Source organism: Pelagihabitans pacificus, assembly GCF_009371985.2.
Lineage (GTDB): Bacteria > Bacteroidota > Bacteroidia > Flavobacteriales > Flavobacteriaceae > Pelagihabitans > Pelagihabitans pacificus.
Genome location: NZ_VIKU02000004.1, coordinates 1 through 57,671, shown reverse-complemented (window position 1 = coordinate 57,671; position 57,671 = coordinate 1). Strand labels below are relative to the sequence as shown.

The window sequence follows — 57,671 nt, the reverse complement described above, 5'->3', positions numbered from 1 at the left end:
ATCATGATCTTTAATAAAATTGACCAATACAAGCACGATACCATCGAAGACGATGACCTAACGACCGAAAGGACCCAAAAACACTTCACCATCGAAGACTGGAAAAAAACGTGGATGCGGCGACTCGGTAACAATGCCCTATTCATCTCAGCCCTCAACAAAGAAAATCTAGATGAGTTTCGCAAGCGGGTCTACGACGAGGTGCGTGCCATTCACGTGACCCGTTTCCCTTACAACAACTTCCTGTACCCCGAACATTTGGACGAGTACTAAAAAGAAATTAGTGGCCCATCTTCATTGACTCATGAAGACCAGGCTTTCCGCTGTATTTTTTATGCTCCTTCGTGGGCATAAAAAGATGTCGCTACAATCCTTTGTGCAAAAAAGATTTTAAGAAACTGCCTCCATGTGGCTACCCTTTGTCGAACAAATTGAACCGTTTGTATTTTTCACAACAGATTGTGATAGGTTCACAACAATAATTTAGTCCCCTTCCCATTCCGTTCTATATTTACAGTGTAATTAAGTAACCAAGCTGACCCCAAATCACCTTGAGCTTAACCGAAAACGCTGAATAAAAAGACACACCAACTAACCTACTTGCTTATAACCATTTAACAGTACAACATGTAACAAACCTACTTTAAAAAACCCCGGCTCCCCGTCGGGGTTTTTTTATGCATCCAAACTTGATTCACCTGTATCGAAGTTAAGTACAAAAACAGTAGATCATTCAACTATTTAAAAAGCCCTCCGTTTTGAGGGGTCGTTTTTAACTATCCTTTTTCTTCTGGGCTTCACGTTTCAAACGTTCGGCCTCTCGCTGTAAGTGCTCGGCCTCCCGGATTTTCTGCTCCGCTTTGCGCTGGAGTCTTTCGGCTTCCCGTTGTGCTTGTTGTGCCTCTCTTTGTACTTGCTCGGCCTCTCTTTTTTGCTGTTCTTCCAAACGTTTTTCCTCCGATTTTCCCGAGGCATAGTTTTTAATATTCCGGGTTATGGTCTTGAATTTATTGACCATGCCACTCGAGAGTAATTCCTTATCGAGATAGATTTTCAGCGTACCCTCGTCCAATCTTACCTCATAGCCGGTGTCTCCTCCGTACTCGCGCTTCCATTTTTGTCTGCTTCCCGAAGCGGTCATATATTCAGTGCCCAATTCTTCGGCCAAATACGAACGTATCTTGGTTGTTTTTGATTTATGGAAATCGGAACGTACCCGATACGTATCATCGGAATCGCTTATCGAAAAATAGGTGCGGCTTTTTTCGACAAAGCCAGTGTCGTCGTCCACTGAAATCGATATGCTCGATGTGGTAGTCTGTTTGGTTTTGGTTTCTGTTTCCTGCGTATAGGCATCTATGATCCCTATCAACATGCTCAATAAAAAATAGACAATGATTCTCATGATTTTCGTTTTTTAACTGTTAATCTCCTTTAAAAATTCGGTTCCTAAGCGATTAATTACACTAAAGCCATCCGAATCGATATGCTTGCGGTATATCCGCATCTTTAGGTTGTTTCCTTCCAGTTTAATTTCATACATGGGGGCTCCGTTTTGGGTCGTTCCCTTCCAGATCATCGGGTCGTAGCCAACAACGGGCTTTTCCCCATCCAAAACCTTTGAGACCATTCTTTGTATTGCTTCTTTTCTGGCTTCGTCAAATACAAGATTTACCTTGTAAGTCTTTCTCGTTAGCTTCAAACGATAATCGTCCTCGAACACATCGACCAGAAAAAATCCTTTGCTCTTAGGCGATGATTCAAAATCGTAGACTTTCACGATATTAAACCCTAATAGAAAGGTGTTTTCCTTTTCCTTGGTTTGTGCAAAGAGTCCGGAAACGGATAAAAACACGAGACAGCTGATACTCAATACATTTTTCATTTTTTCGTTTTTTTTGATGAATAAACTCTATTTATTGATTTACTTTAAACGTGAGTCCGACTCCTCGAACACTTTCTATAGCAATTGATGAGTCTTGCTTAAAGTATTTTCGGAGGCGGCTTATAAATACGTCCATACTTCTTCCGGAGAAAAAGTCGTCGTTGCCCCAAACGTCTTTGAGGAGGTCTTCGCGCTTGATCATGGTATTTTTATGTTGGTAGAGATACTGTATGAGTACCGTCTCTTTTTCTGTAAGGCGTTGTTCACTTCCTTGAAATAGAAGCTTGTGGTTGACCGTGTCAAAATCATAGGCCCCGATACTGTGCAGTTTTTCTTTTTTGGGTTGAATGCGTTGCGTACGCTTCAGAATATTTCGTAATCGAAGCACTAAAATATCCGCTTCGAAGGGTTTTACGATATAGTCGTCTGCGCCAAGCTTCAAGCCTCTGATACGGTCTTCCTTCAATTTTTTGGCCTTGAGAAATACAAAGGGAACTTCGGGGTTGATTTCAATTACTTTTTCGGCCAAGCTAAAGCCATCCATCTTGGGCATCATCACATCGAATACACAGATATCGAAATAATGTCGGGGGAACAGTGTCAGCGCCTCTTTACCATCTTTGGCCCAAGTGACCTCGTACTCATGAATTTCGAGGTACTGTTTTAAGATACTGCCAAAATCAAAATCATCTTCTGCCAATAATATGTGTGCCATGATATCCTAATTAACCGGTATAGTGATACTGAATTTGCTTCCTTTGCCAAGTTCACTTTCGAGTTCGATACTCCCTTTATGCGCATCTACTACCTGTTTGGTGTAGTACAACCCAAGTCCTAACCCTTTCACATTATGAACGTCACCCGATTCGACCCTAAAAAATTTATCGAAAACATACTTCAGGTGTTTTTCGTTGATTCCAATGCCGTTATCGGCAATTACAATTTCGTAGTGATTGTTCCTCAATCGCGTAGTAAAGGTCAGTACCAAAGACTCTTTCCCGTATTTGACCGCATTCTCCAAAATGTTGAAAAGGGCCGTGGTGAATAGAAAAGTATCGAGCCTCAAGACCACTTCCTCACTTTCAATATGCCGGTCGATTGTCAGGTTTTTGCTTTGAACCGAAAGGGAGAAATCGTCGAGCAAATTGTTAAAATAGGCATCATCTATCACCTGCTCTTTGTGCAGCACCAAATCTTCGGAGCCCAAACTATTGGTCATCACCTGATCGATCAACTTTTGAAGTCGGGTGTTTTGCCGATCCAAGATGCCAAGGGTATTCTTGAAAGCTTCGGGGGATTCTTGGATTTCCCTTTTATGAAGGCTTTTTGATGCAATGCCCAAAGTAGCCAAAGGCGTTTTTAGCTCGTGGGTGATATTGTTGATAAAATCGGTCTTTATATCGGCGACTTTCTTTTGCTTGATCAGATTTTTAATCGAATAATAGAACAGTCCGACCACAAAGAGCAATAGCAGCACAGAACCTGTCAGGAGAATAGCCATTCTGCTTAATACGATTCGTTTCCAATCGGAAATATTCATCCGATCTCTAGTTACTACACGGAATTCTACCGTCTTTTCCTCACCATCCACTACCTTGGTATAGTCTGTTTGCCAACGAGCCTGACTCACGTCGTACCCTTGGTCTTCATCAAAATCTTCCCCTAGCATAAACAATCGCTTTCTATCCCCGAAAGGAAACATGGTATCGTTGGCTACAGAATCGAGGATGATAATGGAGTAAATATTCTTTTTAAATTTGATATCATACCCCAAATCGGTTTTTTTCAATTCTTCTTTATACAGTCTATTATAGCTTCCTGTCAGGGAATCGGTGTTTTTGGTAAGCCCTTCAACGAATCTTTCCTTGCTCAAGTTTTCAAATCGGTATTGCCAAAGCAACTCCATAAATTCCTGGGCCCATATTTCATTGGTGGTCACGACCCTTTCCGACTCATCGTCGATTCGCCCGATCGATTTTTTGGTCTCCTTAAGAAAAGCATCCTTTTTAAGCTCATAGGTATTGTAAACAAGGTAGGCCTGTATGCCGATCAGTGCGAGCAAGGTTGCTATGGCGGTGGCTATCAATATGTTTATTTTTTTCTGCATAACGGTCTGGTGTTTTACACCCAACACTCCAAAAGTAGTACATAGGCAAAGTCTTGCCCAACAATTGAATACCGTTAACCCACCGTTAACGTTAATTGATCGCCCAACCCCAACCCCTATTACATTTTCTTCTTTGTGTTAATAAGGTATGACACTTTCCAAAATGGGATTATCCGGTTCTTAACCCTTGTTTAACCGGCCATTTTGTAATTATGGGTGATACACGGCTCTTCGATTGAGTGGTATTACAAAATGAAAACACCATCGATATAAGATCAAATTATCCAGCCGAGTTAGGTTCGTCATGGCCGATTGCAAAGAACGGTTCGTTGGGAAAAATCGTATTTCATACTGGTGTACTAAGGGGCGGAAGGAGTTTTTTTGGAAGTACGGGCAGGAATCAAGGTGTTATTTATGTTAACCAACAATGAGGAAAACCGCAGGTTCAAAAAGTCCGTTATTCCTTTGAAAAGGCACTCGAGATTAAGCCGTGGTATCCATCTGCCAAGAACGGAATCCGGTGATTGGCTCAAAAAATTAGAAACTAGACCTGCAGTTCAACGAGGATTCCGACCAGTGGTATTTTTCACAACATTCTTGGCGTATGTCACAACAATAATTTAGAAAACAGTGAAATCGGCAGTAAGTTTACATCGTCATTAAATGATGGCACGAAACCCGATCAATACTTTACCTGGAAGAAATACCAAACCAAATTAGACCAAACCTACTTTAATGAAAGCCTCGACCCACGTCGGGGCTTTTGATTTTAAAGGGGTTTCTAATCGGATAATACCCCTTATTTTAGTGTATTTCATCGATGAAACCACGTATTTTAACGTACTTCACAACATCTTTCGTAGCGTTCACAACAAAAATTTAGCCTTGCGTTCATTTGCCTATACCTTCGTTTTGTATTTAAGATTTAGTGTTTATAGTGTTTGGATTTGCCCAAATCTGCATATGACCTTACAAGTTCGATTTTATTGACTGTGCAACCAAATGTAACGAATCCTACTTAACAAAAAACGCCCCGAGACTGTCGGGGCGTTTTACTTTTAGCTGGTTTGGACAACTCTTTCAGAAAGAACTTTTAGAAAGCATAGTTTAGACCAAGCAACCAATAGCTCTGGGTCTCGTTGTCTATATTATCAAAGGTAGGGGTCGGAGTCAATGCTGGCTCCTGGGCCAAGGCATTGGCCAATGTCTCTTGCTTATTGCCTCTTAATCCAAATTCAAAACCAAGGCCTATTCCCTTCCAAAGAGTATACCCAAAAGAGTTGATCCATGTCCAGTTGCTCAAATCACCACTCTTATAACTCTGAAAGGTAGAGAAGTTGGTCTTAAAGTTCACTTTACCAATTTGTCTGGTATAATCTACCACAATTTTGGCACCAGCGGAAGATTCGTATACCGCATCATTTTCAGCGAACACAAAGTTATAGTTCAAGGGGTGGATAACGACCACCATATCGGTAATGGGGGTCCAAGTGGCACCAATACCAAAATCGAGATATCCTGGATTGTTAAAGTTGTTTATGATAGAGGTACGATATTCGCCAAGGGCCGAGATGGCAAACTTTTCACTTAGCTTGTAGCCGTATAAAGAAGTGATGTTAAAGACATCGGTCGTACCGTCAAAGCTATCGCTATCGTTTGGATCATCCTTATCATCCAATTTCACCCATTGCAAGTTAACGTTCGCCGAGTTTCTCCAAAAAAACTTCTCCTTGTTAAGATTGGCGATGGCATTTACCGTTACCCCGATGTTACCGGAATTATTATTGGGTGTTCCTTGCAAATACCAGTTGTTAAAACTCGAAATATTCGCCCCAATGGTTCCAAAAGCCCTTATTTTCCATCCGGGGAACGCGTCAATCTGTCCTTGAAGCGCATCTACCCTTCCCTGAATGGCGTTGATAGAATCCTTTTTTGCGGCTTTCGCAGCTTTCAGTTCCTCCAGTGTCTGTGCAAACGTGGTCGATATGACAAAAAAGGACAGCAGAGTAAAGACAATTTTTTTCATGGTACTATAGTGTTTAGAAGTTGTTAATAGCAACAAATGTAAGAATTGCTAACAAATAATAAACAGGGTTATTAACAATTATTTGTTTTTGAACAAAGGCACAGAAGAGCACGCCTCGCCGTACATTAGGGATTTTACAATTGGCTGCAGTTTGGCGGTTATCCACAGATATGCATTGGGAGGTACCGGCTTTTTACTACATCCTTTTATGATCACGGGTTTTCCCTCAAATTCAGAAACCTCTAGTGAATCTATTACCTCTTGGTACAGAACGGTCTCTAACTGCTCCAGGGTACCCTGTACGATTTTCTTGGCAAAGGGCTGCAATTTTGTAGTCACCAACATGTAGGCCCATCCCGGAACGATGGCATCCGAGGAACAACTGATGGCTACATAGGTATTTTGATAGTTTTCCCAGGAATGGCCGTTCACAGCGGCCCTGAATTCTTTTTCCCTCAGTATAAGCCCCTCATACAACCAGTCTTTGATATCTAGCTGTACCCTTTTTCCCTCCGGATAATACGTTTCCAGGTCAAATGTGACCAATTTACTTTGGGCAACACGGTTAATGATTTCATCGGCCATTTGCTGAAATTTAGAATAATTTCCGTCTTCGCGGTTAAAGATTCACACTCAAACACACATCCAATTAGAGCAATCCTAGTTCCAATTTGGCTTCCTCGCTCATTAAATCTTGGGTCCATGGCGGGTCAAAAGTAATTTCTACCTCCGCATCCTTGACCATATCCAACGACTTTACCTTTTCCTCCACCTCGACCGGCAGGGTTTCCGCCACTGGGCAATTCGGGGAGGTAAGCGTCATCAGGATCTTAACGTCGTTATCCTCGTTCACGAATACGTCGTAAATAAGGCCCAGTTCATATATATCGACCGGAATCTCAGGATCGTAGATGGTCTTGAGTACCTTTACTATTTTTTCACCCAGCTCCTGGGTATCGATGGTGGTGGTTTCCTCACTCATTTTTTGCTTATTTGGGGTTCGGATATTTCCCCTTTTGGGCAAGTCCCGAACCTATTGACTCAGTTGCGTCTGATACGCAACTGCATATAGTTTTAGTTGTTTGATCATGCTCACCAAGCCATTCGCCCGAGTCGGGCTTAAATGTTCCTTCAGCCCTATTTCGTCAATAAACTGGGTGTCGGCATCAATGATGTCCTGTGGTTTTTGATTGCTAAAGGCCCTGATCAAAATAGCGATGATTCCCTTGGTGATAATCGCATCGCTATCGGCCGTGAATACTAGTTTATCGTCTTTCAATTCGGCATGCACCCAAACTTTGCTCTGACAACCTTTAATGATATTGTCATCCGTCTTGTACCGTTCGTCGATCAGAGGCAGTGACTTCCCCAATTCAATCATATATTCATAGCGTTGCATCCAATCATCGAACATCGAAAATTCATCCACGATCCCTTCCTGTATTTCTTGTATACCCATTCGCTAGTTTTATGCAAAAATACGACAAGCAACCCAGCTATTCAACAGTTTCTGCCAATGCCAATATTTTGTCTATCAATGGTTTTAGTTCTTTTGGGGGATTTCCTTCATCGAACGGGGCCGATTCAAAAATCTTATCTCCCCTCTTAACTTTTAGGGTCGCGATTCTTGCGCGATCCGTTTGACTTTCCGCACTAGGTGCCTCAAGATTACCTATATGCTCTAAAAGCACCGTTTTTAGCTGTTGTTCAACTTCTTGCCAATCCTTTTTTGCGATCGCCCTGGTTTCCATCGTAATAGTCTTTCCAGAGGATTTGACAGAGATGCGGCCTTTAGTAACGGCACAATGAAAGCTGGAGCCCCGGGTCATCGCCTCATATATAATTGAAAGCGACTCTTCTTCTTCCGTAGTTTGCTGGGCCGAACCCAACAAACTACTAAAGCTCAGAATATATAACAACACGTACTTCATTTGATAGGGAATAGTAAGGTTTAAGTATACAAAAAAGGCATCCTTTCGGACACCTTTTTAAGTTAATCTTATGAAAACGGACTAGTTGACAAAACCCTCCCTAGGCCCTCCTGCAACAAAAAGGGCACGCATTCTTTCATTTTGTCCGAGCGTAAACATGTACATACAATCATCCTGTACATAATCCATATAGTTCATGGTCATGTCGGCACTCCTGCAATGGGTAGTTGGATAGGTCGGACAGTTGTAATTGGCCCGATCCGATTTCGGGGTGTCGGCTACAAAATCGTCTCGATTACACCTTCCATCGCCCCATATATGACGCAGGTTCAACCAGTGCCCCACCTCGTGGGTTCCGGTTCTTCCTTTTCCGTAGATACCTCCGGCACTATTTTCCCCGAAGAAATCGGTTCCTATCACCACCCCGTCGGTAGCCGCGGCACCGCCTGGAAACTGGGCATAGCCCAAGATACCGCCTCCTATCTCACAGACCCATATATTCAGGTTGTTGGCCGGGTCGGTAGGGGCAATCCCTCCTTGGGAAGGATCTTTCATCGCATCGTTGGTGCCCCAAGAGTTCCTGGTATTAACGACTCTATTGATGGTTCCGGCCACAAAGGTGATATCTACATCGGCAACCAATCCTGCAAAAGCGGAAGGAACGCCGCTGGTGTTGGAATTATTGTTGTTGAAATCCTCGTTCAGAATACGGATTTGCGAGGTAATTTGTGACTGTGTGACCTCGCCTGGGAACTTTTCAATGATGTTGATCACCACAGGAATGGTTATGGCACCCTCATAAATGGGGGGAGGGGTTCCACCACCCCCGCCGCCGCCGCCGGGTTTTCCTTTTCCATTCGCTTTTAAGGCAATCGCCTTCCGGGTAGTGTACTCGATGTCGTACATCTTCTTGGCAAGGCCCTTGTTTTTGCCTAAACGGTATTCCAAGTTTTTCATAGATACGCATTTTTCCACGGCACCGGATGATTTTCCTGTAAGGTCATCGCTTTCGACATACAGACTAAAATCGCTCATGTCGACTACCACCTCTTGCTCTTGGGCGTCAGTTGCATTGTTTTGTGATTCTGATGAATCTTTCTCGCAGGAGACCAGCAGTACCGCCAGCACCCCTGCAGTTAAAATTACTTTTCTCATAAAAAGGGGAATTTGTTTAAATTAATCGACGGCGAAGATATTATTTCTTAACAACTATTCAACTTATTGTTAAATATTTTGTCCTTTCCGAAATGAATACTATGATGTTGTTCGTCGATGCTGACCGATATAGCGTAGGATGTAGACTACAAAAAAGTTGTTAACAATTTTGAGGTTCGCTCAAAATTTGCCGGGAAAAATCGCTACTATTTTAGGAAAGCATGGCTTTGGCTCTTCGGATAGCTTCTACTAAGGTGTCTACCTCTTCCTTCGTATTGTAAAAACTAAAACTGGCCCGTACCGTACCTGGAATTTTATAGAAGTCCATAATAGGCTGGGCACAATGGTGCCCGGTTCGTACCGCGATGCCCAATTTATCGAGTATGGTTCCGATATCGTATGGGTGGATGCCTTCGATATTAAAAGATATCACCGAAGTTTTCCTGGCCGCCGTACCATAAATTTTAAGTCCATCTATTTGCAACAGCTGCTCGGTGGCATACTTTAGCAGCTCCGATTCGTAAGCTGCGATCTCCTCCAATCCAATGGCGTTCAAATAATCCAAAGCGGCACCAAAGGCGATTCCACCACAGATGTTCGGGGTACCGGCCTCGAACTTATGGGGCAGATCGGCATAGGTAGTCTTTTCAAAGGTAACTTCAGCAATCATTTCACCTCCCCCTTGGTACGGGGGTAGTTTTGTCAGCCAGTCAGACTTCCCATACAGTATCCCCACTCCGGTCGGACCGCATAGCTTATGCGCGGAAACGGTATAAAAATCGACATCCAAAGCTTGCATATCGGCCTTAATGTGGGGAGCCGCCTGTGCGCCATCGACCAGTACCACGGCACCAAATTGATGCGCTGCGTCAATGATTTCCTCAATGGGATTGATGGTGCCCAGGGCATTGGAAATATGGTTACAGAAAACGAGTTTTGTTTTATCAGAAAGCAGTTCATGGTACGCATCCATCAATAACTCTCCCTCCCGGCTCATGGGAATCACCCTCAAAATAGCACCGGTTCGCTCGCAGAGCATCTGCCAGGGCACGATGTTCGAGTGGTGTTCCATGGCTGAAACCAGTAATTCGTCTCCCTTTTTGAGAAGCGAGGTGAATCCGTTCGCAACCAAATTAATACCATGGGTGGTACCGGAAGTAAAAATGACCTCATGGGCTTGGGCAATATTAAAGTGTTTCTGGATTTTCTGTCGAGCCTGTTCGTATTTATCAGTGGCTTCCTGTGACAACGCATGCACTCCTCTATGGATATTGGCGTTATAATTGGAGTAGTAATCGACGATTACATCGATGACCTGTTGGGGGGTCTGCGAGGTCGCCGCATTATCCAGATACACCAAGGGCTTTCCGTTTACTTCTCGGGAAAGGATGGGGAAATCGGCACGGATTTTAGTCACATCTAACATAGCGGTTCTTATGAGCTGCAAAGATACCCACTAAGTGCTAATTTAATGCGGCTATCGCCGTGAAATCGACATTGAAAATACTTATAGGAAAAGATAGTTCAGGGAAAGCTGAAACACTGTATTGAAGTTTTGCACATCCCCACCACCATTGTTCAGGCGATTTCGAATTCCCTGGTATACCCGACCTGTCAGCGCCCAGTGGTAGTTCAAGCTATACCGGACCCCGGCTGCAACACCATAATCTAGCTGAAAACGACCGTCGACCGTTTGCTTCCCATCGATTGCGGCTTCATCGATTCCCTCAAAGTTCTTTAACTTGGTGACCTCATTGAGCAGAAAGCCAACCTGCGGCCCAAACTGAATGGCAAAACGATTATTGAGGGTGAAATCGGCCAGTAAGGGAATCGTAAGGTAGTTCAATTGCACGGCCGTTTTAAAATCGTTCCCATCTCCCGGAGAATTTCCTTCAATAAACGCCAAATCGGTATTGAATTGAAACCCTTGGGAGGAGTACACCAATTCGGGCTGTAGGGCGAATCGATCGGAATACCGTATCTCGGCAAACCCCCCAAAGTGCCCGGATAATCTGGGGTTGATACCTTGGGTCAAATCCCCCACAATGGTGCTATAATTGAGTCCGGCTTTGAGGCCGAACCGGATTTGTTGGGAGGATGCGGTCAACGGCACGAACATCGATAACACCAGAAAAACAAAAAAGAACCTCACTTGCATCCCTTGTATGGCAATCGTTTCTAGAACAGTACGTATCCGGCGGCTAGTTGAAAAACGGAATCAAATCTATCATCATTAAGGGTCGTGCCACCAAGTTCGGTAGAACGAACTATGTCCGAAATCCCTAAAAAGTAGCGTATCTGAAATTTAAACTTATCCCCTAGATCGAATCCCAAACCAGTTACCGGGGCAAAATCAAAACGTGAATCATTGGTTAAGGAAATACCTATTTGTGGTCCGAGTTCAAATGAGAACACTTCTCCTAGGTTTATTCTAAACAATAAAGGAAACTGCAGGTAGTTGTCGTAGAACTCTGCATATTCCGGCAATTCGTTAATAACAGGGTCGCCCGGATCAGCAACAATAAACGGACTCAGCGCCAAACGACCTCCTTGCCGGGAATACAACAGTTCTGGATGAAAAGAGAAAATACCCCCTATCGGCGTTTCGGCAAAAACTCCCACATGAAAGGAAGTGCGCGCCTTGAAATCCCCATATTGGTCGCCAACATAGTTGCTACGATTCAATCCTGCCTTTATCCCAAAGTGTAAGTCCTGAGAATATGAGGAAGAAGAAAAAACAAAAAGTAACATACCCGTTAGGAACAAACGTATCATACGAATTTGGCTTCGATTTTTCCTAAGAACGGTCTTTTGCGTCTTTTATTACAAATCAAATCCCAATCGAACACCCAGCTTATTGGCTATCAACTTATTGATCCGTGTTTTTAATTCCGGAATGCGCACGCTTTCCAGCACGTTATTGGCAAAGGCGTACATTAAAAGTGCCCTGGCCTCTTTTTTGGGTATTCCGCGTGTCTGCAGGTAAAAAAGTGCGTCCTCATCCAATTGCCCGATGGTACAGCCATGGGAACATTTGACATCGTCGGCGAAAATTTCCAATTGTGGCTTTGTATTAATAGTGGCCTTGTCGCTGATCAAAATGTTGTTATTCTGTTGAAAGGCATCGGTTTTTTGGGCAATCTTATCCACATAAATCTTACCGTTGAACACTCCTGTAGAACTGTCGCCGTAGATTCCTTTGTAATCCTGATGGCTTTCGCAGTTGGGCTGTTGATGATGCACCAAGGTGTAATGGTCTACATGTTGTTTTTCGCCCAAAATGGTGACGCCCTTCATGGTAGAATCAATATGTTCCCCGTTCTGATAAAAATTGAGATTGTTTCTCGTAAGCTTACCCCCGAAAGAGAACGTATGTACCTTCACGACGCTGGTGTCCTTTTGACTGATATAGGTATTATCGATCAAAGAAGCGGTCGATGCATCGTTTTGCACTTTGTAATAATCGACGATAGCGTTTTTACCGGCAAAGATTTCGGTCACCGAGTTGGTCAACACCTCATTGGAAGTAAGGCTTTGGTGGCGTTCGATTATCTGCAATTCGGCATTTTCCTCGGCGATGATCAAGTTTCGCGGTTGTAACAATAACGACGCCTCGTTGCCCGTCGCGAAATGCAATATTTCTACAGGTTTCTTGGGCATCTTACTTTTGGGAATATAAATGTAGGCCCCCTCTCGACTAAAAGCCGTATTCAATGTGGTCAATGACTCATCCTTGGACGCTACCTTATTGAAATAAACATCGATAACCTGCTTGTACATGGGTTTGGTCAAGGCCGAACTCATCAAACAAATGTCAACACCGTCATGGGTAGTCTCCGAGAGATACGAACTATAAATACCATCGATGAAGACGATTTTGTAGGTATCTATCTCATGAAGGAAGTACTTTTTTACATCCCGATACTCCAGCGCATTGACCTCTTTGGGAAAGATGCTGAAATCAATTTTTTGCAAACTGTTGAGCGAAGTGTATTTCCAAGCCTCCTCTTTTTTGGAAGGAAAACCCTTTGTTTCAAAATTCTTGATGGCCTCTGTACGCACATCATGCACAGGATGGTCGATATCGACATTGTTTTCGAATGCCATGAACGATGCTATCAATTTGTCTTTTAAATCCATTTGCAATTCTTGTCTTTCATTAAATTTTTAAGATACCTCAACTGCTTCCAACGATGGTGGGAACAATGTCGAAAACAACCTAAACAACCGCTTCATTCTTGATCCAGTCGTATCCTTTTTCTTCCAACTGGAAGGCCAATTCCTTGCCGCCCGATTTTACGATTTTACCATCGTGTAATACGTGAACAAAATCGGGAACTATGTACTCCAACAAGCGCTGATAGTGCGTAATCACGATTACAGCGTTGTCCTTGCTCTTTAATTTGTTCACTCCGTTCGCGACTATTCTCAGTGCATCGATATCCAGACCGGAATCGGTTTCGTCCAAAATCGCCAATTTCGGTTCCAACATGGCCATTTGAAATATCTCGTTTCGCTTCTTTTCGCCCCCGGAAAAACCTTCGTTCAAGGAACGGGACAAAAATTTACGGTCGATCTCCAACATTTCCGATTTCTCCCGAATGAGCTTGAGCATTTCATTGGCAGGCATGTCCTCCAAGCCCCTAGCCTTCCTGGACTCGTTGATGGCGGTTTTCATGAAGTTGGTCACGGACACCCCTGGGATTTCCACGGGATACTGAAACGACATGAAAATGCCTTTATGAGCCCTTTCCTCGGGCGCACTATCTTCCAAGTCCTCACCATCCAGTTCCACGGAACCCTGGGTAACTTCAAATTCTTCCTTCCCCGCAATAACGGATGCCAAGGTGCTTTTACCCGAACCATTGGGGCCCATAATGGCATGCACCTCTCCGGCGTTAACCTGAAGGTTGATTCCTTTTAAAATATCCTTATCCTCAACGCTAGCGTGCAGATTGTTGATTTTTAACATCGTTCTTGTATTTAATTTAAATAGTTGGGTGCCTTTGGCATTTTTTCAAAATCTTCGATGGAATGTTGTAGGTATACTTTCGCCCTTTTTTCTTCGGCAAAGGCCTCAAACGCATCCATACTGGCCCTTGTTTGCTTTACATCATAATTGAAGATGGGGATTCTTCTGAACTCCCTATTCTCCGAAAAATGATAGAGATCCCCGGCGAGCAGCATGGGACCGTGATCGGCCAAATTCAAATATAGCACTTGATGACCCGGGGTGTGGCCCGGTGCATATTTAAGCACCACCGTGCCATCGCCGAACACATCATGGTCACCTTTGATTTTCTTTATCTTTTTTAAATCCTTAATGGCATTGTACAAATCAGCGTTACTTTCACGTGTTTCCTTGCTGGTGATAAAATCGTACTCTGCTTCCTGTACCAACCAGGTCGCATTCTTAAAAACATTGGCATGTCCGCTGTGATCAAAATGGGTATGGGAGAGGGAGATGTACTTAAAATCATCCGGGGTCATCCCTATTTGTTTGAGTTGGTTGATGACCGAATCTTTTCTGGAAACCGTAAAGGCACCACTTTCATCGGTGTAGGGTTCCTGCATTCCTACCAAACTTTCCGGAAGACCGGCATCCCACATCAAAATACCTTGGGGATGTTCAATTACGTAGAAAGCATCTGCAAATTCCTTGCTTTGTCCCTTATAGGTCGTGTCTTGGGAAAAAAGCTGCAATTGATTCACGACAACCGTACCTCCATCGAAGGTATACAACTTCACCTCAGGCTGTGAGGTATCCAAGATTACTTCAGCCGTTTCGGTGTTTTCTTTCTTGGTTTGCTTACAGGCCGTGAGCCCCAATAAGACTCCAACTAAAAAAATGTATTTTTTCATTATTCCATATTTAATCTCTCAAGAAGGCCCTTTCCATGCCCTTCAAAAGAACGTCCGAGGGTTACCCGACAGAACCTTCGAGACTAATTTCCAATAGCTTTTGGGCTTCAACGGCAAACTCCATAGGCAACTTGTTCAATACTTCCTTACTAAAACCGTTTACGATCAGGGCGATCGCTTTCTCCGTATCAATCCCTCTTTGGTTGCAATAGAAAATCTGATCTTCCCCGATTTTACTGGTAGTAGCCTCGTGCTCTATCTGCGCGGACCTGTTCTTGGCTTCGATATAAGGAAACGTATGTGCCCCACATTCGTTACCCATCAAGAGCGAATCGCACTGTGAAAAGTTACGGGCGTTCTCGGCACGACTATTTACGTGCACCAGGCCGCGATAACTGTTCTGTGATTTTCCGGCGGAGATTCCTTTTGAGATGATAGTGCTTTTGGTGTTCTTTCCCAAATGGACCATTTTCGTTCCGGTATCGGCTTGCTGATAATTGTTGGTCACGGCAATGGAATAAAACTCCCCGATCGAATTATCCCCCTTCAGAATACAGGAAGGATATTTCCAGGTAACCGCGGAACCGGTCTCTACCTGGGTCCACGAAATTTTCGCATTCTTCTCGCATAATCCCCTTTTGGTCACAAAATTGAAAACCCCGCCAACACCGTCCTTACCTCCAGGAAACCAGTTTTGTACCGTTGAGTATTTTATTTCCGCATCATCGAGGGCTATGAGCTCTACCACGGCCGCATGCAGTTGGTTTTCGTCCCGTGACGGAGCGGTACATCCTTCCAAATAGCTCACGTAACTACCTTCGTCGGCAATGACCAACGTTCTTTCGAATTGACCCGTACCAGCTTGATTGATACGAAAGTAGGTAGATAGTTCCATCGGACACCGAACACCTTTCGGAATGTAGCAGAAACTACCATCGGAGAAAACCGCGGAATTCAGGGCCGCATAGAAATTGTCTTTTTGGGGCACTACCGTCCCAATATATTTTTTTACCAATTCGGGATGCTCTTGGATGGCTTCGGAAATGGAACAGAAAATGATTCCCTTTTCAGCCAACGTCTTTTTGAAAGTGGTGGCCACTGAAACGGAATCCATAACGATGTCAACCGCTACCCCGGCCAATTTCTTTTGCTCGTCAAGCGATATGCCAAGTTTTTTGAAGGTTTCCAACAATTCGGGATCAACCTCATCCAAACTGTCGTACTTGGGTTTGCTATTAGGTGCTGAATAATAAGAAATGGCCTGGAAGTCCGGTTTTTTATAGGTTACGTTGGCCCACTCGGGCTCTTCCATTTCCTTCCAATATCGAAACGATTCCAATCGCCATTCGGTCATCCATTCCGGTTCGTTCTTCTTCTTCGAGATGGCGATAACAATATCCTCGTTCAAACCAACCGGCAAGGTATCCGATTCGATATCGGTGTAGAAACCGTATTCGTATTCCTTGGTCTCCAGTTCTTTTTTTAATTCTTCTTCGGTATATGCCATACTTGTTCAGTTTATCAACTGTTACTGCAACAATCGATTCATTAGTTCATAATCAAATTGTCATATTTAGAGCGAAAAACTCTCCCCGCACCCGCAAGTGCGCTGTGCATTGGGATTGTTAAATACAAACCCTTTGCCATTAAGCCCTCCTGAATACTCCAAGACAGTGCCTACGAGGTATAAAAAACTTTTTTTGTCCACGATGATGCGAACGTTGTTGTCTTCAAAGACCTTGTCGGATTCCTGTACTTGGTTGTCGAATTTCAATTCATAGGACAAGCCGCTACAGCCGCCGCTTTTTACACCGACCCGTACATAGTCCTGACTGGCGTTATAGCCTTCCTCGGTCATCAAATCGATTACTTTTCTTTTGGCCGTTTCAGAAACTTGAATCATGGGTATTTGGATTTATTCTAAATAGGTGACAAATATACGCTATAAGTAGGATTTGCACCTAATTCCTAACATTATTATAACGTATCGGTAAATAGGGGTTTTCTATGTGGAAGAAGATGGGCCGGGAAAACGGCTACTTAACTTTAATCACGATCACATCGGTCATTCCCTTCTGGGTGACTCCTGGCATATCACTACTAGCGATTTCCCCTACCAGGAGGATGCTTTCATCCTCATTTTCAATAGCATCGAACCCGAAATCGAGACCAGAACCCCCAAAAGATGTTTGCCATTCCAATAGACCGTTTGCATCGGTCTTTAATACCCAAATGTCATTTTCACCGGTATTGGAAGTAAGGTCGATATCGGCACTTTTCGAATTCCCGGATATGATAAATCCGCCATCCCTGCTCAACCGGATGCCTCGGGCAGCATCAAATTCACTGCCTCCGAAAGAACGTTCCCAAAGCAGGTCGCCGCCATCATCAATCTTGACCAGCCAAATATCGGACTCCCCGTAGTTTTTTGAAATATCCAAGTCGGTACTAAAGGTATTGCCGACAATGGCATAGCCGTTATCCAATGTTCTCGTAATGTCGTAGGAAACTTCGATGCCGGATCCCCCAAAAGAGCGTTCCCAGAGCAAATCGCCGTTTTTGTCGATTTTCAAGACCCAAAAATCATAACTGCCGCGGCTATTGCTAATATCAAAATCAGCGCTCTCACTAAAGCCGATCATCACGAAACCTCCATCTTCCGCCTGTACCACCGCGTGGGCCCTATCGTTATTAGAACCTCCGAAATACCTTCTCCATTCGATATTTCCCCGGGCGTCCAATTTGGTACCCCAAAATTCCCCAACCCCGTGTCGCGTCAAAGAATTTCCCTTTTCGGTAAAACCATCGGCCCGAGCTGCGGTCACATCCAAAAAACCCACGAAAAAGAACCCTCCATCGGCGGTCTGTAGAATATCGTAGGAATGGTCGTGACCAGAGAAACCAAAACTTTTTTCCCATTGCAAATTTCCCGAACCATCTACCTTAATAATCCAGTTATCGTGAAACCCTTGGTTATTGCTCCCATCGCCGTCATCGCTCATAGCATAGCCCGTTAGGGCATAGCCACCATCGTTGGTCTGCACCAAAGCTTGTCCACGGTCGTCTTTACTACCACCATACGTCTTTGACCATTGCAGTTTGCCTTCCGCATCCAATTTTAACAGCCAGTAATCGTTTACAGGTAGCTCCTTACCGGCCAAATCGCCATCGGTACTGTTTGAAAAGCCTACTATGGCGTAGCCACCATCAGAAGTTTTAATGATAGACCGTGCGGTCTCTTCCCCTGAACCCCCAAAGTTTCTAATCCAATCGACCTCTCCCAGGAACCGGGTTTCCGGTTCCGGTATCTCGGCAAGCTCTTCGATATTATTGGTACAGCAAATGACCATTCCCATCGAAACCATATAAACCAAGTTTCTTATCAGTACACCTTTCATTTCTAATTCGATTTTCTGACAACAAAGAGTCCCCGGTCGGTGTCGCTCATCACAATTTTTCCACTTTCGAAATAGGGGTATACACTCCACACCCCGCTAAAATCGGTTACGCTTGAACTGGGAAACGTATCGAAAAAACCTATTTCGGAAATCGATTTTCCCTCGATACCCGAAATATCCAAAACGCGCATGCCTGCCGTATAATTGGCAAGAAAGAACTCGTTCCCTTTTACATAGCCATTATGGTCGATGGCGCTAGTGGGGCCGATATAGGTATGGTGCAATACGGGAGCATCCAAATCTGTAAAGTCGAAGATAAGGGTACGTGAATTAAGTCCGAAATTCAATTCATCGAGCTCATCGCCCAAAATGAAATAGCGTTGGTCCTCGGTAAACCACCCCTGATGGGTATAACCCCTGTTACCATATTGAAGCGATGCTATTTGGCTGGCATTTTCCTTATCGGTAACGTCCACAAGGACCACGTTATTTTCGTTGGCTCCAATAAAAATTTCAGATCCGGCATAATCAGCATCGGGACCGTTGTAGGTGACCACTTGGGCATCATGGGTATAGCCACTGGCACTATAACCATCGGCCGAAACAGGATTATCAGGGTCTTGTAGGTCGACGAAATGCCCACCACCATCAAAAGTATCCGTACCCACGGCATAGGCGAAGCCCGTTTCCTCATTAATGACGATATTATGTGCATTGCCGAATTCGTCATAACGAAAATCGGCGGTAAACGTTTCTGGCGGGTTGCTTACGTCGCGAAGACGCGTAAGGTCAAAAACTTGCATCCCATGGCCGGGGGCTTCCGATACGATGAAAGCGTGATCGTTATAAACCTTGATATCCCGCCAAGTACTGGATTGTGTAGCTGTAGGAAGTTTTCCCAAATAGACCAAATTACCTTCATCGGAAATATCCACGAAAGCAGTACCATTATCCAAACCCATTAGGGCATATTCCCTACCCGTGGTGGAATCGGTCCATCCCCAGCAATCGTTCCCTGATGTCGCATTAAAACTCGATAGCGATATCTGACCCAATAAGTCATACCCATCGCATGGGTAATCGCCCGCCATGCCGTTCTCACATGGTTCAAAGGAAGTGGTCGGGGTACCTCCACTATCAGGGGTATTCGGCACCATCTCGGGTACCGGACCGTCGTCATTGTTGGAACAAGAGAAGATAAGCAGTACAAAGAGAACCGCGGAAGGCAACTTTTTCATCAAAGGCAATTTTAGTTTTTTATACGGGTAAAGATAGGATTTCTTGGATATATGCAGGTGGTTCCAATCTTCTAAGCTTTCAAACAATACCCCAATAACCCTGCCAAGACTCTATCTGAACAGCTAAAAAATTACCCCTATTTTTGCACCATGTTAGAAGACAAAAATCAGGAGCGTACCTCTTTGGAACAATTGGGAGAATTTGGATTGATCGACCATCTGACCCGTCACTTTACCCTAAAACAGCAATCGACCGTGAAAGGAATCGGTGATGACGCCGCTGTTTTGGATTTTAAAGGCAAAAAAACCGTGTTGACCACCGACTTATTGATCGAAGGCGTGCATTTTGACCTCAGCTATATGCCACTAAAGCATCTGGGCTACAAGGCCGTTATGGTGAACCTGTCGGATGTGTATGCGATGAACGCCACGCCCACCCAACTAACGGTTTCCATTGCGGTTTCGAATCGTTTTCCTTTAGAGGCGCTAGAGGAATTATACGCAGGTATTCAACTTGCGTGCACCACCTATGGGGTAGACTTGGTCGGTGGGGATACCACCTCATCACAAACGGGAATGTTGATTAGTGTCACAGCACTTGGGGTTGCGCTGAAAGAGAATATTGTTTATAGAAGTGCCGCCAAACCTAACGACCTTCTAGTGGTATCCGGGGATCTCGGTGGCGCCTATATGGGATTACAGGTGTTGGAACGGGAAAAAGAGGTTTTTAAGGTGAATCCCGGCAACCAACCAGACTTGGAACCTTACTCGTATATCGTTGAACGCCAATTGAAGCCGGAGGCCAGAAAAGATGTTATCGAATTATTGAAGCAACTGGAAGTACGACCCACCTCGATGATCGATATCAGTGACGGACTTTCCTCCGAAATTCTACACCTATGCAAACACAGTGAGGTGGGTTGTAATTTGTTCGAGGATAAGATTCCGTTAGACCCCACAGTTATTTCGGCTTGTGAAGAATTCAAAATCGATAGTACATTGGTGGCCCTTAGCGGCGGGGAAGACTACGAACTGTTGTTCACCATTGACCAAGGTGATTTCCCAAAAATTAAGGGCAATCCCAATTTAACGGTCATCGGCCATATGACCGAAGCAAACGAAAGCGCCCATCTGGTGACCCGAGACGGCAGTAAAATTCCATTAACCGCACAGGGATGGAATTCTTTCCAAACCAAATAAATGTCATATTCCATGGCGGGAAACAGTTTTAACCGGTAACAATGCCAAAGTAAATGAAAATCCCTCGGAGCAGCTCGTATTTTCGAAAGGCAATAATGTACACATTTCTGGCAGGGTTGATTGGGTGCGCCTCCGTTCCAAAACTATCCAAAGAAAACAAACGGACAATCAATGAAGTTCTTAAAGCTCCACTTCCTAAAATAATACAGGGTGAAACAGGCTTTGCCCAATCGACCGGTCATCAAATCTGGTTCGAACGTCAAAAACCGAAGGACTCTATCAAAGGTTCTGTACTGCTGATCATGGGAAATGGGAATGATGCGCTTACCTGGCCGCAAAGCTTTATTTACCCTTTAGTGCAGCAAGGATACGAAGTTATTCGCTTTGATCACCGGGGCACGGGATTATCTACTTCCGAGAAGAAGTGGAACCGGAAAAATCACTATACGCTCAACGACATGGCCGATGACGCTGTGGCGATACTGGATACCTTAGGCCTCGAGAAAGTACATATAGTAGGGGTCTCCATGGGCGGAATGATCGCCCAAATTATCGCAATCGACCATCCGGAAAGAACCGTGAGCCTCACTTCCATTATGTCCTCTGGCGATGTCATGGACCCAAACCTGCCTCCTATGTCCCAAGAAATTTTCCCTAAAATGGTGAGTACGGTGTTGAAGCATGGCCTTTTCGGAAATAAAAAGGGACAAATAAAAAGACAGATCGTTCATAGACGAATACTAATGGGTGCCGCTACGGGAGACATCGATGTGAAAACCATGGCGGAAACAGCACTATACAACCTCAAAGAACGGAACGGATATCGTATTATAGCTGCCCGGCATCACTATAAGGCCATTCAACTGGCAGGACCCCGTTATGAGGCGCTCTCAAAACTGACTATTCCCGCGTTGGTCATCCATGGTGTACAAGACCCCGTAATGCCTATTTCACACAGTAAAAAACTTGTGTGCCTTCTTCCGGATGCGGATAGTTTATGGGTTAAAAACATGGGGCACGATATACCGGAGGCGGCCATCGGTGAAATTACCGATGCGATGGTTCTCCATTTTGGGAAAATCCCAAATTGAAGTCGTTTGACAAGAGAGAGCGCGGTGCTATTTTTTGGTTAAGCCTACCCAGACGCTGCGGTCGGGGTTAGCCCACCCGACCATTTTTTATGCGCACGAAATGCTTTAAGAAATAGGGTCTCACTAAAAAGAAAATTCCCGAAAGTCAAGGGCGTTCCGGCTTAACTGTTGTGGGGCATACGACAGTGAAGAATGCGGGCGCTTACTTGATTTCCAGGAAGTTTTCTTAAACCCCGTTCCCAGGAGGAACGGAATTCGGTTGCCAAAGCATAATTAAGCTACTTGCTGTGCAGCTCTATGTCTTTTCTTATAAATAACTTCTAGCGTGTTGTTGATATCCTGAAGCTCAGGGGTCAGTGTAGAAAGGTTTCCACTCACATCTGTAGTGACCTCTTTGCCACAATGGATACATTTGTATTCCTTAATGTGTAAGGTCACTTTCTTGGACACCGAGTAATGGTGCCCGAACAGGTTACAAAATAGTTTTTTCATGCCAGTAGGTTTTTAGGTACGCTTTCATAGATTCTTTGGGAAAATCATGAATGCCGAATAAAATTTGGGTCAATCTCAAAACCTCTAATAGAGGCTTTTTTCTTCAACGCCTTTCCTTAACTTTTTATTGGAGCCCTTCTAGGTTTTTCGTAATATTTTCGATGAACGGTTACTTTTTCGGTAAAAAAAATCAAAATTTCGATGAACTACCAACACCTATCCTGAGGTATACTTCCATTATTACCAACGATAGTTGTCCAAATTTCGCAATGCCCATTTTCTTTGAAATACCTATCTTCCCCAACCGAAGAATGTTCCATTGTCGAATCCAGACCAAACCGAACTATGAGTAATACCAAGGAGACGTTGGTTACTGCCTTTGCTCTCTTCTCGCTCTTCTTTGGGGCGGGCAACCTAATTCTTCCTCCCTTGCTTGGTTTTCAATCGGGCTCCCTATGGTGGTTGGTAGCCCTCGGTTTCTGTATTTCGGCCGTGCTTATTCCCCTATTCGGCATCTTGGCCCATGCAAGGTTGCAAGGCACAATCTATGACTTCGGGAAAAAGGTATCTCCCTTCTTTAGCCTGGTCTATTCCTTTTTAATCTATGCCATTTCCATCAGTTTGCCTTCTCCCCGGACGGCGGCCGTTACCCATGAAATGGCGATTGCCCCACTTTTCGGTAGCTCATCCTTGTTGACGAGCATCATGTACTTTGTTTTGGTATTCGTGTTTGTGATGAACCGTTCCAAAATCTTAAACATTATCGGAAAGTTATTGACCCCGGCAATTATCCTTATTCTTATACTTATCATCGGAATCACTCTATTTTCATTCGATTTTACGTTTGGGGAAACTGTTTTTGAGCGTCCGTTTTCAGATGGCATTCTGGAGGGCTATCAAACGTTCGATGCCATTGGCGCGGTAGTAGTGGGGGGCGTAATCATTATTTCCATCAATTTAAAGAACGATATAGCATCCTATGAGGAAAAGAAAGGATTGATCCGCCGTGCGGGATGGTTGGCCGGACTCGGATTGTTTCTAATCTATGCCGGACTCATCATTACGGGTGCTTTGATGCATGGAGCATTCGAAGTAGGTATTACGCGTACCGCACTATTGAGTGGGATCAGTCTTAAAACCCTAGGTGGTACGGCAAACCTTTTCCTGAGTATCTTGGTGGGCCTGGCCTGCTTCACCACGGCGGTCGGTATCGTAACCGGAACGGCAGACTTTGTCAAATACCGTTTTGAGGAATCGCGACAGGCGTATTTGATAACGGCCATCATCAGTTGTGTACTCGGAGTAGTGATGGGGCAGTTCAATGTGGGATATATCATTGCGGTCGCGCTACCTGCCTTGATGTTTATCTACCCAATTACCATTGTGTTGATTTTGTTGAATGTCGTTCCTGAAAAATATGCATCTCCCAAAGTTTTTAGGGCAGTAGTCATTACCACCATGCTATTTAGTGTTCCGGATTTCATGGGCAGTATTGGCTTGGGAGACACGATCGTGGGACTACAGTCCTATATCCCCCTAAGTGAATTTAGTATTGGGTGGGTGTTGCCAGGGTTGGTAGTTTTTGTTTTGGTGAACCTCATTGAAGTAACGCTATTTAGCTCTCAAAAGAATCAGTAAAGCATACTCAGACGACTTTCCGCATCTTTCCATTCAATTGGAAGGTATACCCAAATGGTCTTTCTTCTTCCAACGCTATTTTACAAATAGCGTCCCAATTTTTTGAAAGAGCTTGGACCATCTCCCAAATGCTAAGCCCCTGCTTTTTTGACCTCCCACGAAGAAAGAACATGCCAACACCATTTTTTTGATAAAGTTCTAATTCATCTTTCCTCTTGGAAATATTCAAATCTTGTGTTATTACACAACTTCTTTCTTTTCCTACCTTAGGAATCCATTCTGCATCATCGGCTCCATAATTAAAAACTTCTGGAAGAAATTTAACCGTAACCTCATGACCAGTTTTTAATCCCTCGGCAATCTGAATAGTATTAAAACCATGTGCAAGATGTTTGGGCATGTTTTCATCGAAATAAATTATCATGCCGCTTCACAATATTCAATTGCATGATTGACTTGTTTCTCGGAAATTTGATATACATGGGCAATGTAAGGAATTGGATCACCCGCTTTGTGATGATTAAAAATGATTTCCGGGTTTATATTCTTCCCTTCGATTACAGGTCGACCAAATCTTCTTTTGGGGTCTACCAAAATTGATTTTTCTTTCCCAATGGGCCAAAATCTCGAAGCCAAATTGTCCTTATCAAACTCAAGATTCACAAAGAAAATCTCGATTAAATCAAGGTTGAACTGTTTGGTGCCATTAAGCTCAATAATTCCGTGCTTATTTTTTAAAAAAATATGCTTCCCATCGGACTTTATTCCTTTAAGGACCTCTCTTCTAGCGAAGGGAAAAGCAGTTGTATACATTTTAGCCAATTCTGAATGGGCCTCAAGTACTTGTTTCGGCTTCACTCCAGCCTCTGAGAACCTCATCATGACATAAAATTCAATAAATGTGTGAAAGCTGACCGCTCTTTTCCCATTTATATCCCAAGAATATTTTGAACCAAATTCCTTACCAATTTTACCATCCCAATACCTATTCATCCAAATATATACACTTCGATAGGGGATACGCAGGATTCTTGCTATTTCACTAGCAGTATAGATACCATTACCTATTTTCGGGCGATTCTCGAAATTCATCACTATCTATTACATATCAAAATTACGAATAATTGAAATGCAACTCTCCTCATTTAGCTAAACCACATCCTTATTATCTCAGAGAGCGGAAAATTTAAAATTCGGTAATAAATGTAATTCAAAAGAGCTGCCCGCAGACACTAAAACAGTTAACTACCTGTTCATCAACCCCTCGATCTCATCTACCTCTATGGGAATATTTCCCATCAAATTAAAAGGTTCCCCTTTTTCCTGGATGACCACGTCGTCCTCGATACGGATACCCATTTTTTCCTGGGGAATATATATCCCGGGCTCCACGGTAAACACCATATTGGCTTTCATCGGTGTTTTGAGTTCGCCATAATCGTGGGTATCGAGCCCAATATGATGACTGGTACCATGCATGAAATACTTCTTATAGGCGGGCCAATCTGGATTTTCGTTCTGCACGTCGGCCTTGTCCAACAATCCCAACCCCAATAATTCAGACGTCATTATTTTGCCCACTTCCTTATGGTATTCGGCCCAAATCGTCCCTGGAACCAACATTTTGGTGGCTTCCTTCTTTACGCGAAGCACTGCCTCGTATACTTCTTTCTGCCGTTTGGTGAATTTTCCGTTTACTGGAATGGTCCGGGTAAGATCGCTCGAATAGTTCGCGTATTCCGCGGCGACATCCATTAGTACCATATCCCCATCCTGACATTGCTGGTTGTTTTCGACATAGTGGAGCACGTTCGCATTGTTCCCCGAAGCGATGATCGGGGTATAAGCAAACCCCTTGGAACGATTGCGTACAAACTCGTGTAGCAGTTCTGCCTCAATTTCATATTCCCAAACCCCGGGCTTTACGAAATTCAGCAATCTCCGAAAACCCTTTTCGGTGATGTCGCACGCCTTTTGCATCAGCTTGATTTCCTCAGGCTCTTTGACTCCTCTAATCTCTTGAAGAATTGGATTGCTCTTGGCCACCTGATGGGCAGGAAATTTGCGTTTGCACTCCAGGATAAACCGTTCTTCCCGTGTCTGTGTCTCCACCGCCTGCCGATAGTGTTCGTTGGTATTCAGGTAGATCGTTTCCGCCTCGGTCATCAAATCAAAGAATACTTTGTCGAATTCCGAGAGCCAATAAATGGTTTCGATACCGGAAACCTGTGTCGCTTTCTCCTTGGTCAATTTCGCCCCCTCCCAGACAGCGATGTGTTCATTTGTTTCCCTTACGAACAATACCTCCCGGTGTTTTCGGTCGACCGCATCGGGAAATAGCAGTAGAATAGTCTCTTCCTGATCGGCACCGCTCAGGTAAAAAATATCGCGGTGCTGTTCAAAGGGCATGGTACTGTCGGCACTTATGGGATAAATATCGTTTGAATTAAAGACGGCAAGGCTATGCGGCTTCATCCGGGCCATGAACTTTTTTCGATTCTTTTTGAATAGGCTGTTTGGAATTAGGTCGTACTTCATCGGAATGCATTTGTTCAAAAATAGACAATGAACTCGTTTTGGGGCGCTTATTTATCTACGAATTTCACATTTTGCTCCCCAACTTTCCTATCCTTAGCTTCCGAAGCTCTGGTGATCTAACCATAAAATCGCTTCATTACGGTATGACAAACTTCATTTTCGCCTTAAAACAATATCCAGTACGGGTACCATTGTAATGTAGAAATCTCACTATCGGCAAACGGCATAGTCTGCTCGTAGAAGGTTGTTATTATTCGGGAATCAAAACCCGTCGTACAGTTTTCTTAGCTCCTTTTCTTCCATAGAAATGATATTCACGTCCAAAGAAATAGGAACCAATGGTTGGTCCAAGGAATCACGTTGTACATTGACAATGGCATCAACAACGTCCATTCCTTTGATGACCTTTCCGAATACGGTATAGTCACCATCCAATCGGTGCTCCCCCTCCGCGTTTTGAACAATGTAAAACTGACATCGTGCCGATAGCTTTCCCGGGTTGTTATCACGACCGGCGCCAAGGGCACCGTACTCATGCAACAATTGGTCGTTAAACTCGGGCTCCAATAAATAGTTTGGGTCGTTAAAACCTTCCGGTGTATCCGGGCACCCACCTTGCGCCACAAAATCGGGGATTACCCTATTAAAGGTCAATGAATCCCAATACCCGTCCTTAGCCAGCTGCATGAAACTCTTCTTATGGTTGGGTGTTTCGTCGTAAAGCCAAAGCAAGATTTCACCCTTCGGGGTTTTTATTTGACCGATCTCATAGGATTTCTGAGCTTGGCACGCTAGTAAAAAGATGAACGGTAGTAGATAAAAGAGTACTTTCATAGTATGTAAATCTCAATGATGATCAAATTATGTAAATCTCAATGATGATCAAATATAGACGTTTTATAGACCGCACTAAAAAACCCACCCGTTTTTGAAACCGGGCGGGTTGATTAAATTCGATATTCGGCGTATTGCCAGATTATTTGGACATAGCGTTTTTAATGGCACCAATAATGGCCATGATGACGCCACCGCCAACACCACCGCCGGCCACGCTTCCCAAAATGCTTGAAAGATCCATTCCCCCGGCTACGGCATCCGTAGCTGCCGAGCTATCCACTCCGGAGGCGGCTCCTGCACCAAGGCCAAGCATTCCCAGAAGTTGACCACCGATACCACCACCGACAATACCGGCCAGGGTATTTCCAACAGTGCCCAAAGACAAATTCTTTAATAGTTTTCCTGCTACGTTACCCCCAAGGGCGCCCGTAACCAATTGAATGATCAACGGTAAGTACTCTTCCATAATTATTGGTTTTAGTTGATTGTATGTCATAAAATTAACAAAATAACTGACATATTAATTTTTATTAAGCCCAATTTTGAGGATTCGTCATTTTATGTCTTTAAATGCCTTTATACGCAAAAGTTTTGCCATCACTACTAGGTTTTCTTACCTTCCCCCTGCCAATCTAAAATGACGCTTTATGAAGAAATTGTTATTGCTTTTCCCCCTGTTGCTGTCCATTCCCTTATTTTCACAAATCGCACCTACGACTGCGTTGAAGGTTCAACAAGCACTCGAACAAAAAAGGCAACTGGAGGCCAATTCGCTGGTCAAAAATATACCCTTGAAAAATATTGGTCCTACGGTCATGAGCGGAAGGGTTGTCGATGTGGACGTTAACCCAGAGGACCCCACTGAGTTCTATGTAGGTTATGCCTCCGGAGGACTTTGGCACACCAATAACAACGGCATCAGTTTTACCCCGGTACTCGATACCTCGGAAACCCAAAATGTGGGGGATGTCGCCGTGCATTGGCCGACAGGTACCATCTGGGTGGGAACTGGGGAAAATAATGCCTCACGCTCATCCTATGCCGGTATCGGAATCTTAAAATCCAACGATAAGGGCACCACTTGGCAAAACATGGGGCTAACCGATTCCCATCATATTGGTCGTATTATCATCAACCCGAACAATCCGGACGAGGTGGTGGTGGGCGCTGCCGGACACCTCTATTCTCCCAATGAAGAACGAGGGGTCTACAAAACGATCGACGGCGGTACCACATGGCAGAAAACGCTTTTTGTCGCATCGGATACCGGAATTATTGATGTGGCCTTTTCTCCGAATAATTTCAGTGTACAATACGCCGCAGCATGGCAAAAAGACCGTAAGGCCTGGAATTTTCTCGGCAATGGAAATGCTTCGGGCATCTACAAAAGTACTGATGGCGGTACCACATGGAGCAGGGTTTCCACTCCTGAAAGTGGCTTTCCGACCGGAGAAGGGGTTGGGCGTATCGGTTTAGCGGTTTTTGATGAGAATATCGTCTATGCCGTGCACGACAATCAATTCCGAAGGGAAAAATCACAAGAGGCCAAAAAAAAGTCAGATGTCCTCACCAAAGAGGATTTCAAAACGATGTCTACGGATGATTTCCTTAAACTCGATGACAAAGAACTAAACGACTTCTTAAAAACCAACGGCTTCCAAGAAAAATACAGGGCCGAAAACATAAAGCAGCTGGTACGGTCGGGTACGGCAAAACCAGCTGATATTTCAAAATATTTAGAAGATGCAAACTCCATGTTATTCGATACCCCGGTCATTGGTGCCGAGGTGTACCGCAGCAATGATGGGGGCAAAACATGGGACAAACAGAACGAAAAATACATCGATGACCTCTTTTATAGTTACGGCTACTATTTTGCGCAAATCGGTGTAGACCCGAACGATGAAAACAAAATTTATCTATCGGGCGTTCCCATCATTAAATCCGACGACGGTGGAAAAACCTTTACGTCGATCAATGGCGACAACGTACACTCCGATCATCATGCGCTATGGATCAACCCCAATAAGCCCGGGCACCTCATCAACGGAAACGATGGAGGTGTCAACATCACCTATGACGATGGAAAAAACTGGATAAAGAACAACTCGCCGGAAGTGGGGCAGTTCTATGCCATCAATGTCGACAACCAAGAACCCTACCACGTTTATGGTGGTCTCCAGGATAATGGTGTTTGGGAAGGACCGCATAATGCTCAAAAGAATAGTCGGTGGCATCAGACGGGGCAATATCCGTGGAAATCAATAATGGGCGGTGATGGAATGCAGGTACAAATCGATAGCCGCAACCACAATGTGGTCTATACGGGCTTTCAATTCGGCAATTATTTTAGGCTCAATAAGGAAAGTAAGGAGCGAAAATACATTCAGCCCAAACACGAACTGGGCGAAACCCCTTATCGATTCAATTGGCAGACCCCCATCTTGCTTTCCCCCCACAATCAGGATATACTCTATTTGGGCAGCAACAAACTGCACCGATCGCTCAATCAGGGCGATGATTGGGAAACAATTTCACCCGACCTTACCCAAGGGGGTAAAAAGGGGAACGTGGCCTATGGAACACTGACCACCGTTTCGGAATCGCCCTTTAAATTCGGATTGATATATGTGGGAAGTGATGACGGAATTGTTCAAATTACCCAAAATGCAGGAGGGAGTTGGAAAAACATTTCCACCTCCTTTCCAAAAGATCTCTGGGTGAGTAGGGTAGCGGCCTCCCAACATAAAAAGGAACGGGTGTATGCCACCTTGAACGGGTACCGGTGGGACGATTTTGCGCCATACGTTTATGTCAGTGAAGACTACGGTACTACCTGGAAAAGTATTGCCGGTACTATTCCGGCTTCCCCGGTGAATGTTATTCTTGAAGATCCCGAAAATGAAAACCTTTTGTTTGTAGGTACCGATAACGGACTCTATGTAACCTTCAACCGTGGGGAATCCTGGGAAGCCTTCCAAAATGGCCTGCCCAACGTGGCCGTGCACGATTTAGTGATCCAGCCTGAAGCCAAGCATTTATTGGTCGGTACTCATGGGCGAAGTATTTATAGAGCCGATATTTCCAACTTGCAAAAAATGACGCCCGAAATTATGGGTCAGGCACTCCACGCCTTTAAACTGCAAAATATCAAACATTCCCCTCGTTGGGGCAACCCCTGGAGTTCGTGGTCAAAACCCCAGACCCCTGGTTTGGATATTACTTTTTACAGCTCAAACCCGAGTAGTTACACGGCCAAAATCAAAACGGTTGACGGAATCGAGGTCAGCACTACCGAAATCGAAGCCGATAAAGGTTTGAACATCCTGTCGTATGATCTGGCCTTTTCCAAATCGGGAAAATCGGCCTATTTAAAAAAGAACAAAAAGGAACTTAAGGAGGCGAAGAACGGAAAGACCTATTTGCCAAAAGGGAAGTACCTGGTTGCGCTCAACGGAAACGGATCGAGCCAGCAAGTCGAATTTGAAATAGAGTAGTATGCCATCGGAACCACGTTTAGAACTACTGTCGTCAAAGAAACTGGTTGGCAAATCGGTGAGGATGTCATTGATCGAGAACAGAACCCGGGAATTGTGGAACGGTTTTATGAAAGATGTGGTTGGGGAAAATTCGATCACAACTACTACACGGTATTCCGTACAGCTGTACGACCTAGGATACTTCAAGAATTTCGATCCTCACAATACCTTTACGAAATGGGCGTGCATGGAAGCCGACAAGCTACAAAATATACCGAATGGTTTTGAAATATTCGACCTTCCCGCGGGACTATACGCTGTTTTCGATTTTAAAGGACTTTCTTCGGATTTTCCGAAAATGGCCCAGTTCATTTATAACCATTGGTTGCCCAATTCAGATTACGAACCGGATCATCGACCCCACTTTGAGCTATTAGGCGAAAAATATCGAAACAACCATCCCGATTCCGAGGAAGAGGTTTGGGTTCCAATAAAAAGAAAAGAAGTTTCCAAAAACCATTGATAAACCTAAAAATATCTAGATAATGAAGAAAAGCGTTTGTCTAATACTTATCATTTTCAATTCTACATTAGGTGGCTTACTTGCCCAAGGAGCGCAGCCTAAAATCAGGACCCTTATCCTCGACGGTCAAAACAACCACGAACAATGGCCTAAAATTAGCTACATGCTAAAAGCCGAAATGGAAGCAAGCGGGCTGTTTACGGTAGATGTAGCACGCGCTGCCTATACGTGGGAAGGGGAAGAGTACCTGGCCGATTATGCCATCGATGGAGTCCCAAAAACCCAAGCCTTGGACAAACCCCAGACCGATCCCGACTACAGCCCGGATTTCTCAAAATATGATTTGGTCATCTCCAATTTTGGATGGAATGCGGCCCCTTGGCCAGAGACGACGCAAAAAGCCTTTGAAACTTTCATGCTGAACGGGGGCGGACTGGTCGTGTTCCACGCAGCCGACAACTCTTTTCCCCAGTGGGAGGCCTATAACAAAATGATTGGGCTTGGGGGTTGGGGCGACCGTACCGAAAAAGACGGACCGTATGTTTATTACAATGATGAAGGTGAGGAAATCAGGGATACTACGCCTGGGCCAGCCGGTGCCCATGGCCCTCAGAGCGAATACCAAATTCAGCTCAGAAATACCGAACATCCCATCACCAAAGGCATGCCGCAGCTTTGGATGCACACCAAAGACGAGCTTTACAACAGCCTTCGAGGCCCAGCGGAAAATATGACGATATTGGCCACCGCCTATGCCGACCCCGACAATAAGGGCACGGGAAGACATGAACCGGCTTTAATGGTCTTGAACTACGGAAAAGGCCGCATTTTTCATAACATCATGGGGCATGCCGATTATTCCGTGGAATGCATCGGTTTTATGACCACCATGCTTAGAGGTTCCGAATGGGCGGCAACAGGAAAAGTGACCCAAGAGATCCCTGAAGGCTTTCCAACTGCGGAAAAGTCAAGTTCCAGGAAATTCGAAAAGAAGTAATGGAACTGACCCTAAGTATTCCCGCCCTACTATTTCCGGCCATTTCGCTCACGATGTTGGCGTACAACGCCCGATATTTGGCTATTGCCGCCCTCATACGTCAATTGCATCAAAAATATCGGGAAACAGAATCCACGTCCGTTGGCCGACAAGTTAAACAATTGCGCAAACGGCTGACCATCATCAAAAACATGCAGGCAACTGCCATTATCAGCTTTCTACTTTCTGCCATTACTATGTTTTTAATCTATGTGGAAATGACTGTCATGGCAAATATTGTTTTCGGAATCAGCCTTGTTTTCCTGATGATTTCGTTGCTACTATCCCTCATCGAAGTACAATTGTCGACCAAGGCCCTTTCCATTCAGCTAGGTGATATGGAGGGGTAGTACGCGATTTTGAAACATTGGCAAACCTCCAAAGGCCATCAAAAACTATCAGAAACCATGGTGGCTTCGGTATCTATTTACTTACAGCGGAAATCAATAATTGTTGGTATATTTAATCCTCCAAAACTTGATATTCTTTTGGCCATGAAATGCGTAAAGAATCTTGATTTCTTTAAGAACATAAAGGAAGTCTGGGAATTTGAATTCGGTGTTTTCTATTATTTCGATGGTTTGGTTATCTCCGAAATAAAAGAAGGGGTGGTCTTTGATTGGGAAATGGCGGAAAAAGCTGTTAAGGTTGCCCACCAAGTCTTTGGTGAGGACCAACCGATTGCATACATCTCCAACCGAATCAACAAATACTACGTGGTGCCCACCGATTGGATCAAGTTTTACAAAAACAGGCACCAACTCAGTTTCTACTCCGTTGTGGGAAGTACCCAAGGTAGTTTTGCGAGTCTGGTCCTGGAACGTATGTTCTTTAAAAACTCCATTCGGCAATTCAACGACTTGGAAGAAGCCATCGCGTGGAGTATGGAAAAAATCAAAAAAAGAAAACAACTTGCGTAGAGGTCGCCGAGTCATTTTGACGTCTTTTTGTTCCGAATAAATCATGGAAAAGTACTTGTTGACCTCCCATGCAGAGGTAAATTGAGCAAATCGCATCTACTTTTACCAGATAACTATCGTAACAACAAACCGACCAATGGGTCGGTTTTGATGATTTGGGTTTGTTCCGCTCTTATGGCAGAGGCCGATTATTTCCTTAAAACAACGATGAAGGGGCAGATCTGCTTTTAAAAATAGTATACCGACAAGAAGAACAGACCGATTGGTCGGCCAAACCATTATTCAGAAGTACCTTATTCTAGATGATGTAGGTTTATTTGAATGGTTACATACCATAAAAATACGGCCCAAAGCCATAAAATTGAAACATACATGATACGAAGAATCCACTTCGAGTCGATCTGCTTCTTTAAATAATGCCAAGCGAGTCCGCCAAAGATAAATCCTAAGGGATAAACCATGCTTACGAGCAACATGGCGGGCCAGACCCAATCGCCATGCCAAGTATCAAAATGGGGATGTTTTCCCAGAGCGAAAAAAACCATGTAGTAAAGCATCGCACCGGTAATACCCATGCCTAGAAACCCCAAAACGAACATAATGATACTGGCCACGATGGAGAATCTGGTGGTATAGCTAAGCGATTTCCAGCGTTGTAGCATCCAAAGAGAGGTTTAAGATAGAACGAAAAGCATTGTTTTAAAGTATAGGCGTTTGAACTATTCCTTTTAGGCTTTACCCACATGAAATAAGGCATCCCCCTGGTTAACCACTGCTTGGTGGTTGATACAAAGCACATGACCTCCGAACGGAGCCTTGATTGTTTTGCTATGTTTCGCGTAGGTATCCGTAATGACCCCGATCGCCTGCCCTTTCTTGAGTTCGCTTCCATTGGTAATTTTTGGAATGAACATTCCGGCGGTCGGAGCCCGTAACCATTTTCGCTCCAAGAGGCGTATACTTTGGAATCGCTCCGAATAGGTAGGTTCTATGCTTGTTATCATCCCCAGATGCCTCATCACATTAAGAATCCCTTGCATCCCTTCCAAAATAGCGTAATCATCGAATCGCATACTCTCACCGGCTTCATAGACGACCGTAGGCTTTTTCATCTTGAAGGCAGTATTTCGAAATGAACCCTTTATCAATCTGGATGAAAAGGAAAATGGTGCATTAAAGATTTCGGCCAGTCGCGCACTTTCCAGGTCTTCATGGGTATACCTCACTTGTGGAAAATTGTGCCGTTGACCTCCTCCCGTATGCAAATCAACCCCATAATCGATTTGATGCATGATCTCAGAAACGTAGTGATAGGCAATTCTACTGGCCATCGAGCCCGACTTGGTACCGGGAAAACTTCGGTTTACGTCTTTTCCGTCGGGTACGTCCCTCGAAAAATGGATAAATCCAAAAATATTGAGAATGGGTACGGCGATAACTGCTCCCGATTCGATATGAAATCGTTTCTCGTGCAACATGCGCCTAACGATTTCGATCCCGTTGATCTCGTCTCCATGGAGTCCTGCCTGAACCAATAGTGTTGGCCCAGGATTTTTTGCATTAAAGACATAAACGGGTATGTCGATCAAGGTTCCCGTTGGTAAACGGTCGATACTTATTTTAAGCAGCTTGTTCTCCCCCGGTTGTACCGCTTCACCACCAATAATGATATTTCCATGTTGGTCCATCTAAACAAAAAATAGTATTGTATAATCACATAACTTGAAACTCGGTCTCGAAACTTATCGCCTTCTTCGCTTTTTCCTATTTCGCTCGACATACAGAATGATTTCCTTTGCTACATTGGTACCTGTTGCCGCCTCAATTCCCTGAAGGCCCGGCGAGGCGTTCACTTCTATTAACAACGGCCCTCGGTTGGAACGTATTAAATCGACCCCTGCTACCCCCAAACCTAAATGTTTTGCGGCACTGATAGCAATGAATTGTTCTTTGGTCGAAGGTTTGATAGCCTCCGTAGTGCCTCCCCGATGTATGTTGGATCTGAATTCTTCTACATCGCTTGTGCGTTTCATACTGGCCACAATCTTATTACCAACGACGATAATCCGGATATCTTCGCCATTGCTCTCTTCGATATACTCCTGCATAAGAATACTGGTATCCATTTTATAAAAAGTATCGATAATCGACTTGGCCGATTTCTTGGTCTCCGCCAAAATGACCCCGAGCCCCTGCGTGCCTTCCTGAATTTTAATAATCACCGGGGCACCGCCCAAAATTTCTATCTGTTGTCCGATGTTATCGGGATTAATAGAAAACAGGGTTTCAGGAATCGGGATGCCCTTGCGGGCCATAATCTGAAGGGTTCGCACCTTGTTCCTCGCCCTCGCGATACTCAAAGAACGCGCCGTACTGAACACTCCGTTCATTTCGAATTGCTTGACGATCGCGACCCCGTGGCGTGTGACCTTGGCTCCAATTCTTGGAATGACCGCATCGAACCCGTCGGTGATATCTTCCTCCCCCAGAAAAATGCGAGGTTTATCTCCCCCAAGTTTCACCGAACATCTGGTGTGATCGATCAGTTCGATATAATGACCCATTTTAACGGCTTCTTCAGCGATTCGTTTGGTAGAATACACATTCATGCTTACGGAAAGAAGGCCGATATCCATTGCAAAGATTGGTTAGCTTTTAATTGACACCATGAATATCGGGCAAAAAATGGAATTTGTGTTCTGCCATCCCTGTTTTTGCCTTTAAAAACCTTGTGGAAGTCTTAAAAAGGGCATTCTATACACTATTTGGACCCATTTATAAAAAAAAGATTCACTTGAAAGGGATGATCAGTATCTTTTCTATTTTCAAAATGAACTCTCTTGGCGAATGAAAACGGTACGACGCTATTTTTCCCGGCTTTCAAAACGGTTCGATTCAATGCGCCCCTTGAAAAGAACACAGCGCAGAAGGTCTAGGACATGCCTGGTTATTTCCTTTTTATACGCCTCCCTTTGTATTTCGCAAGAACAGACAACAGTCCTTAAAACTATGGAGATGGGACTGTCGAACGAATGGATATCTTCCATTGTTCAAGACCCGAAGGGATTTATTTGGATAGGTACCCAAGACGGACTATATCGTTATGATGGCTATGAATATCAAATATTTAGAAACTCCCCGGAGAATCCGCAGTCGATAGCGGCCAATTGGATAAAGGATATTACCATTGATTCCAATCAAAACTATTGGTTGGCCACTTACGGTGGAGGTATTACCAAGTTTTCAGCCAAGAACATGAAGTTCGTCAATTTTTCAACGGATTATCCCTTTTCATTTAAAGGCACTCTTGTTTCCAAAATAAAGCCGGTCGATAAAGACCGGCTAATAAGTGTTTCCGATGGGGGCTATACTCTTTTCAACATCCATACCAATGCTTACAAGAACTTGGGAATCGGTAGTTTTAACCGGCCCATAGCCGTGGGTACCGATGTTATTTGGTTGGTAGATAAAAATAATGAGTTATTCTCCTTTCACCCCGGAGAGGAACGACTACAACATCAATTTACCTTTGATTCCCCAATAAGGCTACTGGAATATATTCCGAACATAGGGTTGTTGGTTTGCTTGGAGAACACTATGATACTCTATAAAAATGGAGCTGTTCAAAGGGAGCTTCCCGTTCAAGAGACTTTTACGCATATAACCACCGATAGCCAAGGAAATTATTGGATTGGAAATGCCGCTTCCATATACCGTTTCGACCCAAACCACATGAGCCTTGCCCCCATCATCCTGGAACCAGGGTTATTGGATAAAGGCATCAACACTTTTTTTGTAGACCAACAGCAAAGCCTTTGGATAGGCACTCCCAAGGGGATTTTTAAAGAAAAGAAATATCACGAAGCCTTTGATTCGGGAAATTTGGACATGCATGCCAGACGTATTACCAAGCATAAGGGTACACTGTATGTCGGAGGTGCCGAAGGCCTTTATGGGGTGAGCCATCCGGACTCCATTGAACAGCTCTCCGACCGACCCATCATGGCTATACTTGCTGAAGAGAATGCCATTTATGCCGGGTCTGACGGGCCTTCTATCTACAAGCTTACAGGGAAAACCATAAAGGAGATCCCTATCCCGAATAAAGGTGGTCGCCTTACGGTCCTTGGCATGGTGCGTGATCAAAACAAACGACTATGGGTAGGTACTTGGAAAGGCATCGCGGTGTACGATGAAAATGACAGGCTTCTAAATTATATTATACTGAATCACGAATCGGAAGATTGGGAAGCCAAGACAACAAAAATGCACATCGATACAAAAGACCGTCTTTGGATCATTACAGCAGCCAATGGCATCTATCGAATCGATGGGGTATCCAACATAGATTTGGATGCCGTAGACGCTCGAATAAAGAATTATCGATATCAAAAAGAAAACCTTCGATCGCTATCGAGTAATATCTTGGTAACCTTGGAGGAAGATAGGGATGGTAATTTGTGGTTTGGCTCCGATATTGGCATAGTAAGATACCACGAAAGCAACGACGATTTTGAACGCATGTACTACCAAGGGGCACTTTTCGACAAAAAAATCATGACGCTTCGATCAGACGACCGGAACAATTTGTGGATAACCACTATTAACGATGGAATTTATGTATACCGTTCCGAGGAAAATTATCTACAGCATTTTACCAAAAATGACGGTCTAATATCGAATGCGTTTCTGTACGGTTCTGGTTTTTTCGACGCCCCCGATCAAAAAATTTACTTTGGCACCGACGAGGGCGTGCAGCAAATAAACCTTGACAAATACGCTACCAAAAAAATAAGCCATACTCCAATAATTACGGGATTCAACGTGCAGTCCAACTCTGGGGAAGAAATCTTTCATGCAGGTCAAATACCTTTTATGGAAGAAGTGTCGCTTACAGCAGTACAGAATGATTTTTCGGTACGGTTTTCCGCCCTGGATTTTTTACATCCCGAAAAAATACAGTATAGCTACTCCTTGGACAACGGTAATTGGAAAACGACCGACCTACAGACTGCGTACTTCACCAATATTCCGTACGGTAACCATCTTTTAAAGGTACGGGCGCTGTACGATGGGCATTCGACAAATGACGCTATTTCCCAATTGAAAATTAATATCGCTCCGCCTTGGTACCTAAGTACGTTGGCCAAATCGGTGTATGCCTTGTTATTGGTAATGGCATGTTATGGAATCTACCGATATCTCAAATGGAGATGGACCATGAAACTTCATTTACAGTTAAAGGAGGAGGAAGCCATTCGACTTCAAAAACTAAATGATTTCCGATCAAAATTGTACACCAACATCGCCCATGAGTTTAAAACCCCCCTAAGTCTTATAACGGGACCCATTGACCAGCAACTGACTAAAAGTAGTTTGTCGGAAAGCGAGTACTCAAACCTGGCCATGGTGAAACGCAATGCCTATCGGATGACTTCTCTGGTCGACCAACTATTACAGCTGTCGAAACTGGAAGAAGGCAAGCTACAAAAGACACTTCAGAAAGCCGATTTGGGTCTTTTTCTACATATGATCTCAAAATCGTTCGAATATCGGGCCTCATTAAAACGAATGCATTATGACGTACGCATCGACCCAACGGGCAGCGTCTGGTATGATGAGGATATTTTGGAAAAAATCGTGACCAACCTCTTATCCAATGCCTTTAAGTATTCCCCGGAGAAAGGATATTGCGGCTTTTACGTAAAATATGAAGAAGCATCCGTTTTGATAACCGTTCAAAACACTATCCATGAAAGTCATCGGTTAGACCCCGAAAAACTCTTTGAACGGTTTTATCAAAAGGATGAATTTGCGGAAGGCATCGGGGTTGGTCTTTCCCTGGTCAAAGAACTAGTGGCTTTTTATGGAGGCAACATCGAAGTAGTTTTTGAGGAAAAAGACAAACTCTCTTTCAAGGTTATCCTTCCGATCCAGGAGGATTCTTTGGCCGAAACCGATAGTTCCGACAATTGCCGTTCCCGAATAGTAATGGCAACACGGGAGCATGATGACATGGCTGAGGGAAAAAAAGTAATCAATGAAGGGGAACGCCCCATTCTGTTGGTGGTAGAAGATCATGCAGAAATACGCTCGTTCATTAAGCAATCGTTCCAAACAAGCTATCGTGTTTTGGAAGCCGGGAATGGTCAAGTCGGGTTGCGTATCGCCTTGGAGCAAGTGCCCGATATTATTGTTTCCGACATTCGAATGCCCATCATGAACGGTATTCAGCTCTGCAACCGGTTACGGGCCGATGGAAGAACCTCACATATCCCCATCATCCTTCTGACGGCCAACAATTCCCAAGAAATGGAACTTACGGGACTTGATTCGGGTGCGGACGATTTTGTCGCCAAGCCCTTTAAGATACAGCTTCTTGAAAAACGAATGGAAAACCTTATTTCATTACGCCAGGCCCTTCGTGCTCGCTATAATAAGGAGTTGGTACTCAAACCCAAAAATATCGTTGTAAGCGCTGCCGATGAGCTATTTTTCGAAAAGGTACAGCAAATCTTGGACGACCACCTCTACGATCCTTCCTTCAACGCCGCTACTTTTAGCGCAAAGGCAACTATGAGTCGTATGCAACTACACCGGAAGTTACTGGCCTACACGGGGCTCTCCACATCGGCCTTTATCCGCTCCCAACGCCTACGGCAGGCCAAGCGATTGCTTAAAGACTCCGATTTTACCATCAGTGAAGTGGGGTATGCCGTGGGCTTCTCGACTCCTACTTATTTTATGAAGCGTTTTAAGGAAACCTTCGGACAAACGCCTTCGGAATATCAGGTATCCTTGAAAAACAGGGCTTTTACGGCCAATGTTACAATATCATAGCAGTATGTTACATTAGAACAGCAAGGTCAAAGGCATATCCCATAGCTTTGAGTTTAAACAAAGCGTATGAACACCAATAGCATAGGGGAGGCACTTGACGAAATTCGGGCCATCAGTTACTTTTCGACTTCCCTACATGAAAAGGAGTCGATAGAAGAGGTCTTCTGGGACGTTACCAGGAATGTGATCCAAAGGTTGGGCTTTGTAGACTGTGTGGTATACGCCTTCGATAAAAAAAGAAATGTACTGGTACAAAAGGCTGCCTACGGGAAGAAAAATCCCTCCGGGGCCATTATCTATCATCAAATTGAGATTCCCCTTGGGAAAGGTATCGTCGGCCATGTTGCTTTGAATAAACAAGCCGAAATAATACCGAACACACTCGGGGATCCACGTTATATTATAGATGACGAAGTAAGGTGCTCCGAAATATGTGTGCCTATCTTTGTGAACGATCAACTTTTCGGAATTATCGATTCAGAACATCCCGAGAAGAACTTCTTTACCGAAAGACACCTACACCTACTTACCATCGTTGCAGCGCTTTGTTCCCAAAAAATCAAAGAACTACAGGCTAGAAGCAGAAAAATCCTGACCACCGCAAACAAATATTTCAAAAAACTGGAGACCTTGATGCGGACGCATAAAATTTATCGGGATCCCGATCTCGGTCTGGTGGCTACCGCAAATCTTTTAGGAATATCTGCCTGCTACCTTTCGAGTATGATCAATACTTACATTAAAGTTGGTTTTATTGACTACATCAACCAATACCGTATATCGGAGGTCAAAAGAAATCTGCTATCCAGCCAGTATTCACATTATACCATTGTCTCGGTTGGCCTCGAAGCCGGATTTAACTCCAAATCCGCATTTTACTCCGCTTTTAAAAAACATACCGGAATAACACCTTCTCGTTACAAGGAACATACCACACGGTCATCGAGGTCAACGATTCAAAGATACCAAGAATTGGTACACGTATAGGGAAATCCCCTTCCAAGGGCCGTACACAATACAAACATCCTTTTGAACAAGGTTCTAGAAAACCGAAGGTGCAATGCGCTTTCCTACGTTTATGAAGCCTTAATTCCTTCTGCAAGAAAGTTACCAGCACTTCAAAATATTTTAGTTTACCAACTCCCCCTTTAGGTTTTTGTACGAATGGTCAAAAATAGATGATGAGTTGCAAAAATTTGATTATAGCCTGCAAAATTTAGACGTATATTGCTGTATTTCAGTGTATTAAATGTCGTTTCAATATGTCCCGATTCTTTTGAAGCTAAATATTTAGGACATTCCAAGCACATATCACCCATAGGTTTGTTTCATTATTAACAATTAAAAAAATAGTGATGAAAACAAAACTGAGATTTACACAGAGATTTTTTAGCATTCTATTTATAGCGGGCCTATTGGTCGCCTGCAGTAAAGATGGTGTAGATGGCCCGATTGGGCCACAAGGACCTCAAGGGGAACAGGGACCTCAAGGACCCCAAGGGCCTGCGGGTCAAGATGGTGAGGCACTGGGGGTTCCCGGCCCACAAGGGGAACCAGGTGAAACTGGTCCGCAAGGCCCTCAGGGACCACAGGGAGAACAGGGTGAGACCGGTCCACAAGGGCCTGCCGGGCCGCAAGGGGAACAGGGTGAGACCGGCACTGCCAATGTCATTTATTCAGGTTGGATCGATTCTGAACTTGCCAACAACGTCATCTCAACCTCTGCCTCCTTTTCCATAGATGCCCCACTTATGACTCAAGGTATTATCGATACCGGTGTCATCCTCGTTTTTGGAAAATCAAAACCCAATCCTGTTACCAACGATACCGATGTATATGGAATACCCATTGTATTCGGTGCAGCGCTTCAGCAATCACATTATTTTCGGGCAGAAACAGCTGGGCAGTTAGATATTGTGGTCGCCGCCAATGAAGAAGGTGAACCCGTGGGCGTTCCATTTTTTGGTGAGTACCGATATATCCTTATTCCAGGTGGACAATCAACTGGCGGTAACAGTGGATCGGATACACTAGGTAATAAAACCTCACATACAGATTTATCTAAAATGAGTTACCGGGACATTTTGGAGCAATTCAATATTCCTGAGTAGTACAGATGCGCCTTGCCGGCATGCCGGCAAGGCGTTCAAAATTTAAATTCCCGTCACCTTAAAAGAACAATCGATGAAAAACTTGAATTTCAAATACCTTATACCCGTAATCCTTGTTTTTGTTTCGTGCCAAAAGGAACCCTTGGATTCGATGCCCGTTTCGGAAGCGACCAAAGAAAATTCAACCACCCTAAAAATGGGGTTTACTTCCAATAAGAAGACCTTGAAAACCAAAAAACTGGACCCTAAGGGAAGTTTGAGCCCTAGGTACAACCACCGTTGCCTTGCATTTGAAAACAAAATATGGATTTTGGGAGGAAATCTTCTCGAGGCCGGTGACTATGATAACTATACGAGTGATGACGTATTGTTTAGTACTGATGGTGCCCATTGGAAGTCTGTCTCCGAACAAGCAAACTTCCCAAATCGTTCACTATTCGGTGCCACGGTGTTCCAGGATAAAATGTGGATTACCGGTGGAATCGTAAAAAAAGAGCCCTCAAACACGACAGATTTAAAGAACGATGTTTGGTCTTCCGAAGATGGCATTGAATGGAAGCTGGTCACACCCAAGGCACCATTCCCCCAAAGATTTGAACACACCCTTACCGCCTTCAATGGATCGTTATGGTTGATCGGGGGAGTAGGTTTCAATGAGAAGACCAATATGTATGACACCCTAGCGGATATTTGGAGGAGCTCCGATGGCGTCAATTGGATAAAAGTTACCGATAAGGCCTCTTTTGGCCCACGCAGGTGGCATGCCTCGGTAGTTCATGACGGCAAGCTGTGGGTCGTGGGAGGTGGCGATACCAGTGCCCTTAAAGATGTTTGGTATACCGAGAATGGATCTCAATGGATTCAGGCAACGGACAACTATCCCTTTTCGGCCCGGGTATTTCATACCGTGGAAAGCGATGGGAAACTGATGTGGCTTATTGCTGGCTATATAGGGTTAAACGGACATCAAAATGACATCTGGTACAGCAGTGATGGAGTAACTTGGTACCAGGCCGAAACCTCTCAGACATTTCCGAAACGAGCACAACATGCTTCCGTATTCGTTAATGGCAAACTATGGGTCATCAATGGTACGGCGCCCAGCAACATAAACGGACCTTACAATGTTCATTCCGACGTCTGGTCATTTGAAGACCCTGCCTATACCCAAGGTAAAACCCAAGATTTAAGCTATGAAAATTAACGATGTTCATTGGGACAAAACGCCCTGAAGGACCTAATCCAAAAAATTATTGTAATGAAAAAAATAAGTCTCTTGTTCATTCTGTTACCGATGTTGGTAATGTCCCGGCAAAATAAGGCTATTATAAAGGTAAGTGGCCATGCAGTTCATATCGACCCCACTCCTTCCTTTAATGCAATCGTATCGTTAAGCGGTTCTTATTCAAATTTTCCATCTGAAGTTGTTGGCCTCGAGGAAATGAAAATTCGATATCGGGAAGCCCTAAAAAAAGCAGGCATCTCTTGGGATACCCTTAAAGAAAGCCCCAATGATTTTGGCTATGAAACATTGGGCTATGAAAAAGAGGGTACGATATATGAGTACAGGACAACTTCCGTTTTAGAAATGAAAAAATTTTTAACAATCAAAACCTTTGGCCTTCAACATCTTAGAAGCTTTGCAAGGTTCGCTATTGACGCACATGAGGTCAAAAGACTAAACGAACTCGCTTTGGCAAATGCAAAGGACAAAGCAGTTGCCATCGCCGCCGCTATGGACAAGTAACTGGGCAGTATTCAAGAGGTGGAAGATTTGAACAACAGATGGGGAGAAATGGTCGAGACGTCATTGTACCATGATATTCCTGCCGCTGAATACAAACACTATGTCAACGTAACCTTCTCGGTTAATTAGAATTCTACAGATTATGCTTACTAGCTGAACATCCTATAAATCGTAAAATCATGAAAACAAAAAAACTTAGAAACATCAAGACATCAGGCAGCATTTATTTACTAGGCGTGCTTTTATGGTTCGTTTCATGTCACAAAGAGACCACCGGCATCTTCGACAATACTCAAGCTGCTACCAGCCAAGATGCCGCATTAAAATTTAAATTGACCACAAAGAAAAAATCCTTAAAAACCGTGGAACATACCAAAAGGGCGGGATTAGTTCCAAGGTATGGCCATACTTCCTTGGTATTCGACGATAAGATGTGGGTTCTTGCCGGTAAAGGCGAAGAAGCGATTCCAAAAAACGATATCCAATATAGTGCCAATGGCACCGATTGGCAGGTTGCAACTTCAAGTGCTCCTTTCCCTGCACGCTATGATCATGCATCCACTGTCTTTAACGGTAAAATGTGGGTTGTTGGGGGAAAAATGTATGATCCGGAGGACCATGATCAGCAATATCCGGAAGACCATGACCATTCTTTGTATGATGATGCGTATTCAGAACTAAACGATGTTTGGTCCTCCTCGGACGGGGTCAACTGGGTACAGGTCACCGCTAACGCCGACTTTGAACCTAGAAATGGGCATACGCTTACTGCATTTAACGGATTTCTTTGGCTAATTGGCGGTACCAGTAATGATCAGTCATATGCCATATGTTGTGGTTTCAGGGATGTTTGGAAAAGTTCCAATGGCTCCGATTGGGTCCGGGTTACAGGTTCGGCACCCTTCAACTTAAGGGCCTCCCATACCACTGTGGCCACGGATGATATGTTAGTACTCATAGGCGGAGAACTAAAAGGTGGCTACTGGGAAATATGGTATAGTATTAATGGTGCTGATTGGAACAAGGCACTTGAAGACCCCCCATTTGGTCATCGAAACGGCCATAGCCTTTTACATGACGGATCCCACTTATGGCTCATCGCCGGCCACGGGGCAGTAAACGAAGATCACTATTTGGGTACTGATGTATGGTATAGCAAGAATGGATTGGATTGGATTGAGGCCGGTACTATGGAACAATTTCCGGGTAGAACGAATCATTCCTCGGTGTTCTTCAACAATAGGCTTTGGGTACTAAACGGTCAAGGTATCCCTAAAAAAGGGGAAGTCCTGTATTCGGTACTTTCCGATATCTGGTCTTTGCAAGACCCGGACTGTTGCGTAATCGATGACATTACTATTGAGTAAGAAAGTCGATTGTCTTTGGCTAATACACCATCGGCATGCTATGTTTAAAACTCCTGATTGTTCAGGAGTTTTTGTTTAAGAAATACCCTACTTTATGCTATAGACACCAAGTTTAATTCAACAGATGAAACAGTTTGGACAAAATAATTCCAAATAAGATACTAAAGCCTCCCAAAGTTTGTTAATAACTTGCCCGTACCGTAACTTTGCAAAGCTAAATTAACAACTAATGAGCGGATTGATAAAATCTTCGTTGGCCCGAAAAGTAGTGATGGCGCTTTCAGGCCTCTTCCTAGTTCTTTTTCTCGTTTTGCATGTATCCCTTAACCTCGCTTCGGTGGTTTCACCGGATTTTTTCAATGAGGCTTCCCATTTTATGGGATATAACCCTTTGGTCCAATTTGTGATGCAGCCGATTTTAATCGCGGGCGTCATCATACATTTTGTGATGGGATTTATCCTGGAGGCCCAAAACAGGGCAGCGCGAGGGGTAGGCTATGTAATGTACAAAGGGAGTGCCAATGCCTCTTGGGTGTCTAGGAACATGATTTATTCCGGTTTGGTCGTCCTAGCCTTTTTAGGATTGCATTTTTATGATTTCTGGATCCATGAAATGGCATATAAGTATGTGGAAGCCAATCCGGCAGATCCAACGAGATACTACGTTGAAACAGTGGAAAAATTTGAACCTATCTGGAGAACTCTTATCTATGTTGTAGCTTTTGTATTGTTGAGTCTACATTTATGGCATGGGTTTGCTTCCTCATTCCAGACCATGGGTGTAAACAACAAATACACGCCCGCAATCAAATCGTTTACAAAAATATTCGCGGTGGTCGTTCCGTTGGCTTTTGCTTTTATCGCCATTTACCACCACCTTAACCCAATAACACATTAATCATGGGCATATTGGATTCTAAAGTACCTTCCGGGCCACTGGCCGATAAATGGACGAATCATAAAAACCATATTGAACTGGTCAATCCGGCCAACAAGCGAAACATCGATGTCATCGTTGTGGGAACAGGGCTCGCCGGAGGTTCGGCCGCAGCTACCCTCGCAGAGCTCGGCTACAACGTGAAGACCTTCTGCTATCAAGATTCACCAAGGAGGGCGCATTCAATTGCAGCACAGGGAGGAATCAATGCCGCCAAAAACTATCAGGGTGATGGCGACAGTGTATACCGCCTTTTCTATGATACCGTAAAGGGGGGCGACTATCGATCGCGTGAGGCCAACGTATACCGATTGGCCGAAGTGTCGACCAACATCATTGACCAATGTGTCGCACAAGGAGTTCCTTTTGCGAGGGAGTATGGCGGCCTGTTGGACAACCGCTCTTTTGGTGGGGTATTGGTATCCCGTACTTTCTATGCCAAAGGCCAGACCGGACAACAGTTACTCTTGGGGGCTTATGCCGCCATGAACCGCCAGATACAACGTGGAAAAATCCAGTCGCATACCCGTCATGAAATGCTCGACCTGGTATTGGTCGATGGTAAGGCACGCGGAATTATCGCAAGGAATCTAGTAACGGGTGAAATAGAACGCCATTCGGCCCATGCCGTGGTTTTGGCTACCGGAGGATATGGAAACCTATTCTTTCTTTCGACCTATTGTATGGGGGCCAATGTAATGGCCGCCTGGAAGGCGCATAAGAAAGGGGCCTTTTTCGCCAACCCATGTTTTACACAAATACACCCTACCTGCATTCCCGTCTCGGGAGATCACCAATCGAAACTCACCCTGATGTCGGAATCGCTGCGAAACGATGGCCGTATTTGGGTACCCAAAAGATTGGAAGATGCAAAAGCCATTCGAGAGGGTAAACTAAAACCCACCCAGTTAAAAGAAGAGGATCGTGACTACTACTTGGAGCGGCGGTATCCCGCTTTTGGGAACTTAGTGCCGCGAGACGTTGCCTCCAGGGCTGCCAAAGAACGTTGTGATGCGGGATACGGTGTCAATAAAACCGGTGAGGCCGTATACCTTGATTTCGATGCCGCAATTATGCGCTATGGTAGGGAAAAAGCCCTGACGTCGGGAATGAAGGATGCGGATGATAAGACCGTTCGCAAATTAGGTGAGGAAATAGTCGAGGCCAAGTACGGAAACCTCTTCCAGATGTATGAAAAAATTGTTGATCAGAACCCTTATAAGACCCCGATGATGATTTATCCCGCAGTGCATTATACCATGGGCGGACTCTGGGTCGATTACAACCTTCAGACCACTATTCCCGGATGTTATGCCGCCGGAGAGTGTAATTTTAGCGATCACGGAGCCAACCGATTGGGGGCCTCCGCGTTGATGCAAGGACTGGCCGACGGATATTTCGTACTGCCCTATACCATAGGGGATTATTTATCAAATGATATTCGTACCGGTAAAATACCTACCGATTCCCCCGAGTTCGACCAAGCCGAAACCCATGTAAGGGAACGATTGGAAAAATTGATGTCTGGCAAAGGAGAACATTCCGTGGACTACTATCATAAGAAGTTGGGCAAAATCATGTGGAACAAGTGCGGAATGAGCCGCAATGCGAAGGAGTTGCAGGAAGCCATCGATGAGATTGCAGAACTGCGTGCCGATTTCTGGGAAAACGTTCGTGTTCCGGGCACTGCGGACAGTAAAAATCAAGAACTTGAAAAAGCGGGTCGTGTGGCAGATTTCCTGGAACTGGGAGAACTGTTCGCAAAGGACGCCTTGACCAGAAATGAGTCGTGTGGCGGACATTTCCGTGAAGAATATCAAACTCCGGAAGGCGAAGCCCTTAGAGACGACGAAAATTTTACGTTCGTTTCAGCATGGGAGTACAAAGGAGAACCGAAAGATGCCGTTCTTCACAAAGAAGAGTTGGTCTACGAAAATATTGAAGTGAAAACAAGAAGTTATAAGTAGTTTATCAATCAGTAATGTATTCTTAAAACAATTGATACAATACTAAAATTGACAAATTTTCAAATTAATTGCTATGAAATTACACTTAAAGATCTGGCGCCAAAAAGATGCGAATTCCAAAGGACAAATGGTGGATTATCCTTTGAACGGGGTTGAGGAGGATATGTCTTTTTTGGAAATGCTAGACGTACTGAACGAGCAGTTGATCAGCAAAGGGGAAGAGCCTATTGAGTTTGATCATGACTGCAGGGAAGGTATTTGCGGTACCTGCTCCTTGATGATCAATGGCCGTGCACATGGTCCCGATACGCGTATCACGGTGTGCCAATTACACATGCGTAGCTTTAATGACGGTGATGAAATCGTCATTGAGCCATGGCGTGCAAAAGCCTTTCCTGTGATAAAAGATTTGATTGTCGACAGAACTGCTTTCGACAGAATTCAACAGGCAGGGGGCTACATCTCGGTAAACACTTCGGGAAACCCTGTCGATGCCAACGCCATTCCCATAGAAAAAGATGTGGCCGACCAAGCATTTAATGCCGCGACCTGTATTGGATGTGGCGCCTGTGTGGCTGCCTGCAAGAATGCCAGTGCCATGCTCTTTACGTCTGCCAAAGTATCACAATTCGCCCTGTTACCGCAAGGTCAAGTGGAAGCTACCGAAAGGGTGCAGAACATGGTTCGCCAAATGGACTTGGAAGGCTTTGGAAATTGCACCAATACCGGTGCCTGTGAAGTAGAGTGCCCAAAAGGCATCTCTTTAGAGAACATAGCACGTATGAATAGGGAGTATTTAAATGCTGCAGTGAAAGCCTAATCCCCTTAAAATCTAAAGCACTAGGCAGCGTACTTTATAAAGTCAAGAGTTAGACCCCAAGGTTTTGAAAACCCTTGGGGTCTTCTTATTTTTAGAGATGTCCAAAAACTATTCGGAAAAACGTATCAAAGTACCTCGTTTCAACGAGGAATCCGGGTTTTACACCACTCCCGAACGTTCAAAAATCATGAGTAAAATCCGGGGAAAGGATACGAAGCCGGAGCTTGCCTTTCGAAAAGCGCTGTATGCTGCAGGCTACCGATATCGAATAGACTATAAAAAATTAATCGGTAAACCCGATATCGCCCTAAAAAAATACAAGACCGTTATTTTTATCGATGGTGAATATTGGCACGGCCACAACTGGGAAGAACGAAAACCAAAAATTAAGACGAACCGGGATTTTTGGATTGCCAAAATAGAACGGAACATTCAGCGAGACCTCGAAGTGAACGCCGAATTAAATCGACTTGGCTATACGGTTTTTAGATTTTGGGAGCGTGAAATCAAAAAAGAGTTGGACCGTTGCATACAGGAAGTCATCTCCCATTTAAGTGAAATAAACCCTGATGACTAGCTATCTACCTGCTTTTTGATGACGGCGAAAAGTTGGTTGATATCCTTCAACAAAATCGCGAAGTCGGCATATTCGGGAGAGGTATTGAAACTATGGCAGATAATGGTATCCTGCTTTTCATTGACACCAACTATCTCTTTACACAAAATACCTTCCTTATATACAATGATGAAAATGTGGTGCTTTTCAATCAACTGGCCTATATTTTTCTTGGAAACCAGTTTGCCAAGAACAACCGAGTTAAGCGGAATGCTTTCGACTTCTCCATTATCCATAGCCCGGTTTGCAATTTCGAAGGCCACGCATTCGCTTTGGTCGTAGTGCTCTAGCACAAAACTTACGCGAGGGCGTTTCAGGATGAAATCGTCATCCTCATAACTCCTTACATAAGCGGCATAAAAATCTTCGGTGATCAAAGGAACTATCGCCAAGTACTTGTTGTTCTCCAAGGTCTTGAATTCGCTGTTTCCCCTTAAATTAGTTCCATTGATATGATAAAGCCCTTGATTTTCCTCCAATTCGAGCCGATACAATTCCGAAAGGGTCATCTCGAAGTATTGCGCAATTTTTGTAAGATTTTTGATGGGTATATTAGCGTTTTTCTTCTCATAAAGCTGAATTGTACGTAAACTCACACCAATAGCTACGGCTAAATCCGTCTGACTTATATTTTTTTTACGCCTTAATTGCTTGAATATAAACATAAAATCATAATATTGTGTAATAATCTTACATATATTGAATACTATAGCACATATTATTACATCTATCTGTAACCCGTTTACAAACAAATATAACAAAATATGCAACCTAATTGAGTATTTGCCCCGATTTGACCAACATATCCGGTGCCCCTCAAAAAAGTGTAACCTTAACTATTAAATAAACCAACATGAAATTCAATGAAGAAGACTTCGGAAAGCCTATAGATGAGCGATTGTCAACTACCCTCCGTAGGAACACTACCAAGAACGACTATGCCAATGTCGCCGGTCGTACCAACATTAGTTTTTCTACCATTAGGGATGTGATATACAGAACCAACAGTTTGACCAAAGGAAATTCCAAGGCTATCCAAGCGCTCATCAAAATTGCCTTTGACAACTCATTGGCCAAACAGTTACAGGCCGAAGGAGACAAGAAATACCTCAACCGATTGTTATAGCGGGGAAAATGACGTTCAGGTACTATATATCAGTGGCTATTTACGTACTTTTGAAGTGACTTCAATATCCATGCTAGCTTCAAAAAACACTTTCCGTTCCAAACTCCCTAATGTAAAAACAACGATTTTTACCACTGTCGGCAACCTTGCGCGAAAACATGGCGCCCTTGACCTGTCCCAAGGTTTTCCCAATTTCGATGCAGATCCCCTACTTATCGAATTGGTGGCCCAAGCCATGAAAAAAGGGCATAACCAATATGCCCCGATGCAAGGATACTACGGCTTGCGGGAAGCGATTACAAACAAAATACAGAAGCTGCACCAAAGGATGTATGATCCTGAAAATGAAATTACCATTACCGTTGGCGCTACACAGGCCATTTTTACGGCTATCACCGCCTTCGTGCATCCTGGGGATGAGGTAATCGTGCTAAAACCGGCGTACGATTGCTATGAACCTGCCATCGAATTGAGTGGGGGTATTCCCGTTTTACTACAACTGAACAACAAGGATTTCAAGGTAGATTGGAATGCATTCCGAAGTATAATCTCCCCTAAGACCAGAATGGTCATAATCAATACACCGCACAATCCGAGCGGCGCTATTTTTTCGAGGGAAGATATGCTGCAACTAGAGGAAATATTGCGGCCCACCAACATCATTCTCGTAAGTGATGAGGTGTATGAACACATTGTGTTCGACGGCCAAGAGCATGAAAGTGCATCCCGTTTCGATAATCTGGCTTCCCGCAGCTTTGTCTGCGCCTCATTCGGCAAAACCTTTCATGTCACTGGTTGGAAAATGGGCTACTGCGTTGCCCCTGCGCCATTGATGAAAGAGTTTCTAAAGACCCATCAGTTTGCGGTTTTTTCGGTAGACCATCCTGTGCAGCGGGCCTTGGCGGAATATCTAAGAAACGAACGAAATTATTTAGGGCTAGGTGGTTTCTACCAACAAAAAAGGGATTTCTTCCTCAATCGTTTATCCAGTTCAAAATTCAAGTTTACCCCCTCTCACGGCACTTATTTTCAATTGCTCGATTTTTCCGAAGTAAGCAGCGAATCGGACGAAGCGCTTGCCGAGCGACTGATTATTGATCATAAACTGGCTTGCATTCCGATTTCCTCTTTTAATCTTGATCACCAAGATCACCAATTGCTGCGTTTTTGTTTTGCCAAAACCGAGGAGACTTTGGAAAGCGCAACCAATATTTTGAATAAACTCTAATCCATGGGAACCAAACGCACTTTGCTGTGGTTGGGTATGTAATTCTTTCCCGTAACAATGGCCTCCATGTCCTTCTCGATTGAAATTACCGGTGATTCTATGATTCGGTTGACCTCCTTACCATCCTTGTAGAAAATAAAGGTCGGCACCTTTACGATATTCAAACCCTTTTCCTCCCCTCCAGGGCTTTTTTTGTAATTCGGTTGTACATGGTCGACTGCCACCATGAGTAATTGATCCATCGGAAACTTCGCCGCTTCCAAGACGCTGTAAAATCGAGGAACTTCCCTTTTGCTGTCACCACACCAAGTGCCCATAAATGCCTTTATCTTATACTTTTTTAATTGTTCATTGACCCCTTTCAAGGTAGCGGTATCTACAGTGTACCCTGTAAACTCTGGCTCGAACCAGCTTACAAAAGAATCTTTCATGAAGGCAATTTTATTGACCTGGCCCAGTAATTTTTCCTGACCGTTTGATTCAATAACCTTCTGATTGACGTTCTGGCCATGGCAGTTGACAGCTATCACAGAACAAAGTATCGCTAGTGTAAATACTACATTCGTTCTCATACGCTATGGGTTTAATTTTCCCAAACCTATGGCGCCATGAATCGCCCTGCCAGCTTTCTAGACCCAAACCGGAAACGGCAGTTCCAACTACCTTTTCGAGCCTATAAAACGCAAAGTCTTATAAAAGAGGTCGTTTATATGATTGAAACGGCTTTTCATATAGTGTTTTTGAACAGTCTGTACTTTTTCGCTACTTTCCCCCTATGTCTACTTTAAGCCATCGAATTTATGAAGTGCTGATACACCTACTATTCTGGGCCTTGTTTGTATTTGTATCGCTCTTTGTTTTTTCGAATTACTACTGGCGGGAAAACCCTTTTTTGCAATATTTCTTTATACTAGTCGGTATTGTATATACAAACAACGGGGTGCTATTGCCCTTTTTTATTCGAAAACGCTACTATCTTTTGTATGCCTTAACCATAGGGGCCATCTCCTTTTTAGGAACACAGGCCTATTGTCACTTTTTTGCGGAATGTGGCTGTAGTATCATGAAATGCCTATCCGATTATCTTTGGCAAACCCTAGTGCCTATCGTTTTCTTTTCCTTCTTATGGATGTTATATGGATATCTGAAAAAACAAGATGAGCTAGAAGCTATCAAACAAGAAAATACCGAAATGGAATTACAGTTCCTAAAGTCACAGATTAACCCGCATGTGCTGTTCAACAATTTGAATACCATCTATTCCTATTCCTTGGAACAACCGGATGAAGTGCCGGAAATGATCTTGATGCTTTCCGACAATCTGAAACATGTCCTTTATGAAAGCAATACCCATAAAATAGAGCTTCAGAAAGAGCTGGATTATATCGAAAACTATATTGCATTTCAAAAACTACGCACGCAAAATATCAAACAAATCGACTACCGCCTTGACGTAGACGCAACCAACCATGAAATTGCTCCTTTATTGCTCATCACAATTATTGAAAACGCCTTCAAACACAGTGCCCCAAAAAGTAAGGTTGCTATCAAAATACGAATAAAGGAAGGGGTTCTGGAATGTGAATGCAGTAATAGACCCGTGTCAAGGAAAGCCAAGGAGGTCAGCTCAAAAATCGGGCTCAAAAATCTTCAGAAGCGACTGTCACTTTTGTATCCCAACCAGCACGAACTACGAATTACAGAGACCGAGGACTATACCGTTTATCTAAAATTGCATCTGACATGAAGTGCGTTATTATTGAAGATGAACTTCCTGCACAAAGGATACTAAAAAACTATATGGCCAAACTGCCTGATTTGCAGTTAATTAATAGTTATCAATCGGCATTGGAAGCGAATTCTATGTTGCAGAACCAGCAAATCGATGTTGTATTCCTTGATATTAACCTACCTGATATATCGGGACTACACTATATCAAAACACTTAGTAACCCCCCGGCTATTGTTATAACCACCGCTTATCCCGAGCATGCCGTCGAAAGTTTTGAATTGGATACGATTTGCGACTACTTGGTAAAGCCCTTTTCGTTCGAGCGTTTCTTGAAGGCCATAAACAAAGCCCGAAAGCATTGGAAACGCAGCAGCTTTCAACGCGATTCGGTACGAAAGCCTGCGCATGCCCTTTTCTTGAACGTTGATAAGACCTTGCATAAAATTGAAATCGATACCATTCTGTACATCGAATCGGACAAAAACTATGTCACCGTCGCCACCCGAAACGGAAAGCTCTCCTACTTGGAATCCTTGAAGAACTGGGTGGAAACGCTACCTGATTCACAATTTGTCCAGGTACATAAATCGTACATTATCAATTATAGCGAAATCGATAAAATAGTTGGGAACACTATTTTTATCCAAGGTAAGAAAATCCCAATAGGCCGTGTATACAAGGCTTCCTTAAAGAAAAAGCTGAAATTGTAGCGAAATACCTTTATTCCAAGGCTGCATTGACCATGGCCATGAACTCACCTATTTTATTGGGCTGCAACCAACGGGTGACTATTACCATATCGTTTTCCTCGTCAATGATAATAAAGTTACCTCCAAAACCTGCTGCATAGTATAGATTTTCCGAAAGGCCCTCCCAATAACGGGCACCCTTCTTGTTCAACCACCACATATAGCCATAGTTGATATTGGGTTTAGAGGGTTCAATGGCTTTTTGGATCCATGATTCACTGACCAATCGTTCGTTGTTCCATGTACCCCTGTTCAGGAATAGAAGCCCAAAACGGGCCATGTCCTCGGTGTTGATAAAGAGTCCTGCCCCGGAATGGCCGCCCCCAGTGACCGATTTCATCTGTAGTCCGTCAATTTCCGTCCACGCATGCTCGTATCCATGCCAGCGCCATGTGGTAGATGCCCCGATTTTATCCATCAGATGTTCCTTGAGCACCACGGGTAGCGGTTTTCGCCAAACGTGGGTCAATGCGTAGGCCAGTACATTGACCCGCACATCATTGTATTCCATAACGGTACCAGGTTCGTTGAGCTTCCGGAATTTCCACTCATCAAGGCCACCTTCTTTCGGGGGCCTGTCGGCCCAATCCTTTCCACCCCAAAGTTCACCCGACCAGTCTGAATTCTGTTGTAAAAGATGTTCCCACCTTATCTTGCTATTATGTTCCCCTCCAAAGGTACCATCCCATATGTAGGCATTTACCTTCTCAGAGGTACTGCCGATTAAACCCTGGTCTACGGCGAGCCCCGCAACCGTACTTAAAAAGCTCTTTGTAACGCTAAAGGTCATATCGACTCTCTTGGTATCGCCCCATTGAGCAATCGAGTAACCACTTTTTAAAATCATTCCCGCGGGACCACCCCGCTTTTTGGTGGGGCCTAAAATTTCGTGAAACGGCTCCCTTTCAAAACCTTTTAGAATGGCGATGCGCAGGTCTCGAGAACCGGAGTACTCATTCGCTTTTGCAAACGCGACCGCCTCAATGAGTTTCCCCGAATCCATCATTACCTCTTTAGGGAGTTTTTGTTCCCAAATGGAATTCCCATCAGGGGGATAGTATGTGGTCTGGGCGACTAAAAAAGTAAAGGTCGATAAAAATATAAATGAGGATGCAACGAGTTTCATTACTCCATTGTTATTTGATAAAGATAATAAATATAGGCTCTCGTCAATAAAGGCATCTTTAATCTAATTTATTATTTACAAATGATTTTTACTAGTATTTGTAAGTTTATACTGCTTTAATTTATCAGTATACTTTAAGATAAGTAGCTATTACTTTGCTTAAATTAACAATTATATTTACATTGTTTGTAAATTATGATGTTTCTATCATTGACATCAGAGATTACGAAAAAGGCATTGCTATATCTTCAGGAAATCGTTCACCATAAAAATACATTGTCATGAAAAACAAATACCTGCTTTTTACACTAATTTGTTCCATTTTTACTATCCCATATTCTTATTGTCAAATACAGGATGAGTTGAAGGCTTTCCCTTCAGCGGAAGGGTTTGGAAAGTATGCTACCGGTGGCCGCACCGGGCAGGTTATTAAGGTAAACAATCTAGACTCTTCAGGGGAAGAAAGTCTAAGGCGGGCATTGACAACAAGTGGTCCTAGGTATATCGTTTTTGAAAAAGCCGGCTATATTACCCCGGGATCGAGCAGTATTGTCCCTTTGAGCGACTATACTCTTTTCGGACAATCAGCTTTTCGGGCAGGAGGAGATGGAATTTCGCTGAGGCAGCAGGTAGGGGGGAATACGACTGTCCCCTTACTATCTTCGGGAGGAACGGAGGCAAATGGATGGGGTAATGCGGTAATGCGCTATATAAGGTTCCGTGGCGGAACCAATAATGGCCAAAACGATGCCGGAGACAATTTCGAGCCTTGGGGAAATGACGGCGTACATATTATAGACCATTGTAGTTTTGCATTCGGGGTCGATGAAAACGTATCGTTCTCCACACAGGGATCAATAACTATGCAGTATTCGATCATATCCTCCGCACTAGCTTACGCAGGGCATGAGAGCAATGGGCCATTACATAGCATGGGTACATTAACTTCGGCAACGCCAAACGTAACTTATTTTGGCAACTTAATGGCCAACAACAATCAAAGGAATCCAAATATTCAAGGAAAATCAACCGGGGACACCAAAATCGAATTCGTGAACAATTATATCTACAACCATGGAGCGTTCGGCATTCAAATTAATCCTGGAATAGGAACTTACAAGGCCGATTTTATTGGCAACAAAATGAAACCAGGGCCGAACACGAATACTAATAGATATGGGTTCCATTGGCCAGATAACCGTGTATTTACATCTCCGAATTTCGCTAACCATAGACTTTACGTCAATGACAATTACAGTCACAAGAGAACACTATCAAGTCAAACCGAATGGGCTTTTGTCGGTTCAGATGACGATAACATAAATGCAATTAGCGAGGGCACACATAGGGTAATGGCCCCTTTTAATTTCACAGGACTTGCAACAAAAGCTATTCCTTCCGGAGACTTGGAAAGCATTATGTTACCGCACATAGGAGCAAGTATGTCCAGAGATGCAGAAGATGTGAGATCTATCAATAATGCGATCAGCAACACGGGTGAATTTATAAACGGAGACGGATTTACCGGGGGTGGGTATCGGCAATTTTCTGAAGCCGCAGGGTATGATTCATTGAACGATGTGGGTACTATTATCGACACTAACAACAATGGCATTAGCGATAATCTGGAAGCGCCTGGTGTGGATTTTGGCAATGGTATCCGCATTCCCGCAGGACAGAGCCTTACCGGTAGCCACAACCAAGTGATTCCCTATTACGAGAACGAGGCTGGTCAACTATGGGCTAATCCCGGGTACGAACTTATAGAAGTGGTATACTTCAACCAGCAAGACTATGATGCGATGACCTGGGTAACGGCATCTACCAATTCCTGTCCGGACACCCTGACCAACGAGGACGGCGCTATCTCGTTCTTGGCGCCCGTCTGGGAGGACAACCTACAGGGACCGGACTACGTCTTCGCCGGCGTGGGAGCGGGCCAGGCCAAC

Annotated in this window: 55 protein-coding genes and 1 pseudogene (1 of these 56 running past the window's edge); 24 read left to right on the top strand and 32 right to left on the bottom strand. The window is 44.0% G+C overall.

Annotated elements, in window-relative coordinates; translation table 11 throughout:
- Positions 1-273 carry the 3' end of a GTPase HflX gene (gene hflX / locus FK220_RS13380; RefSeq protein ID WP_152574853.1) on the top strand. It extends 939 nt beyond the left edge of the window, so the window shows 273 of its 1,212 coding nt (coding positions 940-1,212); its start codon lies beyond the left edge, outside the window; its stop codon occupies positions 271-273.
- A gap of 499 nt (positions 274-772) precedes the next feature.
- Here the strand turns inward: hflX and FK220_RS13375 are convergent, their stop codons facing one another.
- From FK220_RS13375 to FK220_RS13280, 20 genes are all read right to left on the bottom strand, one after another.
- Positions 773-1,405, bottom strand: a complete 633-nt coding sequence (locus tag FK220_RS13375) for a hypothetical protein (RefSeq protein ID WP_152574852.1) — start codon at positions 1,403-1,405, stop codon at positions 773-775.
- Between the two features lie 12 nt (positions 1,406-1,417).
- A complete protein-coding gene (locus FK220_RS13370) occupies positions 1,418-1,885 on the bottom strand; it encodes a hypothetical protein (RefSeq protein WP_152574851.1) in 468 nt (155 codons plus the stop codon).
- Between the two features lie 31 nt (positions 1,886-1,916).
- Entirely contained in the window at positions 1,917-2,600 is a 684-nt protein-coding gene (locus tag FK220_RS13365) for a response regulator transcription factor (protein ID WP_152574850.1), read from the bottom strand.
- A gap of 6 nt (positions 2,601-2,606) precedes the next feature.
- The gene (locus tag FK220_RS13360; protein ID WP_152574849.1) at positions 2,607-3,992 is read right to left on the bottom strand and encodes a sensor histidine kinase; all 1,386 of its coding nucleotides are present in this window, start codon (positions 3,990-3,992) and stop codon (positions 2,607-2,609) included.
- Between the two features lie 1,093 nt (positions 3,993-5,085).
- The gene (locus tag FK220_RS13355) at positions 5,086-6,018 is read right to left on the bottom strand and encodes a DUF3078 domain-containing protein (RefSeq protein WP_152574848.1); all 933 of its coding nucleotides are present in this window, start codon (positions 6,016-6,018) and stop codon (positions 5,086-5,088) included.
- A gap of 78 nt (positions 6,019-6,096) precedes the next feature.
- A complete protein-coding gene (locus FK220_RS13350; RefSeq protein WP_152574847.1) occupies positions 6,097-6,603 on the bottom strand; it encodes a DUF2480 family protein in 507 nt (168 codons plus the stop codon).
- A 64-nt stretch (positions 6,604-6,667) separates the two neighbouring features.
- The gene (locus tag FK220_RS13345) at positions 6,668-7,000 is read right to left on the bottom strand and encodes an SUF system Fe-S cluster assembly protein (RefSeq protein ID WP_152574846.1); all 333 of its coding nucleotides are present in this window, start codon (positions 6,998-7,000) and stop codon (positions 6,668-6,670) included.
- A 51-nt stretch (positions 7,001-7,051) separates the two neighbouring features.
- Positions 7,052-7,477 carry a SufE family protein gene (locus tag FK220_RS13340; protein ID WP_152574845.1) on the bottom strand — a complete coding sequence of 142 codons (426 nt, stop codon included), beginning with the start codon at positions 7,475-7,477 and terminating at the stop codon, positions 7,052-7,054.
- Positions 7,478-7,514: 37 nt separating this feature from the next.
- Entirely contained in the window at positions 7,515-7,949 is a 435-nt protein-coding gene (locus FK220_RS13335; protein ID WP_152574844.1) for a hypothetical protein, read from the bottom strand.
- A gap of 81 nt (positions 7,950-8,030) precedes the next feature.
- A complete protein-coding gene (locus tag FK220_RS13330; protein ID WP_152574843.1) occupies positions 8,031-9,104 on the bottom strand; it encodes a zinc metalloprotease in 1,074 nt (357 codons plus the stop codon).
- A 211-nt stretch (positions 9,105-9,315) separates the two neighbouring features.
- A complete protein-coding gene (locus FK220_RS13325; protein ID WP_152574842.1) occupies positions 9,316-10,530 on the bottom strand; it encodes an aminotransferase class V-fold PLP-dependent enzyme in 1,215 nt (404 codons plus the stop codon).
- Between the two features lie 81 nt (positions 10,531-10,611).
- Positions 10,612-11,256, bottom strand: a complete 645-nt coding sequence (locus FK220_RS13320) for a porin family protein (RefSeq protein WP_166204914.1) — start codon at positions 11,254-11,256, stop codon at positions 10,612-10,614.
- Between the two features lie 26 nt (positions 11,257-11,282).
- A complete protein-coding gene (locus FK220_RS13315) occupies positions 11,283-11,879 on the bottom strand; it encodes a porin family protein (protein ID WP_152574840.1) in 597 nt (198 codons plus the stop codon).
- Between the two features lie 48 nt (positions 11,880-11,927).
- On the bottom strand, positions 11,928-13,244 hold the full coding sequence (gene sufD, locus FK220_RS13310; protein WP_152574839.1) for a Fe-S cluster assembly protein SufD: 1,317 nt from the start codon (positions 13,242-13,244) through the stop codon (positions 11,928-11,930).
- 79 nt (positions 13,245-13,323) lie between these two features.
- Positions 13,324-14,076, bottom strand: a complete 753-nt coding sequence (gene sufC / locus FK220_RS13305) for a Fe-S cluster assembly ATPase SufC (RefSeq protein WP_152574838.1) — start codon at positions 14,074-14,076, stop codon at positions 13,324-13,326.
- Between the two features lie 11 nt (positions 14,077-14,087).
- Positions 14,088-14,966 carry an N-acyl homoserine lactonase family protein gene (locus FK220_RS13300; protein ID WP_152574837.1) on the bottom strand — a complete coding sequence of 293 codons (879 nt, stop codon included), beginning with the start codon at positions 14,964-14,966 and terminating at the stop codon, positions 14,088-14,090.
- Positions 14,967-15,027: 61 nt separating this feature from the next.
- Positions 15,028-16,473: a Fe-S cluster assembly protein SufB gene (gene sufB, locus FK220_RS13295; protein ID WP_152574836.1), complete on the bottom strand. Its 1,446-nt coding sequence runs from the start codon at positions 16,471-16,473 to the stop codon at positions 15,028-15,030.
- Between the two features lie 66 nt (positions 16,474-16,539).
- Positions 16,540-16,869, bottom strand: a complete 330-nt coding sequence (locus tag FK220_RS13290; protein WP_152574835.1) for a HesB/IscA family protein — start codon at positions 16,867-16,869, stop codon at positions 16,540-16,542.
- A gap of 133 nt (positions 16,870-17,002) precedes the next feature.
- A complete protein-coding gene (locus FK220_RS13285; RefSeq protein WP_152574834.1) occupies positions 17,003-18,364 on the bottom strand; it encodes a hypothetical protein in 1,362 nt (453 codons plus the stop codon).
- A 2-nt stretch (positions 18,365-18,366) separates the two neighbouring features.
- The gene (locus FK220_RS13280; protein WP_152574833.1) at positions 18,367-19,602 is read right to left on the bottom strand and encodes a choice-of-anchor B family protein; all 1,236 of its coding nucleotides are present in this window, start codon (positions 19,600-19,602) and stop codon (positions 18,367-18,369) included.
- A gap of 150 nt (positions 19,603-19,752) precedes the next feature.
- Between FK220_RS13280 and thiL the strand changes: the two genes are divergently transcribed.
- Together thiL and FK220_RS13270 are read left to right on the top strand one after the other, a co-directional pair.
- A complete protein-coding gene (thiL, locus tag FK220_RS13275; RefSeq protein ID WP_152574832.1) occupies positions 19,753-20,802 on the top strand; it encodes a thiamine-phosphate kinase in 1,050 nt (349 codons plus the stop codon).
- A gap of 95 nt (positions 20,803-20,897) precedes the next feature.
- Complete coding sequence (locus FK220_RS13270) at positions 20,898-21,893, top strand: alpha/beta fold hydrolase (RefSeq protein ID WP_166204912.1); 996 nt, start codon at positions 20,898-20,900, stop codon at positions 21,891-21,893.
- 273 nt (positions 21,894-22,166) lie between these two features.
- Here FK220_RS13270 and FK220_RS13265 read toward each other — a convergent pair whose 3' ends face one another.
- Positions 22,167-22,385 carry a hypothetical protein gene (locus FK220_RS13265; protein ID WP_152574830.1) on the bottom strand — a complete coding sequence of 73 codons (219 nt, stop codon included), beginning with the start codon at positions 22,383-22,385 and terminating at the stop codon, positions 22,167-22,169.
- A 345-nt stretch (positions 22,386-22,730) separates the two neighbouring features.
- Between FK220_RS13265 and brnQ the strand changes: the two genes are divergently transcribed.
- Entirely contained in the window at positions 22,731-24,023 is a 1,293-nt protein-coding gene (gene brnQ, locus FK220_RS13260) for a branched-chain amino acid transport system II carrier protein (protein ID WP_152574829.1), read from the top strand.
- A 7-nt stretch (positions 24,024-24,030) separates the two neighbouring features.
- On the opposite strand, the gene FK220_RS13255 is transcribed toward brnQ, so the two are convergent.
- The 5 genes from FK220_RS13255 to FK220_RS13235 all read right to left on the bottom strand — a co-directional run bounded on the left by FK220_RS13255 (position 24,031) and on the right by FK220_RS13235 (position 27,864).
- Positions 24,031-24,423, bottom strand: coding sequence for a PIN-like domain-containing protein (locus FK220_RS13255; RefSeq protein ID WP_238719022.1), 393 nt, complete (start codon positions 24,421-24,423; stop codon positions 24,031-24,033).
- Positions 24,424-24,443: 20 nt separating this feature from the next.
- The gene (locus tag FK220_RS13250; RefSeq protein ID WP_238719021.1) at positions 24,444-25,115 is read right to left on the bottom strand and encodes a DUF433 domain-containing protein; all 672 of its coding nucleotides are present in this window, start codon (positions 25,113-25,115) and stop codon (positions 24,444-24,446) included.
- A 153-nt stretch (positions 25,116-25,268) separates the two neighbouring features.
- Positions 25,269-26,561: an aminopeptidase P family protein gene (locus FK220_RS13245; RefSeq protein WP_152574826.1), complete on the bottom strand. Its 1,293-nt coding sequence runs from the start codon at positions 26,559-26,561 to the stop codon at positions 25,269-25,271.
- A 261-nt stretch (positions 26,562-26,822) separates the two neighbouring features.
- Positions 26,823-27,395 (bottom strand): peptidylprolyl isomerase, encoded by a 573-nt coding sequence (locus FK220_RS13240; RefSeq protein ID WP_152574825.1) that lies wholly within the window; start codon positions 27,393-27,395, stop codon positions 26,823-26,825.
- 142 nt (positions 27,396-27,537) lie between these two features.
- A complete protein-coding gene (locus tag FK220_RS13235; RefSeq protein ID WP_152574824.1) occupies positions 27,538-27,864 on the bottom strand; it encodes a hypothetical protein in 327 nt (108 codons plus the stop codon).
- A 181-nt stretch (positions 27,865-28,045) separates the two neighbouring features.
- Between FK220_RS13235 and FK220_RS13230 the strand changes: the two genes are divergently transcribed.
- The 5 genes from FK220_RS13230 to FK220_RS13210 all read left to right on the top strand — a co-directional run bounded on the left by FK220_RS13230 (position 28,046) and on the right by FK220_RS13210 (position 33,356).
- Positions 28,046-30,895, top strand: a complete 2,850-nt coding sequence (locus FK220_RS13230) for a VPS10 domain-containing protein (protein ID WP_152574823.1) — start codon at positions 28,046-28,048, stop codon at positions 30,893-30,895.
- A 1-nt stretch (position 30,896) separates the two neighbouring features.
- Entirely contained in the window at positions 30,897-31,400 is a 504-nt protein-coding gene (locus tag FK220_RS13225) for a GyrI-like domain-containing protein (protein WP_152574822.1), read from the top strand.
- Between the two features lie 163 nt (positions 31,401-31,563).
- Positions 31,564-32,397, top strand: a complete 834-nt coding sequence (locus tag FK220_RS13220; protein WP_238719020.1) for a ThuA domain-containing protein — start codon at positions 31,564-31,566, stop codon at positions 32,395-32,397.
- Positions 32,397-32,786 (top strand): DUF2721 domain-containing protein, encoded by a 390-nt coding sequence (locus FK220_RS13215; protein ID WP_152574820.1) that lies wholly within the window; start codon positions 32,397-32,399, stop codon positions 32,784-32,786. The genes FK220_RS13220 and FK220_RS13215 overlap by 1 nt, the downstream gene beginning before the upstream one ends.
- Positions 32,787-32,930: 144 nt before the next feature.
- A complete protein-coding gene (locus tag FK220_RS13210) occupies positions 32,931-33,356 on the top strand; it encodes a hypothetical protein (RefSeq protein WP_152574819.1) in 426 nt (141 codons plus the stop codon).
- Positions 33,357-33,649: 293 nt separating this feature from the next.
- Here FK220_RS13210 and FK220_RS13205 read toward each other — a convergent pair whose 3' ends face one another.
- The 3 genes from FK220_RS13205 to FK220_RS13195 form a co-directional block, all read right to left on the bottom strand.
- Entirely contained in the window at positions 33,650-34,018 is a 369-nt protein-coding gene (locus tag FK220_RS13205; protein ID WP_152574818.1) for a hypothetical protein, read from the bottom strand.
- Between the two features lie 66 nt (positions 34,019-34,084).
- Positions 34,085-35,044: a succinylglutamate desuccinylase/aspartoacylase family protein gene (locus tag FK220_RS13200; RefSeq protein ID WP_152574817.1), complete on the bottom strand. Its 960-nt coding sequence runs from the start codon at positions 35,042-35,044 to the stop codon at positions 34,085-34,087.
- Positions 35,045-35,098: 54 nt separating this feature from the next.
- On the bottom strand, positions 35,099-35,992 hold the full coding sequence (locus FK220_RS13195) for a RimK family alpha-L-glutamate ligase (RefSeq protein ID WP_152574816.1): 894 nt from the start codon (positions 35,990-35,992) through the stop codon (positions 35,099-35,101).
- A 379-nt stretch (positions 35,993-36,371) separates the two neighbouring features.
- Between FK220_RS13195 and FK220_RS13190 the strand changes: the two genes are divergently transcribed.
- The 10 genes from FK220_RS13190 to FK220_RS13145 all read left to right on the top strand — a co-directional run bounded on the left by FK220_RS13190 (position 36,372) and on the right by FK220_RS13145 (position 49,722).
- Positions 36,372-40,196, top strand: coding sequence for a hybrid sensor histidine kinase/response regulator transcription factor (locus FK220_RS13190; RefSeq protein ID WP_166204910.1), 3,825 nt, complete (start codon positions 36,372-36,374; stop codon positions 40,194-40,196).
- A gap of 66 nt (positions 40,197-40,262) precedes the next feature.
- Positions 40,263-41,183, top strand: coding sequence for a helix-turn-helix domain-containing protein (locus FK220_RS13185; protein ID WP_152574814.1), 921 nt, complete (start codon positions 40,263-40,265; stop codon positions 41,181-41,183).
- A gap of 368 nt (positions 41,184-41,551) precedes the next feature.
- Positions 41,552-42,307 (top strand): collagen-like protein, encoded by a 756-nt coding sequence (locus tag FK220_RS20205; RefSeq protein WP_166204908.1) that lies wholly within the window; start codon positions 41,552-41,554, stop codon positions 42,305-42,307.
- Positions 42,308-42,380: 73 nt separating this feature from the next.
- Complete coding sequence (locus FK220_RS13175; protein ID WP_152574813.1) at positions 42,381-43,511, top strand: Kelch repeat-containing protein; 1,131 nt, start codon at positions 42,381-42,383, stop codon at positions 43,509-43,511.
- 54 nt (positions 43,512-43,565) lie between these two features.
- On the top strand, positions 43,566-44,054 hold the full coding sequence (locus tag FK220_RS13170; protein ID WP_152574812.1) for a hypothetical protein: 489 nt from the start codon (positions 43,566-43,568) through the stop codon (positions 44,052-44,054).
- 179 nt (positions 44,055-44,233) lie between these two features.
- On the top strand, positions 44,234-45,421 hold the full coding sequence (locus tag FK220_RS13165; RefSeq protein ID WP_152574811.1) for a Kelch repeat-containing protein: 1,188 nt from the start codon (positions 44,234-44,236) through the stop codon (positions 45,419-45,421).
- Between the two features lie 229 nt (positions 45,422-45,650).
- Entirely contained in the window at positions 45,651-46,319 is a 669-nt protein-coding gene (locus FK220_RS13160; RefSeq protein WP_152574810.1) for a succinate dehydrogenase cytochrome b subunit, read from the top strand.
- Positions 46,320-46,321: 2 nt separating this feature from the next.
- On the top strand, positions 46,322-48,325 hold the full coding sequence (locus tag FK220_RS13155; RefSeq protein WP_152574809.1) for a fumarate reductase/succinate dehydrogenase flavoprotein subunit: 2,004 nt from the start codon (positions 46,322-46,324) through the stop codon (positions 48,323-48,325).
- Positions 48,326-48,398: 73 nt separating this feature from the next.
- The gene (locus FK220_RS13150) at positions 48,399-49,145 is read left to right on the top strand and encodes a succinate dehydrogenase/fumarate reductase iron-sulfur subunit (RefSeq protein WP_152574808.1); all 747 of its coding nucleotides are present in this window, start codon (positions 48,399-48,401) and stop codon (positions 49,143-49,145) included.
- Positions 49,146-49,242: 97 nt separating this feature from the next.
- Positions 49,243-49,722: a very short patch repair endonuclease gene (locus FK220_RS13145; protein ID WP_152574807.1), complete on the top strand. Its 480-nt coding sequence runs from the start codon at positions 49,243-49,245 to the stop codon at positions 49,720-49,722.
- Here the strand turns inward: FK220_RS13145 and FK220_RS13140 are convergent.
- Complete coding sequence (locus FK220_RS13140; protein ID WP_152574806.1) at positions 49,719-50,426, bottom strand: helix-turn-helix domain-containing protein; 708 nt, start codon at positions 50,424-50,426, stop codon at positions 49,719-49,721. The two genes, FK220_RS13145 and FK220_RS13140, sit on opposite strands and share 4 nt — an antisense overlap.
- Positions 50,427-50,614: 188 nt before the next feature.
- Between FK220_RS13140 and FK220_RS13135 the strand changes: the two genes are divergently transcribed.
- Positions 50,615-50,887: a hypothetical protein gene (locus FK220_RS13135; protein WP_152574805.1), complete on the top strand. Its 273-nt coding sequence runs from the start codon at positions 50,615-50,617 to the stop codon at positions 50,885-50,887.
- A gap of 70 nt (positions 50,888-50,957) precedes the next feature.
- Complete coding sequence (locus FK220_RS13130; protein WP_152574804.1) at positions 50,958-52,115, top strand: methionine aminotransferase; 1,158 nt, start codon at positions 50,958-50,960, stop codon at positions 52,113-52,115.
- On the opposite strand, the gene FK220_RS13125 is transcribed toward FK220_RS13130, so the two are convergent.
- Entirely contained in the window at positions 52,112-52,687 is a 576-nt protein-coding gene (locus FK220_RS13125) for a thioredoxin family protein (RefSeq protein ID WP_152574803.1), read from the bottom strand. The two genes, FK220_RS13130 and FK220_RS13125, sit on opposite strands and share 4 nt — an antisense overlap.
- A 203-nt stretch (positions 52,688-52,890) precedes the next feature.
- On the opposite strand from FK220_RS13125, the gene FK220_RS13120 reads away from it, so the two are divergent.
- Positions 52,891-53,862 (top strand): sensor histidine kinase, encoded by a 972-nt coding sequence (locus tag FK220_RS13120; protein ID WP_152574802.1) that lies wholly within the window; start codon positions 52,891-52,893, stop codon positions 53,860-53,862.
- Entirely contained in the window at positions 53,859-54,557 is a 699-nt protein-coding gene (locus FK220_RS13115; protein WP_152574801.1) for a LytR/AlgR family response regulator transcription factor, read from the top strand. The genes FK220_RS13120 and FK220_RS13115 overlap by 4 nt, the downstream gene beginning before the upstream one ends.
- 10 nt (positions 54,558-54,567) lie before the next feature.
- Here the strand turns inward: FK220_RS13115 and FK220_RS13110 are convergent, their stop codons facing one another.
- Positions 54,568-55,722: a serine hydrolase domain-containing protein gene (locus tag FK220_RS13110; RefSeq protein ID WP_152574800.1), complete on the bottom strand. Its 1,155-nt coding sequence runs from the start codon at positions 55,720-55,722 to the stop codon at positions 54,568-54,570.
- Between the two features lie 281 nt (positions 55,723-56,003).
- On the opposite strand from FK220_RS13110, the pseudogene FK220_RS13105 reads away from it, so the two are divergent.
- A pseudogene (locus FK220_RS13105) lies at positions 56,004-57,671 on the top strand (hypothetical protein); the annotation flags it as partial.

Bases quoted from the DNA above. Each gene is read 5' to 3' on its own strand.
- FK220_RS13375 (WP_152574852.1), bottom strand. From the start codon at position 1,405: ATGAGAATCATTGTCTATTTTTTATTGAGCATGTTGATAGGGATCATA.
- FK220_RS13370 (WP_152574851.1), bottom strand. From the start codon at position 1,885: ATGAAAAATGTATTGAGTATCAGCTGTCTCGTGTTTTTATCCGTTTCC.
- FK220_RS13365 (WP_152574850.1), bottom strand. From the start codon at position 2,600: ATGGCACACATATTATTGGCAGAAGATGATTTTGATTTTGGCAGTATC.
- FK220_RS13360 (WP_152574849.1), bottom strand. From the start codon at position 3,992: ATGCAGAAAAAAATAAACATATTGATAGCCACCGCCATAGCAACCTTG.
- FK220_RS13355 (WP_152574848.1), bottom strand. From the start codon at position 6,018: ATGAAAAAAATTGTCTTTACTCTGCTGTCCTTTTTTGTCATATCGACC.
- FK220_RS13350 (WP_152574847.1), bottom strand. From the start codon at position 6,603: ATGGCCGATGAAATCATTAACCGTGTTGCCCAAAGTAAATTGGTCACA.
- FK220_RS13345 (WP_152574846.1), bottom strand. From the start codon at position 7,000: ATGAGTGAGGAAACCACCACCATCGATACCCAGGAGCTGGGTGAAAAA.
- FK220_RS13340 (WP_152574845.1), bottom strand. From the start codon at position 7,477: ATGGGTATACAAGAAATACAGGAAGGGATCGTGGATGAATTTTCGATG.
- FK220_RS13335 (WP_152574844.1), bottom strand. From the start codon at position 7,949: ATGAAGTACGTGTTGTTATATATTCTGAGCTTTAGTAGTTTGTTGGGT.
- FK220_RS13330 (WP_152574843.1), bottom strand. From the start codon at position 9,104: ATGAGAAAAGTAATTTTAACTGCAGGGGTGCTGGCGGTACTGCTGGTC.
- FK220_RS13325 (WP_152574842.1), bottom strand. From the start codon at position 10,530: ATGTTAGATGTGACTAAAATCCGTGCCGATTTCCCCATCCTTTCCCGA.
- FK220_RS13315 (WP_152574840.1), bottom strand. From the start codon at position 11,879: ATGATACGTTTGTTCCTAACGGGTATGTTACTTTTTGTTTTTTCTTCT.
- sufD (WP_152574839.1), bottom strand. From the start codon at position 13,244: ATGGATTTAAAAGACAAATTGATAGCATCGTTCATGGCATTCGAAAAC.
- sufC (WP_152574838.1), bottom strand. From the start codon at position 14,076: ATGTTAAAAATCAACAATCTGCACGCTAGCGTTGAGGATAAGGATATT.
- FK220_RS13300 (WP_152574837.1), bottom strand. From the start codon at position 14,966: ATGAAAAAATACATTTTTTTAGTTGGAGTCTTATTGGGGCTCACGGCC.
- sufB (WP_152574836.1), bottom strand. From the start codon at position 16,473: ATGGCATATACCGAAGAAGAATTAAAAAAAGAACTGGAGACCAAGGAA.
- FK220_RS13290 (WP_152574835.1), bottom strand. From the start codon at position 16,869: ATGATTCAAGTTTCTGAAACGGCCAAAAGAAAAGTAATCGATTTGATG.
- FK220_RS13285 (WP_152574834.1), bottom strand. From the start codon at position 18,364: ATGAAAGGTGTACTGATAAGAAACTTGGTTTATATGGTTTCGATGGGA.
- FK220_RS13280 (WP_152574833.1), bottom strand. From the start codon at position 19,602: ATGAAAAAGTTGCCTTCCGCGGTTCTCTTTGTACTGCTTATCTTCTCT.
- thiL (WP_152574832.1), top strand. From the start codon at position 19,753: ATGTTAGAAGACAAAAATCAGGAGCGTACCTCTTTGGAACAATTGGGA.
- FK220_RS13270 (WP_166204912.1), top strand. From the start codon at position 20,898: ATGTACACATTTCTGGCAGGGTTGATTGGGTGCGCCTCCGTTCCAAAA.
- FK220_RS13265 (WP_152574830.1), bottom strand. From the start codon at position 22,385: ATGAAAAAACTATTTTGTAACCTGTTCGGGCACCATTACTCGGTGTCC.
- brnQ (WP_152574829.1), top strand. From the start codon at position 22,731: ATGAGTAATACCAAGGAGACGTTGGTTACTGCCTTTGCTCTCTTCTCG.
- FK220_RS13255 (WP_238719022.1), bottom strand. From the start codon at position 24,423: ATGCCCAAACATCTTGCACATGGTTTTAATACTATTCAGATTGCCGAG.
- FK220_RS13250 (WP_238719021.1), bottom strand. From the start codon at position 25,115: ATGAATTTCGAGAATCGCCCGAAAATAGGTAATGGTATCTATACTGCT.
- FK220_RS13245 (WP_152574826.1), bottom strand. From the start codon at position 26,561: ATGAAGTACGACCTAATTCCAAACAGCCTATTCAAAAAGAATCGAAAA.
- FK220_RS13240 (WP_152574825.1), bottom strand. From the start codon at position 27,395: ATGAAAGTACTCTTTTATCTACTACCGTTCATCTTTTTACTAGCGTGC.
- FK220_RS13235 (WP_152574824.1), bottom strand. From the start codon at position 27,864: ATGGAAGAGTACTTACCGTTGATCATTCAATTGGTTACGGGCGCCCTT.
- FK220_RS13230 (WP_152574823.1), top strand. From the start codon at position 28,046: ATGAAGAAATTGTTATTGCTTTTCCCCCTGTTGCTGTCCATTCCCTTA.
- FK220_RS13225 (WP_152574822.1), top strand. From the start codon at position 30,897: ATGCCATCGGAACCACGTTTAGAACTACTGTCGTCAAAGAAACTGGTT.
- FK220_RS13220 (WP_238719020.1), top strand. From the start codon at position 31,564: ATGCTAAAAGCCGAAATGGAAGCAAGCGGGCTGTTTACGGTAGATGTA.
- FK220_RS13215 (WP_152574820.1), top strand. From the start codon at position 32,397: ATGGAACTGACCCTAAGTATTCCCGCCCTACTATTTCCGGCCATTTCG.
- FK220_RS13210 (WP_152574819.1), top strand. From the start codon at position 32,931: ATGAAATGCGTAAAGAATCTTGATTTCTTTAAGAACATAAAGGAAGTC.
- FK220_RS13205 (WP_152574818.1), bottom strand. From the start codon at position 34,018: ATGCTACAACGCTGGAAATCGCTTAGCTATACCACCAGATTCTCCATC.
- FK220_RS13200 (WP_152574817.1), bottom strand. From the start codon at position 35,044: ATGGACCAACATGGAAATATCATTATTGGTGGTGAAGCGGTACAACCG.
- FK220_RS13195 (WP_152574816.1), bottom strand. From the start codon at position 35,992: ATGGATATCGGCCTTCTTTCCGTAAGCATGAATGTGTATTCTACCAAA.
- FK220_RS13190 (WP_166204910.1), top strand. From the start codon at position 36,372: ATGGGACTGTCGAACGAATGGATATCTTCCATTGTTCAAGACCCGAAG.
- FK220_RS13185 (WP_152574814.1), top strand. From the start codon at position 40,263: ATGAACACCAATAGCATAGGGGAGGCACTTGACGAAATTCGGGCCATC.
- FK220_RS20205 (WP_166204908.1), top strand. From the start codon at position 41,552: ATGAAAACAAAACTGAGATTTACACAGAGATTTTTTAGCATTCTATTT.
- FK220_RS13175 (WP_152574813.1), top strand. From the start codon at position 42,381: ATGAAAAACTTGAATTTCAAATACCTTATACCCGTAATCCTTGTTTTT.
- FK220_RS13170 (WP_152574812.1), top strand. From the start codon at position 43,566: ATGAAAAAAATAAGTCTCTTGTTCATTCTGTTACCGATGTTGGTAATG.
- FK220_RS13165 (WP_152574811.1), top strand. From the start codon at position 44,234: ATGAAAACAAAAAAACTTAGAAACATCAAGACATCAGGCAGCATTTAT.
- FK220_RS13160 (WP_152574810.1), top strand. From the start codon at position 45,651: ATGAGCGGATTGATAAAATCTTCGTTGGCCCGAAAAGTAGTGATGGCG.
- FK220_RS13155 (WP_152574809.1), top strand. From the start codon at position 46,322: ATGGGCATATTGGATTCTAAAGTACCTTCCGGGCCACTGGCCGATAAA.
- FK220_RS13150 (WP_152574808.1), top strand. From the start codon at position 48,399: ATGAAATTACACTTAAAGATCTGGCGCCAAAAAGATGCGAATTCCAAA.
- FK220_RS13145 (WP_152574807.1), top strand. From the start codon at position 49,243: ATGTCCAAAAACTATTCGGAAAAACGTATCAAAGTACCTCGTTTCAAC.
- FK220_RS13140 (WP_152574806.1), bottom strand. From the start codon at position 50,426: ATGTTTATATTCAAGCAATTAAGGCGTAAAAAAAATATAAGTCAGACG.
- FK220_RS13135 (WP_152574805.1), top strand. From the start codon at position 50,615: ATGAAATTCAATGAAGAAGACTTCGGAAAGCCTATAGATGAGCGATTG.
- FK220_RS13130 (WP_152574804.1), top strand. From the start codon at position 50,958: ATGCTAGCTTCAAAAAACACTTTCCGTTCCAAACTCCCTAATGTAAAA.
- FK220_RS13125 (WP_152574803.1), bottom strand. From the start codon at position 52,687: ATGAGAACGAATGTAGTATTTACACTAGCGATACTTTGTTCTGTGATA.
- FK220_RS13120 (WP_152574802.1), top strand. From the start codon at position 52,891: ATGTCTACTTTAAGCCATCGAATTTATGAAGTGCTGATACACCTACTA.
- FK220_RS13115 (WP_152574801.1), top strand. From the start codon at position 53,859: ATGAAGTGCGTTATTATTGAAGATGAACTTCCTGCACAAAGGATACTA.
- FK220_RS13110 (WP_152574800.1), bottom strand. From the start codon at position 55,722: ATGAAACTCGTTGCATCCTCATTTATATTTTTATCGACCTTTACTTTT.